General features: G+C 64.7%; 54 protein-coding genes and 2 pseudogenes (2 of these 56 only partly in view). 26 read left to right on the forward strand and 30 right to left on the reverse strand.

Annotated elements, in window-relative coordinates; all coding sequences use genetic code 11:
• Positions 1-561, forward strand: the 3' portion of a protein-coding gene (locus RTK35_RS19060) for a ZIP family metal transporter (protein ID WP_074967720.1). It extends 177 nt beyond the left edge of the window; 561 of the gene's 738 nt are visible here — the last part of the coding sequence; its start codon lies off the left edge, out of view; the stop codon is at positions 559-561.
• Between the two features lie 81 nt (positions 562-642).
• Complete coding sequence (pyrF, locus tag RTK35_RS19065) at positions 643-1,341, forward strand: orotidine-5'-phosphate decarboxylase (RefSeq protein ID WP_074967722.1); 699 nt, start codon at positions 643-645, stop codon at positions 1,339-1,341.
• 69 nt (positions 1,342-1,410) lie between these two features.
• Here the strand turns inward: pyrF and RTK35_RS19070 are convergent, their stop codons facing one another.
• The gene (locus RTK35_RS19070; RefSeq protein ID WP_044400391.1) at positions 1,411-2,772 is read right to left on the reverse strand and encodes a class II 3-deoxy-7-phosphoheptulonate synthase; all 1,362 of its coding nucleotides are present in this window, start codon (positions 2,770-2,772) and stop codon (positions 1,411-1,413) included.
• A 65-nt stretch (positions 2,773-2,837) separates the two neighbouring features.
• A complete protein-coding gene (locus RTK35_RS19075; protein ID WP_316908722.1) occupies positions 2,838-4,166 on the reverse strand; it encodes a flavin-containing monooxygenase in 1,329 nt (442 codons plus the stop codon).
• Positions 4,167-4,323: 157 nt separating this feature from the next.
• Between RTK35_RS19075 and RTK35_RS19080 the strand changes: the two genes are divergently transcribed.
• Both RTK35_RS19080 and tpx read left to right on the forward strand, forming a co-directional pair.
• Positions 4,324-5,070 (forward strand): spermidine synthase, encoded by a 747-nt coding sequence (locus tag RTK35_RS19080; protein ID WP_316908723.1) that lies wholly within the window; start codon positions 4,324-4,326, stop codon positions 5,068-5,070.
• Between the two features lie 124 nt (positions 5,071-5,194).
• Positions 5,195-5,692, forward strand: coding sequence for a thiol peroxidase (gene tpx, locus RTK35_RS19085; RefSeq protein WP_044400399.1), 498 nt, complete (start codon positions 5,195-5,197; stop codon positions 5,690-5,692).
• Between the two features lie 96 nt (positions 5,693-5,788).
• Here the strand turns inward: tpx and RTK35_RS19090 are convergent, their stop codons facing one another.
• A complete protein-coding gene (locus RTK35_RS19090) occupies positions 5,789-6,679 on the reverse strand; it encodes an SDR family NAD(P)-dependent oxidoreductase (protein WP_316908724.1) in 891 nt (296 codons plus the stop codon).
• Complete coding sequence (locus tag RTK35_RS19095) at positions 6,676-8,235, reverse strand: NAD(P)/FAD-dependent oxidoreductase (protein ID WP_316908725.1); 1,560 nt, start codon at positions 8,233-8,235, stop codon at positions 6,676-6,678. The genes RTK35_RS19090 and RTK35_RS19095 overlap by 4 nt, the downstream gene beginning before the upstream one ends.
• A 112-nt stretch (positions 8,236-8,347) precedes the next feature.
• On the opposite strand from RTK35_RS19095, the gene RTK35_RS19100 reads away from it, so the two are divergent.
• A complete protein-coding gene (locus RTK35_RS19100) occupies positions 8,348-9,061 on the forward strand; it encodes a TetR family transcriptional regulator (RefSeq protein WP_139233557.1) in 714 nt (237 codons plus the stop codon).
• 62 nt (positions 9,062-9,123) lie between these two features.
• Here RTK35_RS19100 and RTK35_RS19105 read toward each other — a convergent pair whose 3' ends face one another.
• From RTK35_RS19105 to fnr, 3 genes are all read right to left on the reverse strand, one after another.
• Complete coding sequence (locus RTK35_RS19105; RefSeq protein ID WP_044400408.1) at positions 9,124-9,957, reverse strand: metal-dependent hydrolase; 834 nt, start codon at positions 9,955-9,957, stop codon at positions 9,124-9,126.
• Positions 9,958-10,171: 214 nt separating this feature from the next.
• Positions 10,172-10,720: an adenine phosphoribosyltransferase gene (locus RTK35_RS19110; RefSeq protein WP_142008197.1), complete on the reverse strand. Its 549-nt coding sequence runs from the start codon at positions 10,718-10,720 to the stop codon at positions 10,172-10,174.
• 61 nt (positions 10,721-10,781) lie between these two features.
• Positions 10,782-11,516, reverse strand: coding sequence for a fumarate/nitrate reduction transcriptional regulator Fnr (gene fnr / locus RTK35_RS19115; protein WP_044400414.1), 735 nt, complete (start codon positions 11,514-11,516; stop codon positions 10,782-10,784).
• Positions 11,517-11,662: 146 nt separating this feature from the next.
• Here fnr and RTK35_RS19120 point away from each other — a divergent pair, with 146 nt between their 5' ends.
• A complete protein-coding gene (locus tag RTK35_RS19120) occupies positions 11,663-12,160 on the forward strand; it encodes a hypothetical protein (protein ID WP_160483176.1) in 498 nt (165 codons plus the stop codon).
• 33 nt (positions 12,161-12,193) lie between these two features.
• Here RTK35_RS19120 and hemN read toward each other — a convergent pair whose 3' ends face one another.
• The 14 genes from hemN to ccoN (RTK35_RS19190) all read right to left on the reverse strand — a co-directional run bounded on the left by hemN (position 12,194) and on the right by ccoN (RTK35_RS19190) (position 25,935).
• The gene (hemN, locus tag RTK35_RS19125; RefSeq protein ID WP_044400420.1) at positions 12,194-13,576 is read right to left on the reverse strand and encodes an oxygen-independent coproporphyrinogen III oxidase; all 1,383 of its coding nucleotides are present in this window, start codon (positions 13,574-13,576) and stop codon (positions 12,194-12,196) included.
• A 124-nt stretch (positions 13,577-13,700) separates the two neighbouring features.
• Positions 13,701-14,384, reverse strand: a complete 684-nt coding sequence (locus RTK35_RS19130; protein ID WP_268192652.1) for a sulfite exporter TauE/SafE family protein — start codon at positions 14,382-14,384, stop codon at positions 13,701-13,703.
• Positions 14,377-14,595: a cbb3-type cytochrome oxidase assembly protein CcoS gene (gene ccoS / locus RTK35_RS19135; RefSeq protein WP_236211021.1), complete on the reverse strand. Its 219-nt coding sequence runs from the start codon at positions 14,593-14,595 to the stop codon at positions 14,377-14,379. The genes RTK35_RS19130 and ccoS overlap by 8 nt, the downstream gene beginning before the upstream one ends.
• A gap of 45 nt (positions 14,596-14,640) precedes the next feature.
• Complete coding sequence (locus RTK35_RS19140) at positions 14,641-17,040, reverse strand: heavy metal translocating P-type ATPase (protein ID WP_316908726.1); 2,400 nt, start codon at positions 17,038-17,040, stop codon at positions 14,641-14,643.
• Positions 17,041-17,049: 9 nt separating this feature from the next.
• Positions 17,050-17,547, reverse strand: a complete 498-nt coding sequence (locus RTK35_RS19145; RefSeq protein WP_044400431.1) for a FixH family protein — start codon at positions 17,545-17,547, stop codon at positions 17,050-17,052.
• 12 nt (positions 17,548-17,559) lie between these two features.
• Positions 17,560-18,975 (reverse strand): cytochrome c oxidase accessory protein CcoG, encoded by a 1,416-nt coding sequence (gene ccoG, locus RTK35_RS19150; RefSeq protein WP_044400433.1) that lies wholly within the window; start codon positions 18,973-18,975, stop codon positions 17,560-17,562.
• 139 nt (positions 18,976-19,114) lie between these two features.
• Entirely contained in the window at positions 19,115-20,089 is a 975-nt protein-coding gene (gene ccoP / locus RTK35_RS19155) for a cytochrome-c oxidase, cbb3-type subunit III (protein WP_316908727.1), read from the reverse strand.
• Positions 20,086-20,274: a CcoQ/FixQ family Cbb3-type cytochrome c oxidase assembly chaperone gene (locus RTK35_RS19160; RefSeq protein ID WP_044400436.1), complete on the reverse strand. Its 189-nt coding sequence runs from the start codon at positions 20,272-20,274 to the stop codon at positions 20,086-20,088. The genes ccoP (RTK35_RS19155) and RTK35_RS19160 overlap by 4 nt, the downstream gene beginning before the upstream one ends.
• Positions 20,275-20,279: 5 nt before the next feature.
• Positions 20,280-20,891, reverse strand: a complete 612-nt coding sequence (gene ccoO / locus RTK35_RS19165; protein ID WP_044400438.1) for a cytochrome-c oxidase, cbb3-type subunit II — start codon at positions 20,889-20,891, stop codon at positions 20,280-20,282.
• A complete protein-coding gene (ccoN, locus tag RTK35_RS19170; protein ID WP_044400440.1) occupies positions 20,891-22,330 on the reverse strand; it encodes a cytochrome-c oxidase, cbb3-type subunit I in 1,440 nt (479 codons plus the stop codon). The genes ccoO (RTK35_RS19165) and ccoN (RTK35_RS19170) overlap by 1 nt, the downstream gene beginning before the upstream one ends.
• A 436-nt stretch (positions 22,331-22,766) precedes the next feature.
• Complete coding sequence (ccoP, locus tag RTK35_RS19175) at positions 22,767-23,705, reverse strand: cytochrome-c oxidase, cbb3-type subunit III (RefSeq protein WP_044400442.1); 939 nt, start codon at positions 23,703-23,705, stop codon at positions 22,767-22,769.
• Entirely contained in the window at positions 23,702-23,884 is a 183-nt protein-coding gene (locus RTK35_RS19180) for a CcoQ/FixQ family Cbb3-type cytochrome c oxidase assembly chaperone (RefSeq protein WP_044400444.1), read from the reverse strand. Before RTK35_RS19180 ends, ccoP (RTK35_RS19175) begins: the two co-directional genes overlap by 4 nt.
• A gap of 3 nt (positions 23,885-23,887) precedes the next feature.
• Entirely contained in the window at positions 23,888-24,499 is a 612-nt protein-coding gene (gene ccoO / locus RTK35_RS19185) for a cytochrome-c oxidase, cbb3-type subunit II (protein ID WP_044400446.1), read from the reverse strand.
• Positions 24,500-24,510: 11 nt separating this feature from the next.
• Positions 24,511-25,935, reverse strand: a complete 1,425-nt coding sequence (ccoN, locus tag RTK35_RS19190; protein WP_044400448.1) for a cytochrome-c oxidase, cbb3-type subunit I — start codon at positions 25,933-25,935, stop codon at positions 24,511-24,513.
• Between the two features lie 112 nt (positions 25,936-26,047).
• Between ccoN (RTK35_RS19190) and RTK35_RS19195 the strand changes: the two genes are divergently transcribed.
• A complete protein-coding gene (locus tag RTK35_RS19195) occupies positions 26,048-26,665 on the forward strand; it encodes an alpha/beta family hydrolase (protein WP_316908728.1) in 618 nt (205 codons plus the stop codon).
• Positions 26,666-26,680: 15 nt separating this feature from the next.
• Here the strand turns inward: RTK35_RS19195 and RTK35_RS19200 are convergent, their stop codons facing one another.
• Entirely contained in the window at positions 26,681-27,151 is a 471-nt protein-coding gene (locus RTK35_RS19200; RefSeq protein ID WP_074967749.1) for an Lrp/AsnC family transcriptional regulator, read from the reverse strand.
• A 130-nt stretch (positions 27,152-27,281) separates the two neighbouring features.
• On the opposite strand from RTK35_RS19200, the gene kynB reads away from it, so the two are divergent.
• The 7 genes and pseudogenes from kynB to RTK35_RS30630 all read left to right on the forward strand — a co-directional run bounded on the left by kynB (position 27,282) and on the right by RTK35_RS30630 (position 34,296).
• Entirely contained in the window at positions 27,282-27,923 is a 642-nt protein-coding gene (gene kynB, locus RTK35_RS19205) for an arylformamidase (RefSeq protein ID WP_316908776.1), read from the forward strand.
• A 9-nt stretch (positions 27,924-27,932) separates the two neighbouring features.
• Complete coding sequence (kynU, locus tag RTK35_RS19210; protein ID WP_316908729.1) at positions 27,933-29,183, forward strand: kynureninase; 1,251 nt, start codon at positions 27,933-27,935, stop codon at positions 29,181-29,183.
• Positions 29,184-29,252: 69 nt separating this feature from the next.
• Positions 29,253-30,563 (forward strand): OprD family porin, encoded by a 1,311-nt coding sequence (locus RTK35_RS19215; RefSeq protein WP_410478690.1) that lies wholly within the window; start codon positions 29,253-29,255, stop codon positions 30,561-30,563.
• A gap of 32 nt (positions 30,564-30,595) precedes the next feature.
• Positions 30,596-32,014 (forward strand): amino acid permease, encoded by a 1,419-nt coding sequence (locus RTK35_RS19220; protein WP_222899746.1) that lies wholly within the window; start codon positions 30,596-30,598, stop codon positions 32,012-32,014.
• 223 nt (positions 32,015-32,237) lie between these two features.
• Entirely contained in the window at positions 32,238-32,681 is a 444-nt protein-coding gene (locus RTK35_RS19225; RefSeq protein WP_044400464.1) for a hypothetical protein, read from the forward strand.
• 316 nt (positions 32,682-32,997) lie between these two features.
• Positions 32,998-33,768 (forward strand): annotated as a pseudogene (locus RTK35_RS30625) (PAS domain-containing protein); the annotation flags it as partial.
• A gap of 126 nt (positions 33,769-33,894) precedes the next feature.
• On the forward strand, positions 33,895-34,296 hold the full coding sequence (locus tag RTK35_RS30630) for a methyl-accepting chemotaxis protein (RefSeq protein ID WP_373870829.1): 402 nt from the start codon (positions 33,895-33,897) through the stop codon (positions 34,294-34,296).
• Here RTK35_RS30630 and RTK35_RS19235 read toward each other — a convergent pair.
• Entirely contained in the window at positions 34,289-36,190 is a 1,902-nt protein-coding gene (locus tag RTK35_RS19235) for a sigma-54-dependent Fis family transcriptional regulator (RefSeq protein ID WP_316908731.1), read from the reverse strand. The genes RTK35_RS30630 and RTK35_RS19235 overlap by 8 nt on opposite strands.
• A 308-nt stretch (positions 36,191-36,498) precedes the next feature.
• Here RTK35_RS19235 and RTK35_RS19240 point away from each other — a divergent pair, with 308 nt between their 5' ends.
• From RTK35_RS19240 to RTK35_RS19270, 7 genes and pseudogenes are all read left to right on the forward strand, one after another.
• Entirely contained in the window at positions 36,499-37,299 is an 801-nt protein-coding gene (locus RTK35_RS19240) for an SDR family NAD(P)-dependent oxidoreductase (RefSeq protein ID WP_316908732.1), read from the forward strand.
• 8 nt (positions 37,300-37,307) lie between these two features.
• Positions 37,308-38,372 (forward strand): ATP-NAD kinase family protein, encoded by a 1,065-nt coding sequence (locus RTK35_RS19245; protein WP_316908733.1) that lies wholly within the window; start codon positions 37,308-37,310, stop codon positions 38,370-38,372.
• Entirely contained in the window at positions 38,353-39,327 is a 975-nt protein-coding gene (locus RTK35_RS19250; protein WP_160480482.1) for a thiamine pyrophosphate-dependent dehydrogenase E1 component subunit alpha, read from the forward strand. Before RTK35_RS19245 ends, RTK35_RS19250 begins: the two co-directional genes overlap by 20 nt.
• A 43-nt stretch (positions 39,328-39,370) precedes the next feature.
• Positions 39,371-40,390, forward strand: a complete 1,020-nt coding sequence (locus RTK35_RS19255; RefSeq protein ID WP_044400480.1) for an alpha-ketoacid dehydrogenase subunit beta — start codon at positions 39,371-39,373, stop codon at positions 40,388-40,390.
• Positions 40,387-41,499, forward strand: a complete 1,113-nt coding sequence (locus RTK35_RS19260) for an acetoin dehydrogenase dihydrolipoyllysine-residue acetyltransferase subunit (protein ID WP_316908734.1) — start codon at positions 40,387-40,389, stop codon at positions 41,497-41,499. The genes RTK35_RS19255 and RTK35_RS19260 overlap by 4 nt, the downstream gene beginning before the upstream one ends.
• A gap of 63 nt (positions 41,500-41,562) precedes the next feature.
• The gene (locus RTK35_RS19265) at positions 41,563-42,627 is read left to right on the forward strand and encodes a 2,3-butanediol dehydrogenase (protein WP_285962585.1); all 1,065 of its coding nucleotides are present in this window, start codon (positions 41,563-41,565) and stop codon (positions 42,625-42,627) included.
• 143 nt (positions 42,628-42,770) lie between these two features.
• Positions 42,771-43,320, forward strand: a pseudogene (locus tag RTK35_RS19270) (helix-turn-helix domain-containing protein); the annotation flags it as partial.
• Between the two features lie 56 nt (positions 43,321-43,376).
• Here RTK35_RS19270 and RTK35_RS19275 read toward each other — a convergent pair.
• Both RTK35_RS19275 and RTK35_RS19280 read right to left on the reverse strand, forming a co-directional pair.
• The gene (locus tag RTK35_RS19275; protein WP_316908736.1) at positions 43,377-45,470 is read right to left on the reverse strand and encodes a DEAD/DEAH box helicase; all 2,094 of its coding nucleotides are present in this window, start codon (positions 45,468-45,470) and stop codon (positions 43,377-43,379) included.
• A 2-nt stretch (positions 45,471-45,472) separates the two neighbouring features.
• Positions 45,473-46,387, reverse strand: coding sequence for a DUF1837 domain-containing protein (locus tag RTK35_RS19280; RefSeq protein ID WP_316908737.1), 915 nt, complete (start codon positions 46,385-46,387; stop codon positions 45,473-45,475).
• A gap of 930 nt (positions 46,388-47,317) precedes the next feature.
• On the opposite strand from RTK35_RS19280, the gene RTK35_RS19285 reads away from it, so the two are divergent.
• Positions 47,318-47,488 carry a hypothetical protein gene (locus tag RTK35_RS19285; protein WP_316908738.1) on the forward strand — a complete coding sequence of 57 codons (171 nt, stop codon included), beginning with the start codon at positions 47,318-47,320 and terminating at the stop codon, positions 47,486-47,488.
• Positions 47,489-47,569: 81 nt separating this feature from the next.
• Here the strand turns inward: RTK35_RS19285 and RTK35_RS19290 are convergent, their stop codons facing one another.
• Both RTK35_RS19290 and RTK35_RS19295 read right to left on the reverse strand, forming a co-directional pair.
• Positions 47,570-48,067, reverse strand: coding sequence for a Bro-N domain-containing protein (locus RTK35_RS19290; RefSeq protein ID WP_069560270.1), 498 nt, complete (start codon positions 48,065-48,067; stop codon positions 47,570-47,572).
• 604 nt (positions 48,068-48,671) lie between these two features.
• Complete coding sequence (locus RTK35_RS19295; RefSeq protein ID WP_316908739.1) at positions 48,672-49,430, reverse strand: class I SAM-dependent methyltransferase; 759 nt, start codon at positions 49,428-49,430, stop codon at positions 48,672-48,674.
• A 479-nt stretch (positions 49,431-49,909) separates the two neighbouring features.
• Here RTK35_RS19295 and RTK35_RS19300 point away from each other — a divergent pair, with 479 nt between their 5' ends.
• Positions 49,910-50,512, forward strand: coding sequence for a hypothetical protein (locus RTK35_RS19300; RefSeq protein WP_316908740.1), 603 nt, complete (start codon positions 49,910-49,912; stop codon positions 50,510-50,512).
• 188 nt (positions 50,513-50,700) lie between these two features.
• On the opposite strand, the gene RTK35_RS19305 is transcribed toward RTK35_RS19300, so the two are convergent.
• Positions 50,701-51,522 carry a LysR family transcriptional regulator gene (locus RTK35_RS19305; RefSeq protein WP_316908741.1) on the reverse strand — a complete coding sequence of 274 codons (822 nt, stop codon included), beginning with the start codon at positions 51,520-51,522 and terminating at the stop codon, positions 50,701-50,703.
• A 111-nt stretch (positions 51,523-51,633) separates the two neighbouring features.
• Here RTK35_RS19305 and RTK35_RS19310 point away from each other — a divergent pair, with 111 nt between their 5' ends.
• Entirely contained in the window at positions 51,634-52,359 is a 726-nt protein-coding gene (locus RTK35_RS19310) for an SDR family oxidoreductase (RefSeq protein WP_107330870.1), read from the forward strand.
• A gap of 220 nt (positions 52,360-52,579) precedes the next feature.
• Here RTK35_RS19310 and RTK35_RS19315 read toward each other — a convergent pair whose 3' ends face one another.
• Positions 52,580-53,269 (reverse strand): GNAT family N-acetyltransferase, encoded by a 690-nt coding sequence (locus RTK35_RS19315; protein WP_316908742.1) that lies wholly within the window; start codon positions 53,267-53,269, stop codon positions 52,580-52,582.
• Positions 53,270-53,366: 97 nt separating this feature from the next.
• The gene (locus RTK35_RS19320) at positions 53,367-53,990 is read right to left on the reverse strand and encodes a TetR/AcrR family transcriptional regulator (RefSeq protein WP_268192626.1); all 624 of its coding nucleotides are present in this window, start codon (positions 53,988-53,990) and stop codon (positions 53,367-53,369) included.
• Between the two features lie 146 nt (positions 53,991-54,136).
• Between RTK35_RS19320 and RTK35_RS19325 the strand changes: the two genes are divergently transcribed.
• Positions 54,137-54,577, forward strand: a complete 441-nt coding sequence (locus RTK35_RS19325; protein ID WP_253123148.1) for a hotdog fold domain-containing protein — start codon at positions 54,137-54,139, stop codon at positions 54,575-54,577.
• Positions 54,578-54,686: 109 nt separating this feature from the next.
• On the forward strand, positions 54,687-54,739 hold the start of the coding sequence (locus tag RTK35_RS19330) for a VOC family protein (RefSeq protein ID WP_316908743.1). It continues 298 nt past the right edge of the window; 53 of the gene's 351 nt are visible here — the first part of the coding sequence; it begins with the start codon at positions 54,687-54,689; its stop codon lies off the right edge, out of view.

The following is a 54,739-nucleotide window of genomic DNA, read 5'->3' on the forward strand; positions in this document are numbered from 1 at the left end:
GCCGAACGCCTGGGCGGGCTGGGTGCGACCCTGGGCGGGATGGTGGCGGGGGGCGTGCTGTTCGTCCTGGCGAGCCAGTGGCTGGACCGCTGGGAGGCGCATCATCGTGCCCGCAGCGGCGGTGCCAGTTCCATGGCGGCGCTGTTGATCGCGGTGGGGGCCTTCCTCGACGGCATTCCCGAATCCCTCGGCCTCGGGCTTGGCCTGCTGGATGGCGGGCAGGTCAGCCTGCTGATGCTGGTGGCGATCTTCCTCTCCAACCTGCCGGAGGGCCTGGCCAGTGCCGCCGGCCTGCGCGAGGAGCAGCGCGGCGCGGGGTTCGTGTTCGGCCTGTGGGGCAGCATCGTGCTGCTGTCGGGCCTGGCGGCCATGGCTGGGCCAGGGCTGATGAGTGACCTGCCGCCGGTCTGGCTCGGCTTCGCCCTGGCGTTCTCCGCTGGTGCGGTGCTCTGCATGCTGGTGGATACGCTGATTCCCGAAGCCTTCGAGAGCACCCATGCCTGGACCGGGCTGATCACCCTGGCTGGTTTCATGACTGCCTTCGCCCTCGACCACCTCTAGCGGGCTGCGATCACCGGGGCAGCGGCGCGCGTGGGCTTCCGCTACAATGCGCGCCGTTTTGACTTGCCAGAGAGCCCGCCCATGTCCGCCTGCCAGACGCCCATCATCGTCGCCCTCGATTTCCCCACCCGCGAAGCCGCGTTGAAGCTGGCCGACCAGCTCGACCCGACGCTGTGCCGGGTGAAGGTGGGCAAGGAGCTGTTCACCAGCTGCGCTTCGGACATCGTCGCCACCCTGCGCGAGCGCGGCTTCGAGGTGTTCCTCGACCTCAAGTTCCACGACATCCCCAACACCACCGCCATGGCCGTCAAGGCCGCTGCCGAGATGGGCGTGTGGATGGTCAACGTGCACTGCTCCGGCGGCCTGCGCATGATGGCGGCCTGCCGCGAGACCCTGGACAAGTTCAATGGGCCCAAGCCGCTGCTGATCGGCGTCACCGTGCTGACCAGCATGGAGCGCGAGGACCTGGCCGGCATCGGCCTGGACATCGAGCCCCAGGAGCAGGTGCTGCGCCTGGCGGCCCTGGCGCAGAAGGCCGGCATGGACGGCCTGGTCTGCTCGGCCCAGGAGGCACCGGCCCTCAAGGCGGCGCACCCGTCGCTGCAACTGGTCACCCCCGGCATCCGCCCGGCGGGCAGTGCCCAGGACGACCAGCGTCGCATCCTCACTCCGCGCCAGGCGCTGGACGCCGGCTCCGACTACCTGGTGATCGGCCGCCCCATCAGCCAGGCCGCCGACCCGGCCCAGGCCCTGGCCGCCGTGGTGGCCGAGCTGGCGTGAGCCGGCACGAGGCGCTGATGTGAAAAAGCCCGGCTCAGGCCGGGCTTTTTCATGGGTGACTGCCAGCCGTTACCGCCTGATCTGCTTCAGCGTCTCGGCGATGAGGAAGGCCAGTTCCAGGGACTGGTCGGCGTTCAGGCGCGGGTCGCAGTGGGTGTGGTAGCGGTCGGAGAGGCCGTCCTCGGTGATGGGGCGGGCGCCGCCGATGCACTCGGTGACGTTCTGCCCGGTCATCTCGATGTGGATGCCGCCGGCATGGCTGCCTTCGGCCTGGTGCACCTGGAAGAACTGCTTGACCTCGGAAAGGATGATGGCGAAGTCGCGGGTCTTGTAGCCGCTGGAGGCCTTGATGGTGTTGCCGTGCATCGGGTCCGAGCTCCACAGCACCTTGCGGCCTTCGGCCTGCACGGTGCGGATCAGCCGCGGCAGGTGCTCGCCGACCTTCTCGGCGCCCATGCGCACGATGAGGTTGAGGCGGCCCGGGTCGTTGTCCGGGTTGAGGATGTCGATCAGGCGGATCAGGTCTTCGCTCGGCATGCTCGGGCCGACCTTGACGCCGATGGGGTTGCCGACGCCGCGCAGGAACTCGACGTGGGCACCGTCCAGCTGGCGGGTGCGGTCGCCGATCCAGAGCATGTGGGCGGAGCAGTCGTACCAGCCGCCGGTGAGGCTGTCGCGGCGCACGAAGGCCTGCTCGTAGTTCAGCAGCAGTGCTTCGTGGGCGGTGAAGAAGCTCGCTTCGCGCAGTTGCGGGGCGCTGTCCAGGCCGCAGGCGCGCATGAAGGCAAGGGTCTCGTCGATGCGGTCGGCGAGCTGGCTGTACTTCTCCGTCAGCGCCGAGTTGGCGATGAAGTCGAGGTTCCACTGGTGCACCTGGTGCACATCGGCGAAGCCGCCCTGGGCGAAGGCACGCAGCAGGTTCAGGCTGGCGGTGGACTGGTGGTAGGCCTGCAGCAGGCGTTCCGGGTCGGGGATGCGGCTGGCTTCGTCGAAGCCGATGCCGTTGACGATGTCGCCCCGGTAGGCGGGCAGGGTGACGCCACCGATGGTCTCGTCATTGGCCGAGCGCGGCTTGGCGAACTGGCCGGCCATGCGCCCCACCTTCACCACCGGGCAGCCGGCGGCGAAGGTCATGACGATGGCCATCTGCAGCAGCACCTTGAAGGTGTCGCGGATCTTCGCGGCGGAGAACTCGGCGAAGCTCTCGGCGCAGTCGCCACCCTGCAGCAGGAAGGCGCGCCCTTCGGTGACCTCGGCGAACTGCCGGCGCAGTTCGCGGGCCTCGCCGGCGAACACCAGCGGCGGGTAGCTGGCCAGGGTCTGCTCGACCTGGGCCAGGCGGGCGGCATCGGGGTAGACGGGTTGTTGCAGGATGGGCCGGGTTCTCCAGCTGTCCGGGCTCCAGGGGGCGTGGCGCGAGGTGTCGTTCATCGAGGGCTCGAAAGGGGCGGGCGGGGCGATGGCGAATGGTAACCGAAAGCCCCGCCGGCCCGCGATCAGGCCGGTGCGTGTCGCCCTTGCGGGGCATCGGCCAGGTCGCGGCGCAGGGCGTCGATGTGCTGGCGCAGGGCGGCACGGTAGCTGTCCTTGTGTACGTAGTAGGCCATGCGCGCCAGGGGCAGGTAGGCGTAGCCGCCGTCCACGCGCTGGCCGGCCCGCTCGGCCTTGGTCCGGGCCAAGTGTTCGGCGGAGGCGGCGCCGGCCTGGCGCTGGCGGATGAACAGTGCCACCAGTTCGGCCTGTTCCGCGCGGCCCTGCCAGCCCAGGCCGGAGGCCTCGACCATGCCGAGCATGAACAGGTTGTCGTACCGGGGATGGAAGATGTTCAGGTACAGCGCCGGCGCGTCGGCGTCCTCGCCCCAGTTCAGCGCGTCGCGGCTGATGAAGGGGTAGTCCAGGCGGTAGCCGGTGGCTTGCAGGATGAGGTCGTATTCGCCCCGCTGGCCGTCGCTGAAGGTGACGCCGTGGCCTTCGACCGCCTGCACGTCGGGGCGCGCACGGATGTCGCCATGGCCGAGGTGGTGCAGCACCAGGGAGTTCACCACCGGGTGCGCCTCGTAGAGCCGGTAGTCCGGGTCGGGCAGGCCGTAGTCCGAGGGTTTGCCGATCAGCGCGCGCACCAGGGCGGCGTCGAGGCGCTGCTTGAGCGGGCGCGGCAGCTTCACTGCGCCGCCGAAGGTGTCGATGGGCCGGCCGAGCAGGAATTTGGGCAGGAAGTAGTAGCCCCGGCGTACCGAGAGGTCCACCGAGCAGGCGCGGTGCACCGCGTCCACGGCGATGTCGCAGGCGGAGTTGCCGCAGCCGATCACCAGCACGCGCTTGCCCTCGAATACCGCTGCCGAGCGGTACTGCGCCGAATGCAGCTGCTCGCCGGCGAAGTGGCCCGGCAGCGGCGGCTGGTTGGGGGTGTGCAGCGTGCCGCTGGCGATCAGCACTCCGTCCACTCGCCACTCCCGTGCCTGGCCCGCCTGGCGGGTGAAGACGCGCCAGCCTTCTCCCTGGGGCTCGATGCGTTCCACCGTGGTGCCGAACTGGTAGTGCCCATGCAGGTCGAAGTGCCGCGCGTAGTCGTGGAAGTAGCGGCGCATCTCGCGGTGGTGCGGGTAGGGCGCCACGTCGTCGGCCATGGGGAATTCGCTGAACTCGGTGGTGCGCTTCGAGGAGATCAGGTGCGCCGATTCGTAGAGCGTGCTGTGGGGGTTTTCGATGTCCCAGAGCCCGCCGACGTCCTGGTGCTGCTCGAAGCCGACGAAGGGAATGCCGTGGCGTTGCAGCTGGCGGGCCGCGCTCAGGCCGGCGGGGCCGGCGCCGATGATGGCGTACATGGGGAAAGCACCTCTTGGCTGGTATTCTTCTCGGGCTTTTTTGCCGGGCCTTGGCCTGGACGGATTATGGCGAGGTGCGTGCACTTCGCTTCAATGGCAAACGGCGCCGTTGTGGCGCGACCCTGGTGCGAATTGTCACGGGGCGTGGGGAGAGGGGATGCGCGAGGAGCGATTGCTCGCCGAGGTGCACGATGCCTTCGGCGTGATCCGGGTACTGGAAGTGGGTGACTACCGCTTCCTCGAATTCGGCGAGGCGGTGGAGCAGAGCTGTGTCTTCACCGCCGATCCCAGCTGGCTGGAGTACGACTACACCCGCGCCATGCTGGTGGGGGCGCTGTGCCACGAGGCGCCGGAGAGCGCGCTGTTCCTCGGCCTGGGCGCCGGCACCCTGACCCAGGCGTGCATGAAGTTCCTGCCGCTGGACGACGTGGAAGTGGTGGAGCTGCGCCCGGACGTGCCGCGCCTGGCCATGGAGTACCTGGGGCTGGACGACGACCCGCGCCTGACGGTGCGGATCGGCGATGCCCTGGAGCTGCTGCCGACGACCGAGACGGCCGACCTGATCTTCGTCGACCTCTACACGGACACCGGCCCGGGCGTCGGCCACCTGGCCTGGCGCTTCCTGGAGGACTGCCAGAAGCGCCTCAACCCAGGCGGCTGGCTGGTGATCAACCAGTGGGCCGGCGACGATGGCCGCCCGCTGGGGGCGGCGCTGCTGCGCGGGCTGTTCCACCGTCATTACTGGGAGTGCCCGGTGAAGGAGGGCAACGTGGTGCTGATCATCCCGGCTGACCTGGACCAGCGCCTCGACCAGGTGGCCCTCCGGGCCCGCGCCGAAGTCCTGGCGCCGCGCCTGGGCTACTCCCTGCAACCGCTGCTGGATGTGCTCCGCGAGGCCACCTGAGCCGCGCGGGAGTCTGCGCCATGGCCGTGGGTGATCGAAAGTCTGACTTGCCGGTCGGAATTCATTATCCTGCGGCCTCCAACTTGCTGTGCCGTACAACCCATCACTAAGAAGGACAATCCAAATGGCTCAAGTAACCCTCAAGGGCAACCCGGTTTCCGTCGACGGCCAACTGCCGGCCAAGGGCGCCCAGGCGCCGGCGTTCAGCCTGGTTGGCAGCAACCTGGCCGACGTGACCCTGGCCAGCCTGGCCGGCAAGCGCAAGGTGCTGAACATCTTCCCGAGCGTTGACACCCCGACCTGCGCCACCTCCGTGCGCAAGTTCAACGCCGAAGCCAGCAAGCTGGCCAATACCGTGGTGCTGTGCATTTCCGCTGACCTGCCGTTCGCCCAGAGCCGCTTCTGCGGTGCCGAAGGTCTGGAGAACGTGATCAACCTGTCCACCATGCGCGGCGCCCAGTTCCTCAAGGACTATGGCGTGGCCATCTCCAGCGGCCCCCTGGCCGGCGTCGCCGCCCGCGCCGTGGTGGTGCTGGATGAGAACGACAAGGTGCTGCACAGCGAGCTGGTCGCCGAGATCGCCGACGAGCCGAACTACGCGGCTGCCATTGCCGCCCTCTGAGCGTGCGGTGAATGAAGAAGGGAGGCCTGGGGCCTCCCTTTTTTGTGGGTGCTCGCTTGGCGTTCGGGGCATTGCTGCCCCGGCAGCCGTGGGGCATCAGTCAGCCAGGTTCTGCGCCTCCCGCTCGCGGTTGCGGGGCTTGGGGGCGAAGCGGGCGGCCAGGCGCATGGAGGTGGTGACCAGGCGCTGGTAGAGGGTCGGCAGCAGGCGCTGCATGCCGTCCAGGGCCCAGGCGTCGGCGCCGATGAGGATGCGTCGGCTGTCGCGCAGCACGCCGCGCAGGATCACCGAGGCGGCCTTGTCGGGGGTGGTGCGCAGCAGCTGGTCGTTGAACTGCTTGCGGGCCTGGTCGGCCTCCTGGCCGGTGACGCGGGCGAGGCTGGCGTTCATGCGCGCGGTCTTGGCGATGTTGGTCTTGATGCCGCCGGGGTGCACGCAGCTGGCGGAGACGCCGCAGCCTTCCATGTCCAGCTCCTGGCGCAAGGCTTCGGTGAAGCCGCGCACGGCAAACTTGGTGGCGTTGTAGGCGCTCATGCCCGGCTGGGCGAACAGGCCGAACACGCTGGAGACGTTGACCACGTGGCCTTCGCCGGTGGCCTTGATGTGCGGCAGGAAGGCCTTGGTGCCGTGCATCACGCCCCAGAAGTTGATGTTCATGATCCATTCGTACTCGGCGTAGTCGCTGCCTTCGACGGTGCCGGCGTGGGCGACGCCGGCGTTGTTGAAGATCAGGTTGACGCGGCCGTGGTCGAGCACCACCTGGTCGGCCCAGGCGTGCATGGCTTCGCGGTCGGCGACGTTGACCAGGGTGTGGGTGACCGTGACGCCGAGCTTGCGGGCCTGCTCGGCGGTTTCCGCCAGGCCTTCGACATTCACGTCGGACAGGGCCAGGTGGCAGCCCTGGTGGGCGAGGGCGTAGGCCAGGGCGCGGCCGATGCCGGAGCCGGCGCCGGTGATGGCGGCCACTTTGTTCTCGAAGGACTTCATGCGGTCACCTCTTGCGGGGCGGCGTTCTGGAAGGCCAGGGGGCCCTGGCCGGCGTGGACCGGCTGCTGCCGGCTGAAGTGGTAGGCGGCGGGGTCGAAGTTGCGGGTCAGCAGGCGGAAGCGCCAGGTGAAGCCGGGCCAGACGGTGCAGTTGCGGCCGCTGACCGGGTGGATGTACCAGCTCATGCAGCCGCCGGCGTTCCACACGGTGTTGCCGAGGCTGCCCTGGAGCTTGCCGTTGAAGCGGTCCTGGACGTCGCGCTTGACCTCCAGGCTCTGCAGGTGGCGGGTCTTGAGCAGGTCGAGGGCGCCGAGCACGTAGTGAATCTGCGATTCGATCATGTAGACCATGGAGTTGTGGCCAAGGCCGGTGTTGGGGCCCATGAGGAAGAACAGGTTGGGGAAGCCGGCGGTGAGGGTGCCTTTGTAGGCTTCCGGACCTTGCGGCCAGGTGTCGAGCAGGTCGACGCCGCCCCGGCCGAACACTACGCCGCGTGGCAGCGGGTCGCTGGGGGTGAAGCCGGTGCCGTAGATGATGGCGTCTACGGCGCGCTCCTGGCCGTCACGGGTGACGATGCTGTTGGCGCGGATCTCCTGGATGCCGTCGGTGATGACGTCGACGTTCGGCTGGTTGAGGGCCGGGTAGTAGTCGTTGGAGATGAGCACGCGCTTGCAGCCCATGGTGTAGTCGGGCGTGACCTTGGCGCGCAGGGCGGGGTCGTTGATCTTGCGCTTGATGTAGTGCTTGGCATACAGCTCGGCGAGCTTCATCACCTTGGGGGTCAGGGCGAAGCCGACCACGCGGCTTTCCAGCACGGTGTAGATGAGGCCGCGCCAGAGCTTCTGCGCCAGGGGGAAGCTGCGGAAGCGGCTGCGCTCGCGCTCGCTGATGGCGCGGTCCGGCTTGGGCATCACCCAGGGGGCGGTGCGCTGGTAGAGGTCGAGGTGGGCGACCTGTTTCTGGATCTGCGGGACGAACTGGATGGCGGAGGCGCCGGTGCCGATTACGGCGACACGCTTGCCGGTGAGGTCGTAGTCGTGGTCCCACTGCTGGGAGTGGAAGCTCTTGCCGGTGAAGTTCTCCATGCCCGGCAGGTGGGGAATGGAGGGGGTGGACAGGGCGCCCATGCCGGACACCACGAACTGTGCGGTGTAGTGGTTGCCGGCAGCGTCTTCGATCTGCCAGATCTCCTGCTCGTCACTCCAGGCCAGGCGCTTGATCTCGGTTTCCAGCAGGGTCTTGTCCTGCAGGCGGTACTTCTCCCAGCAGCGTTCCAGGTAGGCCTTGATCTCGCCCTGCTTGGCGAACATGCGCGTCCATTCCGGGTTCGGCTCGAAGGAGAAGGAGTAGAGGTGGGATTGCACGTCGCAACCGCAGCCCGGGTAGTTGTTGACCCGCCAGGTGCCGCCGACGCCGGCCTCTTTCTCGAACATGAGGAAGTCGTTCTCGCCGGTCTGCTTGAGGCGGATGGCCATGCCGAGGCCGGAGAAGCCGGAGCCGATAATGGCGATCTTGCAGTGACGGGCGGGGGGTGTGGGCGTGACGGGCGCGTTCATGGAGAGGCTCCTGTTATGATTGTTTTCGCGTATACAGCTGTATACCAATGTAGACATCTGTATACTCGCCAGCAAGCCATTCCCGGACAACCAACCTAAGGTAGGGCCAGACATGGATTCAGTGGTCGATGAGGAGCAGCTGGCTCCGGATCGCACCCCTCCCGCCCCCGGCAAGCGCCTGCTGATGGAGGCGGCGCTGCGGCTGTCGTCCCAGAGCCGCAGCCTGAGCAGCCTGGGCCTGCGCGAGCTGGCGCGCGAGGCGGGGCTCAACCCCAACACCTTCTATCGCCACTTCAAGGACGTGGATGACCTGGGGCTGGCGATCATCCGCAGCATTTCCAGCGAGCTGCGCCAACCCCTGCGCGACCTGCGCCGTGAGGCCGCGGAGCGTGCGGTGCAGGCGAGCGGGCCGGCATCGCCACAGTTGCTGGGCATCGACATGGGGCGGGGGCGGCGGGTCTGTCACGAGACGGTGGATCTGTTCTTCGATTTCGTGGCGGGGCACGCCGAGGCCTTCATCATCGGTGTGCGCGAATTGCACGGTGCCTCGCCGGTACTGCGCGAGGCGCTGCGGCAGGTGATGGACGAGTTCGCCGAGGACATGGCCGAGGACATCATCGAGTTCCGCCTGCTGCCGGCCCAGGTGAGCGAGGGGGTAGTGCGGCGGGTGTCCAGCCTGATCAGTCGCAACCTGTTCCAGATGTCCCTGGATTTCATCGGCGAGCCCGAGCGGCAGGCGGAGATTCGCCAGGAGGCGGAGGAGCAGATTCTCTACTTGTTCACCGGTGCAGCGGTGTTGCAGAGCCTGGAGGCGATGGGCCTCTGAGTGGCTTGCGCTGAGACGGAAAAGCCCGGCGATGCCGGGCTTTTTCATGGACGGACGGCGGCTCAGCCGGTGAAGCCGAGGCGTTCCTTCCAGCGGCTTTCCAGGGCCTTGGTTTCGTGGTCGAAGGGGTGGAAGCCAGGACGGTAGTAGTCCAGGTAGGGCTTGATCATGCGCGGGAAGTAGCCGGTGCGCGGGCCGAACAGGGTCTTCAGGCCGCGGGCCCAGCTTCGCAGGTTGAACAGTTGGCCGTCCTTGCGCAGCAGGTGGAACTGGAAGGCGCCGATCACGCCGATGAACATCACGCTGGTGAGTGCCATGGTGATGACGCGCTCGAAGTAGCCGCCACCGACCGCCATGTAGGCGTCGTAGCACACGGCCTTGTGTTCGTTCTCTTCGACGGCGTGCCACATCCACAGCTGGTACATCCGGGTGTCGTCCATCTGGGTGCTGAGGTCTTCGCGGCGCAGCAGCTGCTCGGCCATGGTGGCGGTGAAATGCTCCAGGGCGCAGGTGATGGCGAGGCGATGCTTCTTGGTGGTGAAGCGGGTGACCCATTCGAGCAGCACCTTGATGCGCAACTCCAGGCGCTCCAGGTCGATGCCGTGCTCGGCGGCGTAGTCGTTGTAGGTGGCATGTTCCTTGGAATGCATGGCCTCCTGGCCGATGAAGGCGCTGATGTCCTTCTGCAGCTGCGGGTCGCTGATCTGGTCGCGGACGGCGCGCACGCTGTCGACGAAGAACTTCTCGCCATAGGGGAACAGCGAGGACAGGTTGTTCATGAAGTGGCTCATGAAGGGATCACCGCTCCACCAGTACTTCTGGGTCCTGGCGAAGCTGAAGTCCATGCGGCGGACGGGGAAGTTGGCCTTGGGCAGGTTGGCGGTTGCGGTGGTCATGCGTGGATCCTCTCGATTGGGAGCCGTCCCATGTTGTTGTCTGGCTTTGGGTGACACGTTCGACTGTGTCATTGATCGATGTAACTGTTGAGGATTAACGCAGGTTTTGCCCGCTGGCGCGGACCAACTTTCGGCGGGTCGTGATGGGCTGAGGCGTAGGGGAGGGGATGCGGAGGTGGGAAGACGGGCCGCGCGAGGACGGCCCGGAGGGCGATTACTTTTCGTCGAGGCGGAAGGCGGTGAGGGCGAAGGTGGGAATGCCGGCGTCCTGCAGGCGCTCGGAGCCGCCCAGTTCCGGCAGGTCGATGATGGCGGCGGCCTCGACCACCCTGGCGCCCATGCGGCGTACCAGGCTGGCGGCGGCGAGCAGGGTGCCGCCGGTGGCGATCAGGTCATCGAAGATCAGGACCTTGTCGCCGTCGCACAGGCTGTCGGCGTGCACTTCGAGGAAGGCTTCGCCGTATTCGGTCTGGTAGCCCTCGGCGAGCACGTCGGCCGGCAGCTTGCCCTGCTTGCGGAACAGCACCAGGGGCTTGTTCAGGGCGTAGGCGACGATCGAGCCGATCAGGAAGCCCCGGGCGTCCATGGCGCCGATGTGGCTGAAGTCCGCCTCCACGTAACGCTGGACGAAGCTGTCCACCACCAGGCGCAGGCCGCGCGGGGACTGGAAGAGCGGGGTGATGTCGCGGAACACCACGCCGGGCTTGGGGAAGTCGATCACGGGACGGATCAGGGTCTTGATATCGAGGGCGTCGAAGTTCATCGCAACAGCCTGCTGGAGGAGGGGAGAGGAAGAACGTGCCGGCGGGCGCCGGCACGGTGGATCAGCCTTCGATGCTGCCGCCGGCGAGGGCGCAGAGCTCGATGGGGTCGAGGATGTGGACTTCCTTGCCTTCGGCGGCGATCAGGTTGCCTTGCTGGAAGCGGGTGAACACGCGGGAGACGGTCTCAACCGCCAGGCCGAGGTAGTTGCCGATCTCGTTGCGCGACATGGCCAGGCGGAACTGGTTGGCCGAGAAACCACGGGCGCGGAAGCGGGCGGACAGGTTGACCAGGAAGGTGGCGATGCGCTCGTCGGCGGTCTTCTTGGAGAGCAGTAGCATCATCTGCTGGTCGTCGCGGATCTCGCGGCTCATCACGCGCATCAGCTGGCGGCGCAGTTGCGGCAGCTGGACGGACAGCTCGTCGAGGCGCTCGAAGGGGATCTCGCAGACCGAGGTGGTTTCCAGCGCCTGGGCGGAAACCGGGTACAGCTCGGTGTCCATGCCGGACAGGCCGACCAGTTCGCTGGGCAGGTGGAAGCCGGTGATCTGCTCTTCACCCGAGTCGGTCAGGCCGAAGGTCTTCAGGGCGCCGGAGCGCACGGCGAATACCGACTCGAAGGTGTCGCCCTGGCGGAACAGGAAGTCGCCTTTCTTCAGGGGGCGGCCACGCTTGACGATTTCGTCGAGCGAGTCCATGTCCTCCATGTTCAGCGAAAGGGGCAGGCACAGGGCGGCGAGGCTGCAGTCCTTGCAGTGGGCCTGGGGCAGGTTGCGCGCCTTGATGATCTCGGACATCCAGGTTTCCTTCATGGCAAACACGTAGAAGGCGTAAGGGTAACGCAGGCCGGGGGCCGAGGGCCAGAAAAACGCCTCCTGCGAAACGACTCAAGTTCATCCGTGCAGTGCCGAAAACCTGGCGTGATTACGAGGGAGTGCATGTCATGAGGATCGACATTTCCGGCTGGCCCTTCTCCAGCCAGCATGCCACGGCGCTCCGTAGCGCCAAGGCCGGGGTTGCGGATGAGCCGGCCCAAGCAGCCCAGGCGGAAGAGGCCAAGGCAGCCGGTAGTGCCACTGCTTCCGAGCAGCCAGGTGTGAAGGTAAGCCTCTCCAAGGAAGGAGTGGCGCGTTCCGAAGAGGCGAGCAAGGACGATGACATCGATGAGAGTGGCCTGCCGGATTCCATCAAGCAGATCCTGAAGATGATCCGCCGCTTGCGGGAGCAGGTGGAGGAGAAGAAGAAGGAGCTGCAGGAGGTGGCGATGGACAGCAGCCTGGATGAGGAAACCCGCAAGCTGCGTCAGCAGCAGTTGCAAGGGGAGCTGGCCAGCCTTAACTCCGCGCTGACCACGGCGCTGGTCAACCTGCGCAAGGCGATGAAGGAGTCGAAGCTCAGCGATGAGCAGTCTATCAAGGCGATGAGCCTGGCCATGAAATGAGCCAAAGGCCCGCCCCGTTCGGGGCGGGTTTCTTCAGATCACCCGGGAGAAACGCTGGGTGGTTTCCGGGGTGAGGTAGTGGTCGAACAGCATGCACACCGAGCGCACCAGCAGTCGGCCGGTGGGCTGGATGTCGATGCGGCGATCGGTGAGGCTGATCAGCCCGTCCCGCGCCATGGCTTCGAGCTGGGGCCACACGGCGTCGAAGTACCCCCTGAACTCGATGTTGTATCGCGATTCGATCATCTCGAAATCCAGCTCGAACTCGCAGATCAGCTGCTGGATCACGGCGCGGCGGATGCGGTCGTCCTCATTGCATGACAGGCCCCGGCGAGTGGCCAGTTGATCAGCGCCGAGGGTTTCCTGATAGGTGTTGAGGTTGCTGTCGTTCTGGCAGTACAGATCGCCGACCTGGCTGATGGCGGAGACGCCCAGGCCGATGAGGTCGCAGTGGCCATGGGTGGTGTAGCCCTGGAAATTGCGTTGCAGGCGACCGTCCTCCTGTGCGATGGAGAGCTCGTCGTCGGGCAGGGCGAAGTGGTCCATGCCGATGTAGCGGTAGCCGGCCCGGGTCAGCTGCTCGATGCTGCCCTGGAGCATTTCCAGCTTGTGGGCCGGGCTGGGCAGCTCTTCGCTGCGGATGCGCCGCTGGGGCATGAAGCGTTCCGGCAGGTGGGCGTAGTTGAAGACCGAGAGGCGGTCGGGTTGCAGCGCAATCACCTCTGCGACGGTACGGGCGAAGCTCTCCGGAGTCTGTCGCGGCAGGCCGTAGATCAGGTCGATGTTCACCGAGCGGAACTGCAGGGTCCGGGCCGCTTCGATGATGCCGCGCGTCTCGGACAGGCTCTGCAGGCGGTTCACCGCGAGCTGAACGGACGGATCGAGGTCCTGCACGCCCAGGCTGACGCGGTTGAAGCCCAGCTCACGCAGCAGGCCCATGGTGGACCAGTCGGCTTCGCGCGGGTCGATCTCGATGCCGTAGTCACCCGAGTCGTCGTCCAGCAGGTTGAAGTGCTTGCGCAGGTGGCCCATCAGGCGGCGCAGCTCGTCATGGCTGAGGAAGGTGGGGGTGCCGCCGCCGAAGTGCAGTTGTTCCACCCGTTGCTGCGGGTCGAGGTGGCAGGCGATGAGTTCGATCTCGCGCTCGAGCTTCTCCAGGTAGGGGAGGGCGCGGCCACGGTCCTTGGTGATGACCTTGTTGCAGGCGCAGTAGTAGCAGATGTTCGCGCAGAACGGGACGTGGACGTAGAGCGACAGCGGGCGCTGCGCCTTGCGGCTGTCGCGCAGGGCGTGCAGCAGGTCGAAGGAGCCGATGCGATCGTTGAATTGCACGGCTGTGGGGTAGGAGGTGTAGCGGGGGCCTGCCGCGTCGTAGCGGCGGATCAGGCCGGAGTCCCAGCGGATATCGTCGAGCATGCGGGCAATCCAGGATCAGCAGTCAGTGGCGCGAGTCTAGGTGCCGCCCGGCCATGGCTTGTTGATCTGAGTCATGCTGTCGCAGAGCCCCGCCGCATGGGGTTGAGCGGTTCTACAGGAGGGCTTAGTGCCCCATCAACCAGTGCTGGTGCGGGCCGGGAAGCGTCCAGATACCGAACAGCATCACCAGCACGCCGCCGGCGATGCGGATACCGCGCTTGCGCAGCAGGGCGGTCAGGCGTTCAGCGGCCAGGCCCGTTGCCAGCAGCACCGGCCAGGTGCCGAGGCCGAAGGCGAGCATGAGCAGCACGCTGTCGCTGGCTGAACCCTGGCTAGCGGACCAGAGCAGGGTGCTGTAGACCAGGCCGCACGGCAGCCAGCCCCAGAGCGCGCCGAGCAGCAGGGCGCGGGGCAGCGTGGAGACCGGCAGCAGGCGGCTCGCCACGGGCTGGATGTGGCGCCAGAGGCCGCGCCCCAGTGCTTCGATGCGGGTCAGGCCGCTCCACCAGCCGGCCAGGTAGAGGCCCATGCACACCAGCAGCAGGCCGGCCACCACGCGCATTGCCATTGCTGCCGGGCTGTTGGCCACGGCCCAGCCGGCCAGGCCGATGAGCAGGCCGGCTGTGGCGTAGCTGAGAATGCGTCCGAGGTTGTAGGCCAGCAGCAGGCGCAGGCGGCGGGCGCGCTGCTCCGGCGGGATGGCCAGGGTCAGCGCACCCATCAGGCCCCCGCACATGCCGATGCAGTGACCACCGCCCAGCAGGCCGAGAATCAGTGCCGACACCAGTTGTGGGGCGAGTTCAGGCACCGTTGCGGTCCTTGTCCTGCTCGCCGTTCTCGGTTTCGTCCGCCTCGGCGATGCCAGCCTTGTGGCTGGGGTCTTCATCATCGAAGAGGATGCTGTGGGCGGGGCCGTCGAGGTCGTCGTACTGGCCGCTGTCCACTGCCCAGAAGAACAGCCAGATGGCGAAGCCCACCAGGCCGATGGCGACGGGAATGAGGATGTAGAGCGCAGGCATCGGGAGTCTCGTTGTCAGGGCAGGCGGAGGATGCCGGGCTGGCCGCTAGGTGCGTGCCAGCCGAAGGGCGTTGATCACGACCAGCAGTGAGCTGACCGACATGCCGAAGGCGGCCCAGAGCGGGGTGACCCAGCCCAGCGCGGCAAATGGCAGGACGCTGCCATTGTACAGCGTCGCCCAGGCCAGGTTCTGGATGATGATGTGGCGGGTGCGCGAGGCGACCGAAAGCGCCTGGACCAGGCTTTCCAGCCGGTTCGAGAGCAGCACCGCATCCGCGCTGGTCTTGGCCAGGTCGGTGGCGCTGCCCATGGCGACGCTGATGTCGGCACCGGCGAGGACGGGGACGTCGTTGACGCCGTCGCCCAGCATCAGCACACGCCGGCCTTGCTGGTGCAGGTCCCGCAGCACGGCCAGCTTGGCGTCCGGGCTGAGACCACCGCGTGCATCGTCGATGCCGAGCTGGCGGGCGATCTCGTCGACCATCGGCGAGCTGTCGCCGGACAGCAGCATGATCCGCCAGCCTTTGGCCTTGCAGGCCTCCACCAGCAGCGGGGCGTCTTCGCGCAGGCGATCATCCAGCACCAGCCAGGCCAGCGGCCCATTGTCATCACCCAGCAGCAGCCACTGACCCTGCTGGCCGGGAATGGCGGGCGCTGCCCAGCCACCGAGTTCGGCGACGAAGTCGGCCTGGCCAATGCGCAGGCGGCGCCCTTCCACGAGGCCTTCAAGCCCCTTGCCGGGGATGCTGCGCACTTCGTCGGCGGCCACCGGCGCACGGCCGAAGGCGCGGGCGATGGGGTGTTCGGAGCGGTTCTCGAGTGCAGCGGCCAGGGCCAGGCAGGCGTCGCCGTCCAGGCTCGCGAGGGGGTGGATGGCGCTCAGGGTCAGCCGGCCCTCGGTGAGGGTGCCGGTCTTGTCGAAGATCACGGTGTCGATGTGATTCAGCCCTTCCAGCACATGGCCCCGGGTCAGCAGGAGCCCGAGCTTGTGCAGGCTGCCGGTGGCGGTGGTGAGGGCGGTGGGTGTGGCCAGGGCCAGGGCGCAGGGGCAGGTGGCGACCAGCAGCGACAGCACGACCCAGAAGGCGCGGGAGGCGTCGATTTCCCACCAGATCAGCCCGACCACGGCGGCCGCCAGCAGGACGAAGATGAGGAACCACTGGGCGACCTTGTCCGCCAGTTCGGCGAGGCGCGGCTTGTCGGCCTGGGCGCGTTCCAGCAGGCGCACGATGGCGGACAGCCGGGTCTTGTCGCCCAGGGCCTGGACCTCAAGGGTCAGCGGCCCTTCGACGTTGAGCGTGCCGGCGGTGACAGCATCGCCCGGGTTGCGCGGCAGGGGCAGGTACTCGCCGGTGAGGAGGGATTCGTCGACGCTGGAGCGGCCCTCCAGGATCACGCCGTCGGCCGGCATCAGGGCGCCCGGAGGCACCAGGACGCGGTCGCCCAGCTTCAACTCGTCGAGGAGGATGCGCTGGCCTTGTCCGGTGTCATCCAGCCGCAGGCAGGAGGCGGGCAGCAGGTTGACCAGTTGGGCGGTGGCGGCGGCCGTTCGCTCGCGGGCACGGCGTTCGAGGTAGCGGCCGGCCAGGAGGAAGAGGGCGAACATGCCCACGGCGTCGTAGTACAGCTCGCCCGTGCCGGTGACCGTCGACCAGATGCCGGCCACGTAGGCGCCGCCGATGGCGAGGGACACGGAGACGTCCATGCTCAGGTGGCGGGTGCGCAGGTCCCTGAGCGCGCCGCGGAAAAACTGGCCGCAGCAGTAGAAGACGATGGGCGTGGTGAGGAACAGGCTGACCCAGCGCAGGATCTTGTCCAGCTCCGGCGTCAGGTCGATGTTGAATTCGGGCCAGGTGGCCATCGCAGCCATCATCACCTGCATCCACAGCAGGCCGGCGACGCCCAGCTGGCGCATGGCGCGGCGGTTCTCGGTGGCGAGTCGCTCGGCTGCTTCGTCGGCCTTGTAGGGGTGGCCGGCATAGCCGATGCGGCGCAGCTCCTTGAGCAGGCTGCTGAGGGGGATCTGGCTATCGGCCCAGCGCATCTGGAGCCGGTGGTTGGACAGGTTGAGGCGCGCCTCGGCAACGCCTGGGAGGCCCCGCAGGTGCTTCTCGATCAACCAGCCGCAGGCGGCGCAACTGATGCCTTCGATGAGCAGGCTGGTCTCGCTGAGTTCGCCTTCGTGCTGGACGAAGGGCCGCTGGACATCCGCGCGGTCAAACAGGGCCAACTCGTCCGGCAGGGCACCGGGAAGGGCATCGGGGTTGGCGGCAGTCTCGCTGCGATGGCGGTAGTAGCTTTCCAGACCGCCGGCGACGATGGCTTCGGCCACGGCCTGGCACCCTGGACAGCACATGGCCCTCGTCTCTCCCAGCACGAGGGCCTCGTAGGGGCTGCCGGCGGGAACCGGCAAGCCGCAGTGGTAGCAGTTGAGTGGGGCGGGCATGGGCGGGGCTTATTCGCCGAGCTGGGTTACGCCACCCGCCTCAAGGTTTTCCTCTTCGAAGAGGCGCCAGTCCTGGCCGTCTTCCTGACCGATCAGCTCGACGAAGCGGCGGCCGCCAACGTCGTCTTCCAGGTGCCCGGTGTAGAGACCGGGTGCCTTGGGTTGGAGCACGACGCGGCGATCCTTCTCGGGCTGGGTAGGGGAGAGGAGGCTGAGCACCAGGTGCTGGGGCTGGCTCTTGCCATCGAGGCGGACCTCGACCTCGCCGCTACCGTTGTCGAAGCGGACCTCGGCACGCATGCCCAGGCTTTGGGCCAGGTTCTCGCGCTCCAGGGAGGTGTTGATGCCCTTGCCGACCTCGTAGTAGTTGTCTGCCACAAGGCTCGGCGGGTTCTTGATGGCGACTACCAGCATGGTGGTTCCCAGCACCACGGAGGTGCCGAGGATGCCGAGGATGAACCACGGCCAGGGTTGCTTGTACCAGGGGCTTGGGGCTTCGGACTGCATGGTATTCCCGTTCTAGCGGACGCTGGGGCCGATGAAGCGGCTGTCGGCGTCGTTCTCGATGCTGGCGTCATCCACCGCACGGACGCGGAAGACGATGGTGTTGGTGCTGGACGGCAGCTTGTCCGGGTCGATGGACAGTTCCACCGGTACGGACAGGACTTCGCCTGCCTCGGCACGCACCTCGCGCTTGCCCTCGTAGACCAGGCCATCCAGGCCGTCGGCTTCGAGTACGAAGTCGATGTCCTTCTGGGCCTTGTTCATGATCTTCAGGGTGTAGACGTTCTCGATGCGGCCTTGCTCGTTTTCGCGATAGAGCACCCGGTCCTTGATGACGTCCAGTTCCACCAGGGAACGGGCGCTGACGGCATAGCCGAACAGGCTGATCATCGCGACGAGGGCGGCAGCGTAACCGATCAGGCGGGGGCGCAGTAGGTGCGTCTGCTGGCCGTTCAGGTTGTGTTCAGTGGTGTAGCTGATCAGCCCCTTGGGATAGTTCATCTTCTCCATGATGCTGTCGCAGGCGTCGATGCAGGCGGCGCAGCCGATGCACTCGATCTGCAGGCCGTCACGGATGTCGATGCCGGTGGGGCAGACCTGCACGCACATGGTGCAGTCGATGCAGTCGCCCAGGCCCTGGGCCTTGTAGTCGACGTTCTTCTTGCGCGGACCGCGGGATTCGCCGCGACGCGGGTCGTAGGAAACGATCAGGGTGTCCTTGTCGAACATCACGCTCTGGAAGCGGGCGTAGGGGCACATGTAGATGCACACCTGTTCGCGCAACCACCCGGCGTTGCCGTAGGTGGCCAGGGTGAAGAAGCCGACCCAGAAGTAGGCCCAGCCGTCCGCGTTGCCGGTGAAGAGGTCGGTCATCAGGTCGCGGATGGGGGTGAAGTAGCCGACGAAGGTCAGGCCGGTGACGAAGCCGATCAGCAGCCAAAGGCTGTGCTTGGCCGACTTGCGCAGGAATTTGTTGGCGCTGGCGGGGGCCTTGTCGAGCTTCATGCGCTGGTTGCGGTCACCCTCGGTGACTTTCTCGCACCACATGAAGATCCAGGTCCACACGCTCTGCGGGCAGGTGTAGCCGCACCAGACACGGCCGGCGAACACGGTGATGAAGAACAGGCCAAAGGCGCAGATGATCAGCAGCCAGGACAGGAGAACGAAGTCCTGGGGCCAGAAGGTGGCGCCGAAGATGTAGAACTTGCGTTCCGGCAGGTTCCACCAGACGGCCTGTCGGTCGTTCCAGGTCAGCCAGACGGTGCCGAAGTAGAGCAGGAAGAGGAAGGCGCCCCCTGCCATTCGCAGGTTGCGGAAGAGGCCGGTGAAGGCTCGGGTGTAGATCTTTTCGCGGCTGGCGTAGAGGTCGGTGCTTTGACCGCCTTTTGCCGGGGGAGGGGTAATGTTCTGGACGGGGATCTGTTCGCTCATCTATCTCGTACCACGGCTGTTTGGCTTGCCCCGATCAGTGCTTGCCGAACGGGATCTTAGTGCCACATCACATATGGTACGCCTGATAGCTGCCCGCCATGTGCGACAGTGCGTCGCGCATGGCGGGCATAGGTACTGCTTATTTGCCTTCGGCTTCGGTCGCACCCTTGTGGGAGAGACTGTACACGTAGGCGGCCAGCAGGTGGACCTTGTCGTTACCCAGGTGTTCTTCCTGCGCCGGCATCATGCCCTGGCGACCATAGCGGATGGTCTGCTGCAGTTGGGCAAAGCTGCTGCCGTAGATGAACGCGTTGGGGTGGGTCAGGTTCGGAGCGCCCATGGCCGGGGTGCCCTTGCCTTCCGGACCGTGGCAGGCCACGCAGTTGGCGGCAAAGATGGCTTTGCCGTTTTCCGGGTTGGCGTTGGCGTCCTTCGGCAGGTCGCGACCATCCAGGGTCTGGCGCACGAAGGCAGCGACGTCACGAACGCCTTGCTCGCCGATCACTTCGCCCCAGGCCGGCATCACGCCGTGACGGCCGCCGAGGATGGTGGTCTTGATGGTCTCGGCCTCACCGCCCCAGCGCCAGTCGGCGTCGGTCAGGTTCGGGAAGCCGTAGGAGCCCTTGGCGTCGGAGCCGTGGCACACCGAGCAGTTGGAGGCGAAGAGACGACCACCCATTTTCAGGGCTTTCTCGTCCTTGGCCACTTCCTCGATGGGCATGGCGGCGTATTTCTTGAACAGCGGGCCGTATTGCTGATCGGCCTTGTCCATTTCCTTTTCCCACTGGTGGACACCGGTCCAGCCGCTTTCGCCGTTGGCGAAGGGCTTGCCTTCGGCCACTTCGTTATAGCCGGGGAAGATGCCTTTCCAGTTGCCCATGCCCGGGTACAGGACCAGGTAGCCGACGGCGAACACGAGGGTGCCGACGAACAGCATGAACCACCACTTGGGCAGCGGGTTGTCGTATTCCTCGATGCCGTCGAAGGCATGGCCGAGGGTTTCTTCGGTGGTTTCCTGGCGCTGGCCCTTGCGGGTGGCAAAGATCAGCACCGCCAGTGCCACCAGGGTGGCGCTGGTCAGGAGGGTTACGTACCAACTCCAGAACGTGGTCATTCGCTCTTACTCCTAGAAGCTTCGTCGTCGCGCTTGGTGTCCGCCGGCTTGTCATCAGCGAAGGGCAAGTTGGCAGCTTCGTCGAAGCTGCTCTTGCGCTTGCCGTTGTAGGCCCAGAGGACGACGCCGATGAAGGCGACGAACACCAGGATGGTTCCCAGCCCGCGGAGAGTCTGGATATCCATCGTGCTTACCGTTTGTTCTTGATCGAGGTGCCCAGACCCTGAAGGAACGCCACCAGTGCGTCCATCTCGGTCTTGCCCTTGACCGCGTCACGTGCGCCGGCGATGTCATCGTCGGTGTAGGGGACGCCGAGGGTACGAAGCGCTTGCATCTTGGCAGCGGTGTCTTTGCCGTCGAGCTTGTTCTCAACCAGCCAGGGGTAGGCAGGCATCTTCGACTCGGGCACCACGTTGCGCGGGTTGTACAGGTGCGCACGGTGCCAGTCGTCGGAGTAGCGGCCGCCTACGCGGGCCAGGTCCGGGCCGGTCCGCTTGGAGCCCCACAGGAAGGGGTGGTCCCATACGCTTTCACCGGCAACGGAGTAGTGGCCGTAGCGCTCGGTCTCGGCGCGGAAGGGGCGAACCATCTGCGAGTGGCAGCCAACGCAGCCTTCGCGGATGTAGATGTCGCGGCCTTCCAGCTCCAGCGCGGTGCGAGGCTTCATGCCTTCGACCGGGGTGTTGGTCACGTCCTGGAAGAACAGCGGGACGATCTGCACGAGACCGCCGATGCTAACGGCGATCACCATGAACAGTGCCAGCAGACCGACGTTCTTCTCGACTAATTCGTGTTGCTTCATTAGTGAGCTCCTTGCGGAATCTGGGCAGCCGCATCGTACTCGGCCGGCTTGGCGGCGCGTACGGTACGGAAGGTGTTGTAGGCCATCAGCAGCATGCCGGTCACGAAGAAGGCGCCGCCGATCATGCGCACCAGGTAACCCGGGTGGCTGGCCTCAAGGGCTTCGACGAAGGAGTAGGTGAGGGTGCCGTCTTCGTTGACTGCGCGCCACATCAGACCCTGGGTGATGCCGTTGACCCACATGGAGGCGATGTACAGAACGGTACCGATGGTAGCCAGCCAGAAGTGGGCGTTGATCAGGCCGACGCTGTGCATCTGCTCGCGACCGAACACCTTCGGGATCAGGTGGTACAGCGAACCGATGGAAATCATCGCCACCCAGCCGAGGGCACCAGCGTGTACGTGGCCGATGGTCCAGTCGGTGTAGTGGGAGAGGGCGTTGACGGTCTTGATGGCCATCATCGGGCCTTCGAAGGTCGACATGCCGTAGAACGCCAGGGACACCACCAGGAAGCGCAGGATGGGGTCGGAGCGCAGCTTATGCCAGGCACCCGACAGGCTCATCATGCCGTTGATCATGCCGCCCCAGCTCGGAGCCAGCAGGATCAGGGACATGGCCATGCCCAGGGACTGCGCCCAGTCCGGCAGCGCGGTGTAGTGCAGGTGGTGCGGACCGGCCCAGATGTACAGGGTGATCAGCGCCCAGAAGTGCACGATGGACAGGCGGTAGGAGTAGATCGGACGCTCGGCCTGCTTCGGAACGAAGTAGTACATCATCCCCAGGAAGCCGGTGGTCAGGAAGAAGCCCACGGCGTTGTGGCCGTACCACCACTGGATCATGGCGTCGGTCGCACCGGCATACAGCGAGTAGGACTTGGTCAGGGTGACCGGGATTTCCATGCTGTTGACGATGTGCAGCATCGCGGTAACCAGGATGAAGGCCCCGAAGAACCAGTTACCGACATAGATGTGCTTGGTCTTGCGCTTGATCACGGTGCCGAAGAACACGAGCGCGTAGGTGATCCAGACCACCGCCAGCAGGATGTCGATCGGCCATTCCAGCTCGGCGTACTCCTTGGAGGAGGTGTAGCCCAGCGGCAGGGTGATGACCGCCAGCACGATCACCGCTTGCCAACCCCAGAAGGTGAACGCGGCGAGAGTGTCGGAGATCAGGCGAGTCTGGCAGGTGCGCTGTACCACGTAGTAGGACGTGGCAAACAGGGCGCAACCACCGAAGGCGAAGATCACCGCGTTGGTATGCAAGGGACGCAGACGGCCGAAGCTGGTCCACGGAAGGTTCAGGTTGAGTTCCGGCCACACGAGTTGTGCGGCAATGAACACGCCTAGACCCATCCCAATGACCCCCCAGATCACCGTCATAATGGCGAACTGGCGGACCACCTTATAGTTATAAGCAGTCTGACTGATTGCTGTGCTCATGCTAGGGGTTCCACGGTTAATGGAGTTTTTCGGGACAAAAAAGCGGCGGCAAGTATGGAGAAAGAGGGTATGCAATGCAACGACACATGCCGTCACAAACCCGCTTTCCAAGCCCTCTGGAAAGGGTTTCCAACCTGTTTGCCAGGTGTCCCGACCGTGGTTTCCCAGTGATCGGTTCCAGTGCTTTCGAGAGGGGAAAGTCGCCTCGTGGTTATGCCGGGCGGCGACTACGGACCATATTAGTGCAAGGTCCAACTCGTGAAAGGCTACTGGTCGGAACGGGTGCGACATCGCGTCGCACTATATATAAGGAGGGGTGGACACCTCCCTGTGTCCGGTTTGCCCTTCTTGCGTCGGGCTGCCTTTGCGCGGCTTCCGTCAGGCGCCTTTCGGGCCGGGCGGGGTGGCGACGCCTCCTTGCGTCGCCGGTCTCGGGTTACTCCGCTGCGACTTTGTCACCGCCCTTGCGGGACAGGCTGTACACGTAGGCGGCCAGGATGTGGACCTTGTCCTGACCCAGGTACTGGTCCTGGGCGGGCATCTGGCCGTTACGACCGTAACGGATGGTCTGTTGCAGTTGGGCCAGGCTGGAGCCGTAGATCCAGGCGGCGGGCTTGGTCAGGTCCGGAGCGCCCATGGCCGGGGTGCCATGGCCTTCGGGGCCGTGGCAGGCCACGCAGGTGCTGGCGAACAGGGCCTTGCCGGCGGCCACGTCGGCCTTGGCGTCTTCCGGCAGCTTCAGGCCGGCCAGGTCCTGGCGGACATAGGCGGCCACGTTCTTGACGCCATCCTCACCGAGTACCTCGCCCCAGGCCGGCATGGCAGCCATGCGACCGTGGAGGATGGTGGTCTTGATGGTTTCGGCGTCGCCGCCCCAGCGCCAGCTGTCGTCGGCCAGGTTCGGGAAGCCGACGGCGCCCTTGGCGTCCGAGCCGTGGCAGATGGAGCAGTAGGTGGCGAACAGGCGGCCGCCCATCTTCAGGGCCTGCGGATCCTGGGCAACGGCTTCGACCGGCATGGCCGAATACTTGGCGAAGATCGGGCCGTACATCGCGTTGGCCTTGTCCACTTCGCGCTGCCATTGCTTGTCCTGGGTCCAGCCGTCGTCATAGCCCGGCAGCACGCCCTTCCAGTTGCCCAGGCCCGGGTAGAGCGCCAGGTAGCCGAAGGTGAAGATGATGGTGCCGACGAACAGCATGAACCACCACTTGGGCAGCGGGTTGTCGTACTCCTCGATGCCGTCGAAGCTGTGGCCCATGGTCTTGTCGACCGTGCCCTTGGCTTCGCCCTTGCGGGTGGCGAAAACCAGCCAGAGCAGCGCCACCAGGGTGAACAGGGTGAGCAGGGAGATGTACCAGCTCCAGAAAGTGCTCATTCGAATGTGCTCCTAGAATCATTCCGGTCTTGCGGGCTTGGCAGGTCGTCGCCGAAGGGCAGCAGGGCGGCCTGGTCGAAATCGGCCTTGCGGCGCCCGCTGTAGGCCCAGCAGATAACCCCGATCATCGCGACCAGCACCATCAGGGTGCCCAGGCCGCGAAGCGTTCCGATGTCCATGCCTTACCTCTTGTTCTTCAGGCTGGTGCCGAGCACCTGCAGGTAGGCCACCAGGGCGTCCATCTCGGTCTTGCCCTTCACGGCATCGGAGGCACCGGCGATGTCTTCTGCGGTGTAGGGAACGCCCAGCGTGCGCATGGCCGAGAGCTTGGCGGCGGTGTCCTTGCCGTCCAGGGTGTGCTCGACCAGCCAGGGGTAGGCGGGCATCTTCGACTCGGGCACCACGTTGCGCGGGTTGTACAGGTGCGCACGGTGCCAGTCGTCGGAGTAGCGGCCGCCTACGCGGGCCAGGTCCGGGCCGGTCCGCTTGGAGCCCCACAGGAAGGGGTGGTCCCACACGCTTTCACCGGCAACGGAGTAGTGGCCGTAGCGCTCGGTCTCGGCGCGGAAGGGACGGACCATCTGCGAGTGGCAGCCGACGCAGCCTTCGCGGATGTAGATGTCGCGGCCTTCCAGCTGCAGGGCGGTGTAGGGCTTCATGCCTTCGACCGGGGTGTTGGTCACGTCCTGGAAGAACAGCGGGACGATCTGAACCAGGCCGCCGATGCTGACGGCCAGGATCATGAACAACGCCATCAGGCCGACGTTCTTCTCGATGACTTCATGCTTTTTCATCTATCGGCTCCTCAGGCGATCTGGGCGATGGCGTCGTACTCGGCCGGCTTGGCGGCCTTGACGGTGCGGTAGGTGTTGTAGGCCATCAGCAGCATGCCGGAGAGGAAGATCGCGCCGCCGATCATGCGCACCACGAAGCCGGGGTGGCTGGCTTCCAGCGCTTCGACGAAGGAGTAGGTGAGGGTGCCGTCTTCGTTGACTGCACGCCACATCAGGCCCTGGGCGATGCCGTTGACCCACATCGAGGCGATGTAGAGCACGGTGCCGATGGTGGCCAGCCAGAAGTGTGCGTTGATCAGGCCGACGCTGTGCATCTGCTCGCGACCGAACACCTTCGGGATCAGGTGGTACAGGGAGCCGATGGACACCATGGCAACCCAGCCGAGGGCGCCGGCGTGTACGTGGCCGATGGTCCAGTCGGTGTAGTGGGAGAGGGCGTTGACGGTCTTGATGGCCATCATCGGGCCTTCGAAGGTGGACATGCCGTAGAAGGCCAGGGAGACCACCAGGAAGCGCAGGATCGGATCGTCGCGCAGCTTATGCCAGGCGCCCGACAGGGTCATCATGCCGTTGATCATGCCGCCCCAGCTCGGAGCCAGCAGGATCAGGGACATCACCATGCCCAGGGACTGCGCCCAGTCCGGCAGCGCGGTGTAGTGCAGGTGGTGCGGACCGGCCCAGATGTAGACGGCGATCAGCGCCCAGAAGTGCACGATGGACAGGCGATAGGAATAGACCGGACGGCCCGCCTGCTTCGGCACGAAGTAGTACATCATCCCCAGGAAGCCGGCGGTCAGGAAGAAGCCCACCGCGTTGTGGCCGTACCACCACTGGATCATGGCGTCGGTCGCACCGGCGTACAGCGAGTAGGACTTGGTCAGGGTGACCGGGATTTCCAGGTTGTTGACGATGTGCAGAATGGCCACGGTCAGGATGAACCCGCCGAAGAACCAGTTGCCCACGTAGATGTGCTTGGTGCGGCGCTTCATCACGGTGCCGAAGAACACCATGGCGTAGGCCACCCAGACAACGGTGATGAGCAGGTCGATCGGCCATTCCAGCTCGGCGTATTCCTTCGAGCTGGTCCAGCCCATCGGCAGGCTGATCGCGGCGAGCACGATCACCAGTTGCCAACCCCAGAAGGTGAAGGCCGCGAGGCCATCGGACACCAGGCGGGTCTGGCAGGTACGCTGGACGGCGTAGTAAGAGGTCGCGAACAGCGCGCAGCCACCGAAGGCGAAGATCACCGCGTTGGTGTGCAGCGGGCGCAAGCGGCCAAAACTGGTCCAGGGAAGGTTGAAATTGAGCTCCGGCCAGGCCAGCTGAGCGGCAATGAGAACGCCGAGCCCCATCCCGACGATTCCCCAGACCACCGTCATGATGGCGAACTGGCGGACCACCTTGTAGTTGTAGGCGGTACTGACTTCTGTGTTCATGTGCTTGGGCTTCCGTACACGGTTTTTTAGGAATTGCCGCGAAAGCATGGTTAAACACCCGTTTTGCCCCATTGATCTGGATCAACAGCCAACAGCTAGCGGAGAAGTCCGAATGTTCGTGTGGGAGAGGCCGTCAGGCCGGACTGATAGCACCCTGATACTGGCCCACGGCGCAGGCGCGCCGATGGACAGTCCGTTCATGGATGAAATGGCGCGGAGGCTTGCACAGAGCGGCATTGCGACCGTGCGCTTCGAGTTTCCCTACATGGCTGCGAGGCGCGAAGGCGGGCGTCGCCGTCCCCCTAATCCGCAGGCCGTATTGCTTGATTGCTGGCGGGATGTGCATGCCCAGGTGCGACAGCAGGTCACGGGGCAATTGGCCATCGGTGGCAAGTCCATGGGCGGGAGGATGGCCAGTCTGCTGGCTGATGAGCTGAAGGCCGACGCCCTGGTCTGCCTCGGTTATCCCTTCTACGCCGCCGGCAAACCCGAGAAGCCCCGGGTGGCGCACCTGGCGGATCTGCGCACTCGCACCCTCATCGTCCAGGGCGAGCGGGATGCCCTCGGCGACCGCGAAACCGTCGCCGGCTACTGCCTCTCCGACGCCATCCAGCTGCACTGGCTGGAAGCCGCGGACCATGACCTGAAGCCCCTCAAGGCGTCCGGCCACACCCATGCCGAGCACCTCCAGACTGCCGCCGAGCAGATCGCCCGCTTCCTCAAAGGGTGAGCGGAGGAGGGCGGGTCAGCGGCGCAGCAGGTCCAATGCGCCACCGCCTTCCTTCACCGTCTGCAGGATGATTTCCGAACGGATGTCGGTCACCCCGTGGGCCCGGTTCAGGCGCGTGACGATGAAGTCGGAGAACTGCTTCAGGTTGCGCGCCTGCACCCGCAGCACGTAGTTGCTCGCCCCGGTCACGATGTAGGCGCTGACCACCTCCGGCCAGCCCTGCAGCTGCTCCACGAAGCGCTCGTGCCAGTCCGCCTCGTCCTGGCGCATGGACACATGCACCAGCGCCTCCAGCTCCACCCCCAGGCGCTCCGCGTCCAGCACCGGTCGATACCCCCGCACGATGCCGCTGTCCTCCAGGTTGCGCAGGCGCCGCAGGCAGGCCGACGGTGACAGCGAGACCCGTTCCGCCAGCTCCTGGTTGCTGATCCGGCCGTCGTGCTGCAGGCAATGGAGGATGCGGATATCGGTGCTGTCCAGGGTCATGAGAATAAAATTTCAGGAAAATTGAGATTTATAGAATTTACTGCGACTGGATGACGCAAGCGTCGCAAAGATAGCACGATAATTCGAAGGCCTTTGCAGCATGATTTTTTCGCCCAACGAGGAGAAGACCATGCGCAATGAGCCGTTGCTGTGGGACATCAGCCCACCCCTGAACAGCCAGACCCCCACCTGGCCTGGCGACACCCCCTTCCAGCAGCACGCCACCTGGCAGATCGACGCGCACTGCCCGGTCAACGTCGGGCGCATCACCCTCTCGCCCCACACCGGCGCCCACGCCGACGCCCCGCTGCACTACGACCCGGCCGGTGCCGCCATCGGCGCCGTCTCGCTCGTGCCCTACCTCGGCCCCTGCCGCGTGATCCATTGCCTGGAGGCCGATGGCCTCGTCGAGCCCCATCACCTGCAGCCTCACCTCGCCGGCGTCCCGCCCCGGGTGCTGATCCGCACCTGCCAGGCCGCCCCGCAGGACCGCTGGCCCGACACCTTCACCGCCATCGCCGCCGACGCCATCGCGCTGCTCGCCGCCCATGGCGTCTGCCTGGTGGGGACCGACACCCCGTCCCTCGACCCCCAGCACAGCAAGACCCTCGACGCCCACCACGCCGTTGCCGCCCACGGCATGGCGATCCTCGAAGGCCTGGTGCTCGACGAGGTGCCCCAGGGCGATTACGAACTCATCGCCCTGCCGCTCAAGTTCACCCAACTCGATGCCAGCCCGGTCCGTGCCGTGCTGCGTCGCCTGTCGACCTAGGAGCCGACCATGACAACAAGACAAGCCTGCCTCGACCTCGACGCCCGCGATGCCCTCGCGCCCCTGCGCGACGCCTTCGCCCTGCCCGAAGGGGTCATCTACCTCGACGGCAACTCCCTCGGCGCGCGCCCCAAGGCCGCCCTCGAACGGGCCCGGCAAGTGGTAGAGGACGAATGGGGCACTGGCCTGATCGGCAGCTGGAACGAAGCCGGCTGGCGTGGCCTGCCCGAGCGCCTGGGCAACCAGCTCGCCGGCCTCATCGGCGCCGGCCAGGACGAAGTGGTGATCACCGACACCACCTCCATCAACCTCTTCAAGGTGCTGGTCGCCGCCCTGCGCGTGCAGGCCCAGCGCGACCCCGCTCGCAAGGTCATCGTCACCGAGAGCAGCAACTTCCCCACCGACATCTACATGGTCGAAGGCCTCGCCGAACTGCTCCAGCAGGGCTACAGCCTGCGCCTGGTGGACACCCCCGAGGAGCTGCCCGCCGCCATCGGCAGCGACACCGCCGTCGCCCTCATCACCCAGGTCAACTACAAGACCGGCTACCTGCACGACATGCAGGCCCTCACCGCCCTGGCCCACGAATGCGGCGCGCTGACCATCTGGGACCTCTGCCACTCCGCCGGCGCCGTGCCCATCGACCTCACCGCCGCCAAGGCCGACTACGCCATCGGCTGCACCTACAAGTACCTCAACGGCGGCCCCGGCTCCCCGGCCTTCGTCTGGGTCGCCCCCGCCCTGCGCGAGCTGGTCTGGCAACCGCTGTCCGGCTGGTGGGGCCACGCCCGCCAGTTCGGCATGGAGCCCGCCTACGAGCCGGCACCCGGCATCGGCCGCTACCTCTGCGGCACCCAGCCGATCACCTCCCTGGCCATGATCGAGTGCGGTCTCGAGGTCTACGCCCGCACCAGCATGGAGGCCCTGCGGGAGAAGTCCCTGGCCCTCACCGACCTGTTCATCGAGCGCGTCCAGGCCCGCTGCGGCCAGCACCCGCTCACCCTGGTCACCCCCCTGGAGCACGCCCGCCGTGGTAGCCACGTCAGCTACGAGCACCCCGAGGGCTACGCCATCATCCAGGCGCTGATCGACCGGGGCGTGGTCGGCGACTACCGCGAGCCGCGCATCATGCGCTTCGGCTTCACCCCCCTCTACACCCGCTTTGTCGACGTCTGGGACGCCGCCGAAACCCTCGGCGAGATCCTCGACAGCGAGGCCTGGCGCCAGGAGCGCTTCATGGCCCGCAAGCAGGTGACCTGACCCCAAGCACCCGGCGCCCACCCGGGCGCCTCCACCTCTCACCCATAACCACAACAAGAGGTCGATGAGATGAACTCCCCGCGATTGGCCCGCGCCGCCTTGCTCCTGAGCGGCATCGCCGCCACCCCGCTGATGGCCGCCGACAGCCCCGAAGGCTTCCTCGAAGGCAGCCGTCTGCAGCTCAACCAGCGCAACTTCTACTTCCACCGCAACCTGCTCAACAACCCGGGCGGGCAGAACTACCGCGAGGAGTGGGCCCACGGCTTCACCCTCGACTACCAGTCCGGCTACACCCAGGGCACCGTCGGCTTCGGCCTGGACGCCTACGCCAACCTCGGCCTCAAGCTCGACAGCAACCGCGCCCGGACCGGCACCGACCTGCTGCCGATCGACTCCCGGGGCCGCCCCGAAGACAGCCAGGCCGAAATCGGCGGCGCCCTCAAGCTGCGCGTCTCCCGCACCGAGCTGAAGTACGGCAGCCAGGCCCCCATGAACCCCGTGTTCGGAACCGGCAACGCGCGGCTGTTCGCCCCCATGCCCATCGGCTTCTCCCTCGGCAGCCGCGAGGTGGAGAACCTCCTGCTGGAGGCCGGGCATTTCACCGCCGGTAACGACGGCAACTCCACCAACCGCGACGGCGCCCTCAAGGCCCTGTTCGCCCAGGTGGAAACCCGCCGTGCCGACTACCTCGGCGGCCAGTGGACCCCCAGCGACGCGACCCACCTGTCCGCCTACGCCTCGCGCTATGAGGACATCTGGCGCCAGTACTACCTCGGCGCCGGCCAGCGCCTCGACCTTGCCGACCAGCAGACCCTGACGCTCGACGCCAGCTTCTACCGCACCCTCGATCAGGGCCGCAGCCTGGCCGGCCGCATCGACACCACCGCCTGGTCCGCCTCCGCCCGCTACCGCTTCGGCGCCCACGCCCTGACCCTGGCGCACCAGCGGGTGAACGGCGACCAGCCCTTCGACTACCTCGGCTTCGACCGCCAGCCCGGCACCTCCATCTACCTCGCCAACTCCGTGCAGGTCCTCGACTTCAACGCCCCCAACGAGCGCTCCTGGCAAGTGCGCTACGACCTCGACTTCGCCCCCTTCGGCGTGCCCGGGCTCAGCTTCATGAGCCGCTACATCCGGGGCGACCACATCGACGACAGCCACCGCAGCAGCCCCAGCGCCTACCAGCGCTACGGCGAGGCCGGCAAGCGCTGGGAGCGGGACATCGAACTCGGCTACGTCGTCCAGGGCGGCAGCGCCAAGGACCTCTCCATCCGCCTGCGCCAGGCCAGCATCCGCTCCACCGCCCAGGTCGGCCGGGCCGACACCGCCGACAACAACGAACTGCGGGTGATCATCGACTACCCGCTGCAACTGCTCTGACGCCCCGCATAACGACAACACCGAGGCACACGATGAACGACAAGACAGGATTCGCCGCCATCACCGCGCGCGAGCAGGGGCTCAAGCGCCAGCTCACCTCCGGCCAGATGGCCATGATCGCCATTGGCGGTGCCATCGGCACCGGCCTGTTCATGGGCAGCAGCTTCGCCATCGGCTTCGCCGGCCCCGGCGTGCTGGTCAGCTACGCCATCGGCGCCCTGATCGCCCTGCTGCTCATGGGCTGCCTGGCCGAAATGACCGTCGCCCACCCCACCTCCGGCTCCTTTGGCGCCTACGCCGAGTTCTACATCAGCCCCCTGGCCGGCTTCCTGGTGCGCTACGCCTACTGGGCCGCCATCGTCCTGGCGGTCGGCACCGAAGTGACCGCCATCGCCGTGTACATGAAGTACTGGTTCCCCGCCGTTGCCGGCTGGGTCTGGATTCTTTTGTTCTCCGCCGCCCTGGTTGTCACCAACGCCATCAGCGTCAAGGCGTTCGGCCACTTCGAATACGGCTTCTCGGCGATCAAGATCGGCGCCATCGTCGCCTTCATCCTGCTCGGTGCCTGGCTGGTGTTCGGCGGTGGCGACCCCGCCTACGGCTTCCACCACTACGTCGCCCACGGCGGTTTCATGCCCCACGGCGTCTCTGGCGTGTGGATCGCCGTGATCATCTCCATCTTCAGCTACCTCAGCATCGAGATGATCGCCGTCGCCGCTGGCGAAGCCGAGCAGCCGGAGGTGGCCGTCAAGCGCGCCTTCCGCGTCACCATGGCGCGCCTGCTGGTGTTCTACATCCTCACCCTCGCGCTGATCCTCGCCCTGGTGCCGTGGAACCAGTCGGGGCAGGGCGCCCAGAGCCCCTTCGTGATGGTGATGGAGCAGGTGGGCATTCCCGGTGCCACCGGGCTGATCAACTTCGTCATCCTCGTCGCCGCCCTGTCGGCCATGAACAGCCAGCTCTACACCACCACCCGGATGATGTTCAGCCTCGCCCGTGCCGGCCACGCCCCGCGCCTGATGGGGCGCCTCGGCAGCAACGGCGTCCCGCTCAACGCCCTGGCCCTGTCCTGCACCGGCATCGCCCTGGCCACCCTGGTCAACCTGGTGTTCCCCGAGGAGTCCTTCATGCTGATGATGGCCATCTCCATCTTCGGTGCGCTGTTCGCCTGGATGATGATCTTCCTCACCCACTACCGCTTCCGCCGCTACCACGCGCGCAACGGCGGCCTGCAGCTGTCCTTCCGCATGTGGGGCTTCCCCTGGGCGACCCTGCTGGGCTTCGGGCTGATGGTGGCCATCCTCATCACCACCGCCTTCGTCCCGGCCTTCCACATGACCCTGGTGTTCGGCATCCCCTTCCTGCTCGTGCTCTGGGGCGCCTTCCGCCTGCTCACGCGGCGTGCCAGCCTGCTGGTGGAGGCCGACCAGGCGCCGGTGGGGGAGCGCTGACGCCGCCGCAATCCACCTGGAAAAAGACACGCTTCGGCGTGTCTTTTTCGTTGCGGTGTCGAAGCACACGCGCCTCCATCTGCGAACCCATCGACAGGAACTCATCCCGGGGATTGACCTGGCCCGCGCCCCGTCGATGATGGCGCCCTGGGCACGCCCATCCGCAGGCAGGGAAGCCGCCTCGCCGGGCGTCGAGGATGACCCATACAAGGAGGTCGGCAACATGCAGGGCATGGCATTGATCGGGATGCTGCTGGTGGGCACGCTGCCCGCGCTGCTCCCCGGGCGGCGAGCGTTTCTGGTGGCCCTGGCCGGGGTGGCCGTGCTCTACGGGGCGCAAGTTGCCTGGTTCTTCTGGGCCGTGGAGCGGGATGCGACCGAGGGGCCCGCCTTCATGGCAGGCATCGCCATCCTGGGCGTCGAGCAGGTGCTCGTCGTTTCCTCGATCATCGGGCGGCTCATCGCCCACTTCCTGGCCCGCCGACTGGGCCGGTACGCGCGGGCCGGCCTGATCTGCGGGCTTGCCCTGCTGGCGGCCAGCCTCTGTGCCTTCTCGCTGAGCGGTTACGCCGCGCCCATGCTCATGGGCGCTGCAGCGCCGTTCGTCTGGTTCTGCCTGGCCTTGCTGCTGGCGCCTCGCCCAGATCGGGGCCTGTCATTCGCCTGACCCGAACGTGCGGGAGGCTTCAGGTGGGGGCTTTGCGGCCTTCGACCCTCTGCCTTGTGCATTTATCTGGCGTAGTGGCATTTTGGTCGCTAAGGATTTCCCTACAGAAAATCGGGAAGTGCCGATAACCATTGAGTCCGGATCACAGGAAGATGAAGCGGAACTGAAGGCAACCCCAAGCCGATGGGCTCGTTGTTGCATCAGCCTCTCATTCCGTTTGGCTTGGCTACTCTGAGGAAGGCCGCTCCGGCTACCGGACGACCACTGCGGGCAGTAAGGGCAAAACGTTTCGATCCCATACCGCGAGGAGCTCATCATGCTGTTCAGAAAGAGCCGAGTCAGCCCTGACATCAAGACCCCCCAGGACGAAGAAAACCTCCAGCGGCTGCGCGCCATCGAGGACAACGTCGCGTCCATCTCCTTCACCCCCCGGGGCGACATCATCACCGCCAACCCCCTGTTCCTCCAGGTGGTCGGCTACACCGAGCAGGAGATCGTCGGCAAGCACCACCGCCTCTTCTGCGAGGACAGCTTCCGCAACTCCAGCGCCTACGAACGTTTCTGGACCTCTCTCGCCAACGGCATCTCCCAGCGCGGCGTGTTCAAGCGCATCGCCAAGAACGGTGCGGTGATCTGGCTGGAGGCGACCTACTTCCCGGTCAAGGACGCCTCCGGTCGCGTGGCGGAGGTGCTGAAGATCGCCAGTGACGTCACCCAGAAACACGCTGACCTGCTGGTACTGACCGCCCTGAGCGATGCGCTGCGCCGCTCCATGGCCATGATCGAGTTCACCCCCGATGGCGAGATCATCGACGCCAACGACAACTTCCTGCGCCTGATGGGCTACAGCCTCGGCAGCCTCAAGGGGCGCCACCACCGCATGCTCTGCCTCGACGCGTTCTACAAGGAGAACCCTGATTTCTGGGCCAGCCTCAAGGCCGGCAACTTCTACCGTGGGCACTTCGAGCGCAAGACCGCCTCCGGCAACATCGTGCACATCGAGGCCAGCTACAACCCGGTGAAGGACGAATCCGGCACCGTGTTCAAGGTGGTCAAGTTCGCCATCGACGTGACCGAACAGGTGCACCGCAACGAAGAGGTCCGGCGGGCTGCCGAGCTGTCCTTCGCCACCGCCGAGGAGACCGCGCAGATCTCCAACCGGGGGATGGATTCGCTCAACCAGTCGGTGGCGATCTCCGCCACCACCTTGACCATGGTGAACACCGCCGTGGACCTCATCTCCAAGCTGAGCCTGCAGGCCAAGGACATCGAGAACATCGTCACCACCATCCAGGGCGTCGCCGAGCAGACCAACCTGCTGGCCCTCAATGCCGCCATCGAAGCGGCGCGTGCAGGGGACATGGGGCGCGGCTTCGCCGTGGTGGCCGATGAAGTGCGGCAATTGGCTGGGCGCACCAGCGGCGCCACCATCGAGATCAAGAGCGTGGTCACCGAGAACGTGAAGATGACCCAGCAGATCGACGACTACATGAAGAAGATCGAAGCCAGCGCCAAGGACAACAACGCGCAGATCTCCACCGTCGCCTCCATCATGGGCGAGATCAGCCGGGGCGCCGAACACGTCGCCAAAGTGGTCTCGGCGCTCTTCAAGTAACCCTGTCGGAGACGCCCTCCAGCGGGCTCGCCGGCTCGCTCTTCATGCGCGGCATCTCGATGCCGTGCTGCTTCACCCGCCGGTACAGGGTCGCCCGCGAGATGCCCAGGGCCCGGGCGGCGGGCAGCGGTTGCCAGCGGTGGCGCACCAGGGCGTCCAGCAGGGCCTGGCGTTCCGGGCTGGCGGGCGTCTCGTCCCGGAGTTCCGGCGCTGCGCCGCGCAGCTCTTCCGGCAGGTCCTGCAGGCGCAGGGTGTCGCCGGGGCAGATGGCGCAGGCATAGCGCAGCACATGGCGCAGCTGGCGCACATTGCCCGGCCAGCGATAGCCCAGCAGGCACTCCAGCGCCGCCTCGCACAGCCCCAGACGCAGCCCGCAGCGGGCCGCTTCCTCGTCCAGCAGGCGGTTGATCAGTGCCAGCTTGTCCGTGCGTTCGCGCAGGGGCGGCAGCTCGAAGCGTGCCCCGTTGAGGCGGAAGAACAGGTCCTCGCGGAACTCGCCCGCCGCCACCAGCGCCGCCAGGTCCCGATGGCTGGCGCAGATCACCTGGATGTCCACCGCCTGCCGGCGTGCCGCGCCCAGCGGCGCCACCTCGCCCTCGGCCAGCACCCGCAGCAGGCGGGTCTGCAGGGCCAGGGGCATGTCTCCGATCTCGTCGAGGAACAGCGTGCCGCCATCGGCCTGCTGCAACAGCCCGCGCATACCCTTGCGCTCCGCCCCGGTGAAGGCGCCGGCCACGTAGCCGAACAGTTCGCTCTCGATCAGGTTCTCCGGGATGGCCGCGCAGTTCAGCGCCACGAAGGGCTTGCCCCGGCGTGCGCTGGCGTCGTGCAGCTGGCGGGCGAACACCTCCTTGCCGGCGCCGGTCTCGCCGTGGATCAGCACCGGCAGGTGGCGGTCCTTCACCCGCACCGCCAGGCGCAGGCTCTCCGCGATGCGTGGGTCCAGCTGCGTGGCATCGCGGCTCGGCAGCGCCACGCTCACCGCCCGGCGCGGCACGCTGAGGCGGATGTGCAGGCCCTGCTCGGGCACATGGCGCGGGTGCTCGTCGGCGGCGGCCCGCAGCAGGTCCAGGTCGAACACCTCGCCGATGTGCTGCGGCAGGCGCCCGTGGCGTTCCAGCAGGTAGTGCCGCGCCGCCGGGTTCAGCGCCTGCAGGCGGCCGTCGGCGTCCCAGGCGAACAGGTAGTCCGGCTGGCTGTCCACGTAGCCGGGGGCTGAATGGGCGCGCAGCACCCAGTGGCCACGGGTGCTGTGCATGAAGAAGGCGTTCTCGATATCGCGGGCGCTCTGCACCGCCATCTGGCGGATCAGGTGCTGGCTGCGGCGGTCGTCCGGCGATTCCACGGCGGACACGTCCAGCACCCCCAGCAACTGGCCCTGAGGGTCGAACACCGGCGCCGCCGAACAGGTCAGGCCGATGAAGGCGGCGCGGAAGTGGTCGCGCTTGTGCACCGTCACCGGCACTTGGTTGGTCAGCACCGCCGCCACCCCGCAGGTGCCTTCCTCGCCCTCCGACCAGCAGGTGCCCAGGTACAGCCCCGCCCGGCGGCACTCGCCTCGGATGCTGGCTTCCACGCGGTAGTCGATGGTGCGGCCCTGGGCATCGGTGAGCAGCACGCAGTAGTCGGCATCGCGCACCCGCCCGTGCAGGCGCGAGACCTCCTCGCCGGCGATGCGCAGGAAGCTCTCCGCGCGTTCGCGGCATTCCTTCAGCAGCGTCTCGCTGAGGATGCGAGGGCCCTGCAGCGAGCCCGGGTCCAGGCGGTGCTGGTCCATGGAGCGGCGCCAGGAGTCCAGGATCAGGTCCGGCACCGGCGGTTCGGGCAGGCGTTCGGCGTGGCGCAGCACACGGCTGACGCAGTCCACGTGGGCTTTCGAGTTGGCAGGCAGCATGGGGCCTCCACGGCTCGTGTCGTTGTTCTTGTGCCGGTCATTTAAGCGCCGGCCCGGAGGGCGGACAAGCACGGCGGCGCGCCGCCCGGTGGATGAGACGCCGCGTCTCAGCGTCTCGCCCGCACCCCGTGCAGGCTGACATGGCGCGTCTCAGATCGCGCTTCCCACGGCGCGTCGACAACCCCCTCGCGGCCGCTCTGGCCCGTACCTTTGCGCCCCGCCTGCGCCGTCCTGGCACCGCCCTTGCTCCTGTCCTGGCGACACCGGGACGCCGTCCCGCACCCACAACAACAATTCAGAGGTGCGTCATGACCCTTGTTGCCCCTGCGCCATTTTCCCTTTCCGGCCGGATCGCCCTGGTCACCGGCGGCGGCCGTGGCATCGGCCTCGGCATCGCCTGCAGCCTGGCCCAGGCCGGTGCCGAACTGGTGATCGCCGACCTCGACCCCGCCCTGGCCGAGGAGGGCGCCGCCCAGGTCCGCGCCCTCGGCGCCCGCGCCACGGCCCACGCGGTGGACGTCGCCGAGCCGCAGAGCGTCCAGGCCCTGGTGGACGCCATCGCCCGCCAGCACGGCCGGCTCGACGTGGCGGTGAACAACGCCGGCGTCATCAGCATCCACAAGGTCCGTGAACTCAGCGTCGAGGACTGGGACCGGGTCATGACCATCAACGCCCGCGGCGTGTTCCTCTGCTGCCAGGCCGAACTGGCCCTCATGCAGGCCCAGCGCTGGGGGCGGATCATCAACGTCGCCTCCATCGCCGGGCGGGTCGGCTTCCCGGACCTGGCCCACTACAGCGCCTCCAAGTTCGCCGTCATCGGCTTCAGCAACGCCCTGGCCAAGGAGGTCGCCCGTGAGGGCATCACCGTCAACGCCCTGTGCCCCGGCATCGTCGGCACCGGCATGTGGCGTGGCGAGGCCGGGGTCTCCGGGCGCTGGGCGCAGCCGGGGGAGAGCGAGGCGCAATCCTGGGAGCGCCACCAGGCCAGCCTGCTGCCCCAGGGCGAAGCACAGACCGTGGAGGACATGGGCCAGCTCGCCGTCTACCTCGCCTGCGCGCCCCACGTCACCGGCCAGGCGATCGCCGTCGACGGCGGCTTCTCCCTGTGAGTGCCGCCATGCCCCTGCGCGTCGGCATCATCGCCAACCCCGCCTCCGGCCGTGACGTGCGCCGCCTCACCGCCAACGCCGGGCTGTACTCCAGCACCGACAAGGCCGCCGTGGTGCAGCGCCTGCTCGGTGCGTTTGGCGCCACCGGCGTGGACGAGGTGCTGATGCCGCCGGACATGACCGGCATCGCCGCCGCCGTGCTCAAGGCCAGCGCCAGCCGCCATGCCCACGACAGCCGCTGGCCGCGCCTGGAGTTCCTCGACCTGCCGCTGCGCCAGAGCGTGGAAGACACCCGCCACGCCGCGCGCCTGATGGTCCAGCGCGGCGTCGCCCTGGTGGCGGTGCTCGGCGGCGACGGCACCCACAAGGCCGTGGCGGGGGAGGTGGGCGACATCCCCCTGTTGTGCCTCTCCACCGGCACCAACAACGCCTTCCCCGAGCTGCGCGAAGCCACCGGCGCGGGCCTGGCCGGCGGACTCTACGCCAGCGGCCGCATCCCGGCGGAGGTGGCGCTGCGCCGCAACAAGCGCCTGCGGGTGCGCATCGCCGTGCGTGGCATCGACGAAACCGCCCTGGTGGAAGTGGCCGTCTCGCCGCTCACCTTCACCGGTGCCCGCGCCATCAGCCGCGCGGAGGACTTGGCCGAGGTCTATGCCGCCTTCGCCGAGCCCCACGCCATCGGCCTCTCGTCCCTCTGCGGGCTGTGGAACCCGGTGTCGCGGCGCTACCCCCGTGGCAGCTGGGTGCGCCTCGCCCCCGGCGCCGAACAGGCCCTGCTGGCGCCGCTCGCGCCCGGCCTGCTGCAGGCCTGCGGCATCGTCGCCAGCGGCAGCCTGGAACCCGGCATCCCCCGGCTGCCGCACCTGGCCGCCGGCACCCTGGCCCTGGACGGCGAACGCGAGATCGAGTTCGCCGCCGCCGACCGCCCCAGCATCACCCTCGAACTCGACGGCCCGCTGAGCATTGACGTCGAGGCCGCCCTGGCCTTCGCCGCCTGCCATCGCCTGCTGGCCGTCCCTGGCAAGCCCGTGAACCACCCTGGAGAACAAGAAGATGTCCACGCTTTCGACTGAGCAATTGCTCCATGCCTACCGCGTGATGCGCACCATCCGCGCCTTCGAGGAACGCCTGCACGTGGAGTTCGCCACCGGCGAGATCCCCGGCTTCGTCCACCTGTACGCCGGCGAGGAAGCCTCCGCCGCCGGGGTGATGGCGCACCTCGACGACGAGGACTGCATCGCCTCCACCCACCGTGGTCACGGCCACTGCATCGCCAAGGGCGTGGACGTGTACGGGATGATGGCCGAGATCTACGGCAAGAAGACCGGCGTCTGCCACGGCAAGGGCGGCTCCATGCACATCGCCGACCTGTCCAAGGGCATGCTCGGCGCCAACGGCATCGTCGGTGCCGGTGCGCCGCTGGCTGCCGGCGCCGCCCTGGCCGCCAAGCTCAAGGGCAACCGCGCGGTGGCCGTGGCCTTCTTCGGCGACGGGGGCTCCAACGAGGGCGCCGTGTTCGAGGCCATGAACCTCGCCTCGGTGTGGAACCTGCCGTGCATCTTCGTCGCCGAGAACAACGGCTACGCCGAAGCCACCGCCTCCAACTGGTCCGTCGCCTGCGACCACATCGCCGACCGCGCCGCCGGCTTCGGCATGCCCGGCGTCACCGTCGACGGCTTCGATTTCTTCGCCGTGCACGAAGCCGCCGGTGCCGCCATCGAGCGGGCCCGGGCCGGGGAGGGGCCCTCGCTGATCGAAGTGAAGCTGACCCGCTACTACGGCCACTTCGAAGGCGACGCCCAGACCTACCGCGCCCCCGACGAGGTCAAGCACTACCGCGAAACCCGCGACTGCCTCATGCAGTTCCGCGAGCGCACCACCCGTGCCGGTCTGCTCCAGGCCAGCGCGCTGGACGCCATCGACGCCGAGGTCGAGGCCTGCATCGAAGAGGCTGTGGTGCGCGCCAAGGCCGACCCCAAGCCATCCCCCGCCGACCTGCTCAGCGACGTCTACGTCGCCTACCCGTAACCGGCCGGCGAGCCGCCAGAAGAACAATCAAAGGAGAGCCATCATGGCCAGAAAGATCAGTTACCAGCAGGCCATCAACGAGGCGCTGGCCCAGGAAATGCGCCGCGACCCCAGCGTCTTCATCATGGGCGAGGACAATGCCGGCGGCGCCGGCGCACCCGGCGAGGATGACGCCTGGGGCGGCGTGCTCGGGGTCACCAAGGGCCTCTACCACCAGTTCCCCGGCCGCGTGCTGGACACCCCGCTGTCGGAGATCGGCTACGTCGGCGCCGCCGTGGGCGCCGCCACCCGTGGCCTGCGCCCGGTGTGCGAACTGATGTTCGTCGACTTCGCCGGCTGCTGCCTGGACCAGATCCTCAACCAGGCCGCCAAGTTCCGCTACATGTTCGGCGGCAAGGCCGTCACCCCGCTGGTGATCCGCACCATGGTCGGCGCCGGCCTGCGCGCCGCCGCCCAGCACTCGCAGATGCTCACCGCGCTGTGGACCCACATCCCCGGGCTCAAGGTGGTCTGCCCCTCGTCCCCGTACGACGCCAAGGGCCTGCTGATCCAGGCCATCCGCGACAACGACCCGGTGATCTTCTGCGAGCACAAGCTGCTCTACTCCATGCAGGGCGAGGTGCCGGAAGAGCTCTACACCGTGCCCTTCGGCGAGGCCAACTTCCTCCGCGACGGCGACGACGTCACCCTGGTGACCTACGGCCGCATGGTCCACCTGGCAATGGACGCCGCCGCCAGCCTCGCCCGCCAGGGCATCTCCTGCGAGGTGCTGGACCTGCGCACCACCAGCCCGATGGACGCCGACAGCATCCTCGAAAGCGTGGAGAAGACCGGCCACCTGGTGGTCATCGACGAAGCCAACCCGCGCTGCTCCCTGGCCACCGACATCGCCGCGCTGGTGGCCGAGCAGGCCTTCCACGCCCTCAAGGGGCCGATCCGCCAGGTCACCGCCCCGCACACCCCGGTGCCGTTCTCCGACGCCCTGGAAGACCTCTACATCCCCAGCGCCGCGAAAATCGAAGCCGCCGTGCTGGCGCTGCTGCAAGGGAGAAACGCCGCATGAGCCGCATCCATACCCTGACCATGCCCAAGTGGGGCCTCTCCATGACCGAAGGCCGGGTGGCCGACTGGCTCAAGCAGGACGGCGACACCATCGAGAAGGGCGACGAAGTGCTCGACGTGGAGACCGACAAGATCAGCAGCAGCGTCGAGGCGCCGTTCTCCGGCGTGCTGCGGCGCCAGGTGGCACGCCCCGAGGAGGTGCTGCCGGTGGGCGCGCTGCTCGGCATCGTGGTGGAGGGGGAGGCCAGCGAGGCGGAGATCGACGCCGTGGTCGAGCGCTTCCTCGCCGAGTTCGTGCCCGGTGGCGAAGGCGAGGACGACAGCGGCCCCAGCCCGCAGAAGGTCGAGCTGGACGGCCGCACCCTGCGCTACTTCGAGCGCGGCGAAGGCGGCGTGCCGCTGGTGCTGATCCACGGCTTCGGCGGCGACCTCAACAACTGGCTGTTCAACCACGAGGCCCTGGCCGCCGAGCGCCGCGTCATCGCCCTCGACCTGCCCGGCCACGGCGAATCCGCCAAGCAACTGGCCCGGGGCGACCTGGACGAGTTGAGCTGCGCCGTACTCGCGCTGCTCGACCACCTCGACATCGAGCACGCCCACCTGGCCGGCCACTCCATGGGCGGCGCCGTCGCCCTCAACACCGCGCAGCTGGCCCCGCAGCGGGTGCGCAGCCTCAGCCTGCTGGCCAGCGCCGGGCTCGGCGCCGAGATCAACGGCGCCTACCTGCAGGGCTTCGTCGAGGCCGGCAACCGCAACGCCCTCAAGCCGCAGCTGGTGCAGCTGTTCTCCGACCCCGCGCTGGTCACCCGGCAGATGCTCGAAGACATGCTCCGCTTCAAGCGCCTGGAAGGGGTGGACGCCGCCCTGCGCCAGCTCGCCGACACCCTCAACGAGGCGGGCCGCCAGCGGCTCGACCTGCGCAGCGTGGTGGAGAGCGGCCAGCACCCGGTACTGGTGGTCTGGGGCGAGGCCGACGCCATCATCCCCGCCCACCACGCCGAGGGCCTGCCGGCCGAGGTGCACATCCTCCCCGGGCAGGCCCACATGCTGCAGATGGAGGCCGCCGATGCGGTCAACGCGCTGCTGCAGGCCTTCCTCCAACGCCACTGACGATCACCGGGCCCGGCCGCCGCCGGGCCCCAGGAGAACCCCATGAGCATCCTCCCCAACAGCATGCGTGCCGCGGTGTGGCACGGCCGCAACGACATCCGCGTGGAAGACGTGCCCCTGCCCGGCGACCCGGCCCCCGGCTGGGTGCAGATCCGCGTGCACTGGTGCGGCATCTGCGGCTCCGACCTGCACGAGTACGTCGCCGGACCCGTGTTCATCCCCGTGGAAGCACCACACCCGCTCACCGGCATCAAGGGCCAGTGCATCCTCGGCCACGAGTTCTGCGGCGAGATCGTCAAGCTCGGCGACGGCGTGCAGGGCTTTGCCCCGGGCGAAGTGGTCGCCGCCGACGCCTGCCAGCACTGCGGCACCTGCTACTACTGCCGCCACGGCCTCTACAACATCTGCGAGAGCCTCGCCTTCACCGGGCTGATGAACAACGGCGCCTTCGCCGAGTGGGTCAACGTCCCCGCCAACCTGCTGTACAAGCTCCCGGCCGGTTTCCCCGCCGAGGCCGGCGCCCTCATCGAACCGCTGGCCGTGGGCATGCACGCGGTGAAGAAGGCCGGCAGCCTGCTCGGGCGCAACGTGGTGGTCGTGGGGGCGGGCACCATCGGTCTGTGCACCATCATGTGCGCCAAGGCCGCCGGCGCCGCCCAGGTCATCGCCCTGGAGATGTCCAGCGCGCGCAAGGCCAAGGCCCGCGAAGTGGGCGCCAGCCACGTGCTGGACCCGAACGAATGCGACGTGCTCGCCGAGATCCGCGCGCTCACCCAGGGCCTGGGCGCCGACGTCAGCTTCGAATGCATCGGCAACAAGCACACCGCCAAGCTCGCCATCGACGCCATCCGCAAGGCCGGCACCTGCGTGCTGGTGGGCATCTTCGAAGAGCCCAGCTCGTTCAACTTCTTCGAACTGGTGGCCACCGAGAAACAGGTCCTCGGCGCCCTGGCCTACAACGGCGAATTCGCCGACGTCATCGCCTTCATCGCCGACGGCCGCCTCGATATCACGCCCCTGGTCACCGGCCGCATCGAGCTGGAGCAGATCGTCGAAAAGGGCTTCGAAGAGCTGGTGCACAACAAGGAACACAACGTGAAGATCATCGTCTCCCCGCGTGCGGCATAAGCCCCGACTGTGGCCGCGAACTGCGGCCTGACCCCGGCGCCAGGCCGGGGTTTTTTTGTGGGGGGAGGGGGAGTAAGTGGGCTTTTGATGGGTAGGTATCGGGCAGAGGTTGTGACATTGAACTTCACCGATAAAGCCTCGTCGACAAGCCGTACCTCTTCGGCTTTTCCGGCGCCATGCGTCAGTTCATTTTCAAGATCCCCCCAGGCGCTGTTCGGCAAACGCTGCCTGGGCCGCCTCGACGGCACGTTCAAGGTCGGCGCGGAAACTCGCCTGCAACGCCTGCTCACCCGCACCCTCTGCGAACGCCCCCAGGACTTCTTCGACCGCCTCGCCAACCGCGAGGCCGAGCACTTCGAAGGCGACGTGCTGGAACTGCTCTCCAGCATCATCGCCGGGCAGAGGGGCGAGCACCGCGTCAGCGCCCTCAGCGCCTCCTACCTGCTCACCGCCAAGCGCCTCATTGCCGAATGCCGCCTGCTTAGTAACCCGCAGGCCAGCGGGTTGGATATCAGTGAGGTGGCCTACCGGCACGGCTATTCCAGCCAGGCGCATTTTGCGCGGAGCTCCAAGGCGAGGTATGGGCGGACGCTGAGTGAGGTTAGAGGGGAGGGATGTAATCCCGGCAGTGGTTTGCCGGGATGTAACCCGAGTCTGTGGCCATCGGCTCGCTCATTGCTCGTATGGGAATAATACTTGTCGTTCTGTTTTGGTAAGAAGCGAATGGTTATTTAGTGAGTAATTTTATCTTAGAGTTGCTGTGGCTTTCGAATTCCTTCAAAGAAGTAATTGATTATGTATTTCTCAAACTCAGTGAGGGGTATCGATTTATAAATGTGGTCGGCAGAATAACGATTAAGAAGGTTTATGGTGTCATGTATGGTCAGATCTTCGTTTCGAAAATTTATGATTTTATATTTGTGGAGTTTCTTTGAGATCATTCTGGGTAGGCCGTATTCTTCCAAGTCATAAACTACAGAAGGAAGGAAGGCATGAGATAGTTTTGTGGAAAATGAAGAGATTTCTACGTTTGAGTTTTTGAATATTGATTTCTGTAAGGTGTTTATGTCATTTAGTAATGAGGATAGCTTGAATGATACATTTCTCTCTAGCGTGAAAAAAGATGAAATATCGATTCGGTGTTGTGCTAGTTCGTCTAGTAGTTGTGGTATTGAGTGTGTCCAGTTTTTGGAAAGAATTTTAACAAATGCGACAAATTTACTGTACTCGATATCCCATTTTCCTGGCAGTAGATTAATTGCTTTGTACAGTGGCCTCTCCCAATGATATGGGTTTTCAGAGTTTAGGAATGCAAGGCCATTCCACTCTGATGGGTTATCCTTCATATCTCTTGCGATGTGTCTGATTAGATTTGCGTCTCCTTGTAGGGTGCCGGATTTTTGAAGGCTCTCATAGTCAAATCCAAGAAGCTCTTGCATCTCATCTTGATAGGATATTATTTTTGCTATTTGTTCATTTGTTAGATCTTGTTTGTACTTGCTGGAGGAAATGTCAGGAAGAATCTCGTCTGGCAGGGTTAGGTTGAGCAGTGTAGCCTCTTCTTCAGGGGGGGCATCCAATATGAATATCTTCCCTATGAAGTGTTTAAACATCCTTCCGCCGCGGCCAATTATGTTCTTGTAAGTGAAGTCGTTGAGTTTCGACTTGCCATTTTTATTTCTCCATATGATCACGTTTTCGGCTGATGTATTAACTCCCTCGATTATTGATGAGGTTGATACAATTTTGTTAAGTCCATGTGGTTCTTCAAATAATTTAACTTGGATTTGGCCTAGTGATCTATGAATTTGTCCATTGTGTATTCCTGTGGATTTTTTTACCAAAGAAATCAAATCCCATTGCGCTGAGTAGTTTCTCTCCAGCCAGTTTGCAAAGCTTGCGAGTAGAGGTGTTTCTGAGTTTTTGATATTTTTCTTTATTATCTCGGAAACTCTGTCTATGTCTGCATAGGTGCCAGCATATATTAAAGTTTTTCCATGATTCTTGGATAATATGTTGACTAGGGCTTGGGATTTTTTATTTTCGTTTCCGCCAATCTCGCTGGAATAGTCCTTTTTATCTAGGTATACAGTGTTAAAGTCGAGAGAAATGAATTTCATGTCTCTTGTGAATGGATTTTCATTTATACGGGATATGTTTGGGGCTAGGAAATATCGCTGCTTTGCTATGGAGCCAAGCTTTAAAATGGCGCGTAAAAGTGAAGAGGAGCGTTCTTTGTCGAATAATTTGCTCGCCTTATAGAATTCATCGATGACGAGAATGTCAATTGTTTTGATCTTGTTTATATATGAAAGAGCTCTTTCTTGTGGGAATATGAATATATTTCGATCGGCTGGTTCGGACTCCGTTGTTGTGATGATTTTATGGGTGTCAGAAAATTTAGGGTAAAGCCTGCGGCGCGTTTCATCAGTTAGGGCAATTGTTGGCACTATTATTACAACGTTGTCTGGGTTTTTAATGGAGATAAAGGCGTCTATAACAAAGCTCTTTCCAAAGCTGGTTGGAGCGCTTACGGCTAAATTTATGCCATCTAAAAGTTGTTTTAGAAGAGATGACTGCTCTCTATGTAGGGTGATAGGGAACTCTAGTCCAGTATCTACCTTAAATGCTTCAAAGACGAAGCGGTCCTGCCAAGAAGCGGTATCTGGTTTGAGGTATGGGAAAAGGCCAGTCTCTCTTATTAGTGAGTTTATAAGTGGCGTGTAAGGGATTTTGTATTTCTCATGGTGATCAAGCAATTTGATTAGTTCGTTTCTAGCTGCCTGTTCATTGCTTTGGTTAAGAAGGGTGTTTATCTCCTGGCATCTCTCAAAAATCTCCATTTCTACTGATCCTTGTAGTGTTCAACATTGGCTAGGAATTTTTTTACAATTTCTTCTTTTGAAGGTACAGGAAATAGAATCAAGTGGAATTTTATTTCGCTGTATTTATGAATGCTCCCGATTTTTTTTGCTTGTTTAGAGAAGTATGCTGATGCTCTGCTCTGATGGTATGTGAGTATTTCTTTTTTATATTCTGTGGTCAGAGTTGTTTGATTTTTGGTTATTTGGCATTCGTGTAGAAGTAGTATTGGGATGTTGATTTTTGATTTTAACGGATCGATGGATTCTTGCGGGGATAATGCTGTTTGTATTTTCCTAAGTATGGATTCGTCTTGCACTACTGATTCTAAATCTTTGGTATTCAGTATTATGCTATTTTCTTTCTTTAGCTTGTCGGTGCTGAGGGAGTTTTCAACGGATTTTATTATCTCGGGGAGACGTGCGTCTTCAATGCTGTTGTAAAATTTTGCCTCTCCAAACCATAGAAAATAATCGCCATCTTTGATGGTTATGTGGACGCTGTCTGCGCCTTTGGCAGTGTCCTGTGAGTTCTGTTTGTGGAATATTTTAGGTACTACTGGCAGTGCCCCGTATTGGTGTTTCATGATTCCATATAGGACAATTTCTGCAAGTTCGCTTCCTTCGCTTATGTCTCCGTCTTTATCTGTGAGTCTTAAGTTTTTCGCTGCTTCGGTAAGAAGGGAGTGGTTTACTAGTGAAGCTCTTTCTTTAAATGATAGAGTTGTCTCGCCAATGTTGTCCCAAATGAAATTTTGGAATTTCTTGAACATCCATTTTCCGTCCTCGAAGTGATTGATCATGCAGAGGACGTTTTTGTTGTGTGCGGGCTGTATTTCGCTTCCTGGAGCGAAGTTTAGGAAGAGATCGTCAATCAATACTTCAAAACTAATGGGCATCTTGGTCTCTTTTAATATTTGGCTTTCGCTGATCTTCGATTTGCTGGCGCTGGTTTATGCTGTGTGGGGTTTGTCTTTTTATAGGGCTGCAGGTACGGGGTAGCGAAAGCTTAAAAAGCCTCTAATTCGAAAATATTGATGATCGAGTAATTGATTGCTAAGACGAGGTGCGTGGGGTTGCTGCCAAAAGCCCATGGTGATTTCCTTTTCGCGCCGAACCGAATCGGCTAATTGGCCCACTGAACCGACATCCTGTTAGGTGGTGCGACTTGGATGGCGCATCGCCAGTAGCGGTGTTTGAAATTAGCCAATAAGAAGCGCATTGCGCAAGTAATCCTTTCGTTCAGTACTGGATTCTCGTCGCTATGATCGGTGCAGTGGTTCAGTCAGAGAGCTCGCACTGTGGGGCTGGGGTGGATGGCACATAGGTAAATAAGACCGTGCCGAGTTCCGTTGAAGAATGGGTCTACTCAAGTAGGCTAACTGCTTGCCGCTTTTAGTCGCTCTCCCACTCATCCCTATCCTGCACCCGCCACGGTAAGCCCGTGGCCTGCTTTGACAGCCCGAAACAACATTGGCGCGAATGCGCCGCGAGGTGCATGCGAAAAACGGCGAATGTTTTTTCAGGCCCCAGCCCGCATGCAGTTTTCACAACTGCTCTGCTTTATGGCGGGTCGCGTGGGTAGACCCTCACGGTCTGCCGCCCTCTGAATGAAAGCGAATGGCGGTAGCTGATGGAGCTCAGCAAAGAGCTATTTGCCATGCACGACGTATTCACCCCTCTCGTTCTCTACCGCTCACCCTGCACCCCATCCTTCCCACCCAAGGGGAGGTGTTGGCATTAGCGATATCACTCACGAACAACGCCGCCTTCAGGAACTGGTCCAGCGCCTGGACGCATGTCTGCACAGCACGCTGGTGATCTCCGAGGTGATTCTGGAGAACGTGGCGATGCACGATTGCGTGCCGGGGCCGTTTCTCGATGGTTATCGGGAGGGTGCGTTGATGGATGCGGTGATCCACCTGTCGCGCAGCAACTACGAGGACCACCTGCGGCTGGTGGAGATGGTCAGGTTGTCGCTGGGGTGCTGGGTGCCCTGACAGTTTCGGGGGAAGGGTGGTGGCGATATCTTCGCAACTAAAAACGCCGCACTCCCATGCGGCGTTTCCATTTCCAGCTCCCTAGAAAAACCGCCTCCAACTCGGTCCATCCCCCAGCCGCGGATCATCGTGCGCGGCCATAAAGCGCGGCAGGTCCTGCCGGGCGATCCAGGTTTCGCTTTGCCAGTGCAGGGCGGCGATGCGCTGGTTGGCCCAGGTCATGAGGATGCGTCGCGGGCTGGCCTGCGGGTCGCGGTGGTAGTCGTGGAGGGTGGGGATCACCTCATCGCTGAGCCACTGGCTGAGGGCGCAGTGTTCGGGGTGGCCGAAGCGGTAGAGGGCGCGGTAGAGGCCGGCGTCGCTGACCAGTTCCACCTCTTCGCAGCGTCCTGTGCTGTAGCGCAGAAAGGCGAAGCGGAATTGGTGGGGGTAGAGGCGTTTGGTCAGGCGGTAGGGCCGGGTGGCGGCGATCATCAGGGCGAAGTCGAGGGCGACGAACCAGGGACGGTTGTCGATCATGACGGCGCGCAGTTGGTGGCAGTGGCGTTGGAAGGTGATGGGGGTGAATGCGTCATGCATGGTGTTGCTCCAATGTCGGTTAAGGAGCTGCCACCTACGTCGCTAAACGAAAGGGTGGCAGACCGCGCAGGGTTAGCGAACCGGAGACATTGGAATCCGGCAGACCCGAGGGTCTCCCCACGCGATCTGCCATAGAGCGGTGCAGTAAAAACTGCATGCGTGCCAATGCCTGCAAGAAACATCCGCCGTTTCTCGCATGCACCAGCTGGCGCAATCGCGCCAATGTCTTTCGGGTCGCTAAACCCGGCCACGGGATTGACCGTGGCCGGCGCAGGATAGGGACGGGCGAGCCCGAGGGCAAGGGGAGGAGGGGGCCGGCATGGCGACGGGCTGCCGTCTTGTCTGGGAGAAAGTGGCGGGTCTTGGGGCGGAAAGCGTTACGTCAGGTCGAGCCCACGATCTGCCGCTGACCGAGTGAGGCGGTTGCTTGAACAACCGCCTCGGTCGCACTCAGCGGTGTGGTTGCAGATTGGGCTGATCGGCACGTTCACCCTCCGATTCGGGATGAGCGTGCCGGGGGGCGCGGCCCTTCACGGTTGGCGTGGACGCGGTCGCTTTCGATCCGCCGTGCGCCACCTTTGCCACGCCCTTGTTCAAGGCCTCGTCAACCTGGGCGGCGTGCTTCGAAGCTGATGATTTGATCGCTCTGGCAAGGGGAGCGGCCATGCTGGTAGCCGCCTGACGCCACCACCTCTACAAAGCCCGCTTCGCGCAGTGCGAATGCCAGTTCGTCGACGCCCCACCAGCGCAAGTGGAACAGATCCAGTTCGGCGGACTGCAAGGTGCCGTCTTGCCAATGCTGGTAGTGCAGATGGGACAGCGTGGTTTGCTTGCGATAGTCCACTTCGGCCCGGTGGCTGGTCAGCGTGAGGAGGTTGCTGCCATCCACTGTCCAGCTCCGTGCCGCCTGTGCCTCCCCGATGATGCTCTCGATGGGGTCGATGTCCATGATCAACCGCCCGCCGGGCTGCAGGTGATTCCAGAACCGTTTGAGCACGGTCATTGCGGAGGTGGTTTCGGTAATCAGCTGGAATGACCCGGCGGGCATGATGATGGCCGCAAATCGCTGGTCGTAGCTGAACTGCTCGAACGTCTGCTGTGTGAGGGGGGCGGGCAGCCCTCGCGCCCGGCATTCCTGCCGGCAGTATTCGAGCATCTCGTGGGAGGCATCGAAACCCTCGATGGCCAGGCCCCTCTCCAGCAGCGGTATGAAGATCCGCCCATTGCCCACGGCGGGTTCCAGTATCGGGCCATCAACGTCCGCCAGGCGCTCTTGGTAGTACTCCAGGTCTCCAAATGAATGGCCGATGGGTTTATCCAGGTGATAAATCCACGAGGCGAGTCGTCCGTATCGGTTTTGCATATCACTCTCCATGGCAAGCGCGGGATGCTACCGCAACTCGGGGGCCGTGCCTGCCTGTGAAGTCGAGCGTCCTCATGTCGCTGTTACAGCGTGCAGCCCCTGCCCATTCGGCCGGGCGTGGGGCGCGTGCGAATGGTCGTGAAGGGCAAGGCCACGCTGGAGGGCGACACGCTCAGGTGGCAGGTGCTGCAAACGGTCAAGGCCGGGGAGCCGGAGTGGGAGCCGGGGCTTGTGCTGGGCACGGGAGTCCTTGGAAGAACCTTGGGCTCGGTCGGAAGTGAGTAGTTTCGAACCTGTATGGAAGGGGGCTGTGCCTGGTGAGATGCGTTCTTCGAGGAAAGGTTGTGTCTCTTAGCGCGTTTGGGAAATGTGGCTAGGCTCTGGCTCTGAGGGCTCGAGTCAGTCAGCGAGAAGGTGGGCAGCCTAGTAGTCGAGCGTGGGTAGAACATCTGTCCGTAACGTGCACATGGAGGTGAAGAATGGTCGAGGAAGACGTCAGGGCTCTTTTCAATGATCGGTTTCTACCGGCTTTCAAAAACGAATACCCCGCGATGGGTAACACGGACTTCTATATCGATGAAACAAACCAGGACATAGACGGTGCAGGCAGTCCGGGGCTTGTAATGGTGACCCAGGGAGCCTGCCAACAAGCGGATTACCTGGTTCTGTTTGCCATTGCTCACGAGACCGCGCACGGCGTGGTTGCGCTGGAGCACGAAAGGCAAGGCACGCATTGCCCTGAGGCCATGGATGCCGGTCGGAAGAAGCACGAAGCCTGGGCGGATCTGATCGCCACGAAAGTGCTGCTTTGCCAGCTCCCGGATTTGTGGGCTTCAGTCGCAGCCAATATCGATTTGATTCCCAACATATTGGGGCCGGCGACACCCTCGCATCCTTCGGGCGCGAGGCGGGTTGAATTGATAAAGAATTTCGTGACGGCTTACACGCGGGCTGGCATACCGGCATCAAGAAGCATCTTCAGTTGCTTTTTTTGTTGTGTAAGCAAACCCATCAGTACCACCCAGGCAAAAGCGCGTGCATTTCGTTCGGCATTCCTGGGGATTGAAACTGCTCAGCTGTAGGGAGTTGGATGCCCGCTCATGTGGCTGCGGTGGGGGCCGAGAGAAGCATTCATGAGCCTTTGTCTTTGCTCGTAAGTTGCCACTTGTCTGCCGCGTTTTATGGACGCTCCGCACTGCCGGGCGGCACGCCATTCTTCGGCGGTTTGGAAAACTACTCGCAGCCAGGTCCGTCACCCTGGTGCTGGCTGCTATGCACGGTCAGTAAGCTCGGCAGCGTGGTTTGCCGATGCTTCACGCAAGAAGGCATACAGCGCATTCACGGCAGGGTTCTCCAGGGCCTGGGCTGAATGGCAGAGGCCGATTCGGCGCGTGGGCAGCGGCAGGTTAAGGCTGCCGCTGCCCACCGCCGGTGCGCTTGCAAGCAGGGAGCCGGGCAGGATTGCAGCGCCTACGCCTGCGCTCACCAGGCGCAGCGCCAGTTCCAGCGAACTGGCCTGGGCGGCCACGGGGCTGCTGCCGTAGATCGTCATCAGGCGTTGGTGGGAGGGATGGCCCGGGCAGGTGATCCAGCCGCAGTCCTCGGCGCGTTCGGCGCCTGGGGGCAGGGCGAGGGCATACGGGTCCTCCCATACGGGGACGAACAGCTCGTCCTCGCAGGAGAGTTCTTCCACGGCCAATCGCGCGTCGCCCGTGCAGCCTGCTTCCAAATGCAGCAGCAGGTTGGGGACGGCTTGCCGCGCCAGAACGATGAACTGCTCCACCTGCGCCGCGCTGATGTCGCCCTCCACCCCCAGATGCAGCGTTTGGCGGCTGGCCCCTGGGCGGAACATGTCGCCGATGCTGGCCGTCTCGGCAACCAGGGCCCTGGCGCGGGGGTAGAGATTCCGTGCGGCCTCGCTGACGTCCACACCCCGTGCCTGGCGCAAGAACAGTTCGACGCCTAGCGCCTCTTCCAACTGGCGGATGGTGACGGACAGGGTGGGTTGGCTGATGTGCAGGCGCTGAGCCGCTGCGGTGATGTTGCGCTCTTCGAATACCGCGATGAAGGCGGAGAAGTGCCGAATATCCATAGGTTTGACCGATGCCAGGCAGAGGAATAAGTCATTTTTTAAGCGATTTCGCGCTGAATATACTCCTGTTCATCGTTTAGTCATCCAGATAGCTGATAGCAGGAGAGCGTCATGAATAAACCACTGATCATCGTTACCGGGGCCAGTTCCGGTATTGGCGAGGCCACCGCACGAGTGTTTGCCCAGCTTGGGCACCCCTTGCTGTTGCTGGCCCGTCGTCTGGAGCGCCTGGAAGCGTTGCAGTTGCCCCGCGCGCTCTGCCGCGCGGTGGATGTGACTGACCGAGCCGCCGTGCTGGCGGCGGTTGCGGAGGCCGAGGCCCTGTTCGGGCCGGCGGATGCCCTGGTGAACAACGCTGGCGTAATGCTGCTGGGCAGCATGACCGAGCAGGACCCCGAAGAGTGGGCACGGATGCTCGACGTCAACGTGAAGGGCTTGCTCAATGGCGTGAATGCGGTACTCAAGGGAATGGTCGAGCGCCGCCAGGGAACGCTCATCAACGTCAGCTCCGTGGCCGGTCGCAAGACCTTCCCCAACCACGTCGCCTACGTGGGCACCAAGTTCGCGGTGCATGCCATCTCCGAGAACCTGCGCGAGGAAGTGGCTCCGCACAATGTCCGCGTGGTGACCATTGCGCCAGGCGCGGTGGAGACCGAGCTGCTCAGCCACACGACCGACGAGGCCATCAAGCGCGGTTATCAGGAGTGGAAGCAGGACATGGGCGGGACGGTGCTCTCGGCCGAAGACGTGGCCAATGCCATCCGCTATGCCTACGAACAGCCACAGGGTGTGTGCATCCGCGAGATCGTCCTGGCGGCGACCCGCCAGCAGGCCTGAACGTGCGGCGGGGGCGACGGCTTGGCTGTGGCCTCCAAACGGTGGCCCTCAAGGCTGGAAGACAACCTGCCACCCGCCATCACTGAACGAAACCTTGCCCTTTACCGGCTGGGTTGCGCAGCACAGCGCGTCCTTCGTCCAGTCGGGCTTGAAACCCGAGAACAGGATCTCGACTCAGCCGGCTGCTGTCATCTGTGCTTTTCCTGCGGTGCACCGGCCTTCAATGCACCGTGGGAAAGCGCTCCTTCACCAGGGCCTGGGCGTGGAAGGCCAGCTGGTCCAGCAGCCGGTCGCGCTTGGCTTCGGCTTCGCGCATGGCCTTGCTGCCGTGCTGCTTCACCAAGTAGGCGTGGATCTGCCGCACTTCCTTGGACTGGTAGATGGGGGCGAGGTCCTGCACGGCGACCAGGCCGTCGGAACGGTGGTCACGGGTGTTGAGCAGGACATGGGCCCCCTGGGCGGCCAGTACGCGCAGCCCCATGGCCTCGAAGAGCGGTGCCTTGCTGGCGACGCAGGCCAGTTCGAGGTGGGGCCGCTGGGCGATCACCTGCTGCAGCAGGGCACGGCCGATGCCGCGCCGGCGGTGGCTAGCCTTCACGGCGATGTAGGGGAGGGTGCAGGCCTCGGCGTCGTCCGCGCTCGGCAGGAAGAGGGCGAAACCGAGCACCTGGGAAGGGTCTTCGTCATCCAGCGCCAGGACGAGCCGCGCGGCACCGTCCAGCCCGCTGTCCATGGCCTGCAGGTAGAGGTGCACCTCGTAGCCGATCACGTACTGGTACAGCGGGTAGAGCGGATTGCTGGGCGTCAGCGGCACAGGGCTGATGTCGCTGAAATCGTCCACCACCACCTGCAGGACCTGGCTCTTCAGGGACTCGGGCGGCGGCGTGTCGAGGGTAACGAGGGTGAACATCGGGAAGCAGGCTCCAGGCGTGCCCGATCAGGGGATCGGCGCGGGCGGCATTGTACGCCCGCGTGGGTGAGGTGATTGGGACGAGGTGTCGCCGGTGCTAGTCGGCACGCGCGCCGACGGAGAGCCAAGCGGCTTCGGCCAGTTGCTGCCGGTAGGCCTCGGGGCTGCGTTTGACCCGGCCGGAGAGCCAGGCACGGCAGTAGCTTTCCGCCGGACCGATGATGAGCGAGGGGATCAGTTCCCGTGGCAGGTCCTGCAGGTCCTGCTTGCGCGAGGGCTCGCTGAACCATTCCCGGAGCTGGCTGCTGCGCGCCTGGTTGGCTTCGTTGAGCTGGTCCTTGCAGCCGCCTTGAGCCACTGCATAGCGCGCCTGGTACTGGAAACGCGCCCACTCCGGCTGGCTGACGACCCAATCCACGTAGCTGTGCACCAGCGCCTGCACCCAGGCCTTCGTCGTCTCGATGCCGCTCAGGTAGCGGTCCCGCAGTTGGGCCTGGTCATCCAGCGCGGCCATGTAGAGGGCAGCGATCACCCCATCCTTGTTGCCGAAGTGGTGGTAGATCGCCCCCACGCTCGTCTGGCTCTCGGCGCGGATGGTCTCGATGGTGGTGGCATCGACCCCGTGTTCGTTGAACAGCCGCAGGGCGCAGCGAAGGATTTCCCGCTTGGATTCGGCGCGACGACCGGGGTAGCAGCGCTCGAGTAAGTCAGCCTGTTCCATTCGTTCCCCTCAGTGAAAGCGCGATGGTATGTCAAAGCCGAGTTGTGGACGAGGCGTTGACAGTGCGTTCAGATGCAGAATATCGTTCTAAAACAGAATAATATTCTGTAAATGCCGTCTTTCCTTCCCATCACCCGAGGTCCCCGATGAGCCAGACTCTCAGCCTGTACCAAAGCGTTGGCGCTACCGCTTTCAGCAACATGGCCTGCCAGATGGCGCCCTACTTCAGCACCATCACGCCGGAAATCGCCGTGCTCACTCCCGGCCGTGCCGAGGTAAAGGTGCCGTTCCGCAAGGAGATCACCAACCACCTGCAGTCCGTCCACGCCATCGCACTGTGCAACGCCGCCGAGCTGGCGGGCGGGATGATGACCGAGGTTTCCATTCCCACGGGGGCCCGCTGGATCCCGAAGGGCATGACGGTCGAATACCTGGCCAAGGCGAAGACGGCTGTGCATGCCATTGCCGACGGCAGCGAAGTGGATTGGGCCTCGCCCGGTGACAAGGTGGTGCCGGTCGACATCTTCGACGAGGGTGGGGTGAAGGTGTTCACCGCTCGCATCACCATGAATGTGAAGCAGGGCTGACCGTCGCGGCAGGGGCTACCGCTTGGCGAGGGCGCAAGGCTCGACTTGGCCCGCGCAAGGGCGTATCCAGTTTCGGCATGCACTGCGCCCAGTCACCCGGGAGAACCCCATGAACGTCAAACGCATCGTCGCCAACATCGCCACCGCCGCCCCCTCGGCGGT

The organism is Pseudomonas sp. zfem003 (genome assembly GCF_032621675.1).
Taxonomy (GTDB): Bacteria; Pseudomonadota; Gammaproteobacteria; order Pseudomonadales; family Pseudomonadaceae; genus Metapseudomonas; species Metapseudomonas otitidis.

Excerpts from the sequence above, each read along its gene's own strand:
- RTK35_RS19290 (WP_069560270.1), bottom strand. The coding sequence starts at position 48,067 with ATGCATGACGCATTCACCCCCATCACCTTCCAACGCCACTGCCACCAA.
- ccoG (WP_044400433.1), bottom strand. The coding sequence starts at position 18,975 with ATGAGCGAACAGATCCCCGTCCAGAACATTACCCCTCCCCCGGCAAAA.
- ccoS (WP_236211021.1), bottom strand. The coding sequence starts at position 14,595 with ATGCCTGCGCTCTACATCCTCATTCCCGTCGCCATCGGCCTGGTGGGC.
- RTK35_RS19100 (WP_139233557.1), top strand. The coding sequence starts at position 8,348 with ATGGATTCAGTGGTCGATGAGGAGCAGCTGGCTCCGGATCGCACCCCT.
- pyrF (WP_074967722.1), top strand. The coding sequence starts at position 643 with ATGTCCGCCTGCCAGACGCCCATCATCGTCGCCCTCGATTTCCCCACC.
- RTK35_RS19240 (WP_316908732.1), top strand. The coding sequence starts at position 36,499 with ATGACCCTTGTTGCCCCTGCGCCATTTTCCCTTTCCGGCCGGATCGCC.
- tpx (WP_044400399.1), top strand. The coding sequence starts at position 5,195 with ATGGCTCAAGTAACCCTCAAGGGCAACCCGGTTTCCGTCGACGGCCAA.
- fnr (WP_044400414.1), bottom strand. The coding sequence starts at position 11,516 with ATGTCCGAGATCATCAAGGCGCGCAACCTGCCCCAGGCCCACTGCAAG.
- RTK35_RS19275 (WP_316908736.1), bottom strand. The coding sequence starts at position 45,470 with ATGGAGATTTTTGAGAGATGCCAGGAGATAAACACCCTTCTTAACCAA.
- RTK35_RS19325 (WP_253123148.1), top strand. The coding sequence starts at position 54,137 with ATGAGCCAGACTCTCAGCCTGTACCAAAGCGTTGGCGCTACCGCTTTC.
- RTK35_RS19305 (WP_316908741.1), bottom strand. The coding sequence starts at position 51,522 with ATGGATATTCGGCACTTCTCCGCCTTCATCGCGGTATTCGAAGAGCGC.
- ccoN (WP_044400448.1), bottom strand. The coding sequence starts at position 25,935 with ATGAACACAGAAGTCAGTACCGCCTACAACTACAAGGTGGTCCGCCAG.
- RTK35_RS19245 (WP_316908733.1), top strand. The coding sequence starts at position 37,308 with ATGCCCCTGCGCGTCGGCATCATCGCCAACCCCGCCTCCGGCCGTGAC.
- RTK35_RS19180 (WP_044400444.1), bottom strand. The coding sequence starts at position 23,884 with ATGGACATCGGAACGCTTCGCGGCCTGGGCACCCTGATGGTGCTGGTC.
- RTK35_RS19195 (WP_316908728.1), top strand. The coding sequence starts at position 26,048 with ATGTTCGTGTGGGAGAGGCCGTCAGGCCGGACTGATAGCACCCTGATA.
- RTK35_RS19120 (WP_160483176.1), top strand. The coding sequence starts at position 11,663 with ATGAGGATCGACATTTCCGGCTGGCCCTTCTCCAGCCAGCATGCCACG.
- kynU (WP_316908729.1), top strand. The coding sequence starts at position 27,933 with ATGACAACAAGACAAGCCTGCCTCGACCTCGACGCCCGCGATGCCCTC.
- RTK35_RS19295 (WP_316908739.1), bottom strand. The coding sequence starts at position 49,430 with ATGCAAAACCGATACGGACGACTCGCCTCGTGGATTTATCACCTGGAT.
- ccoO (WP_044400446.1), bottom strand. The coding sequence starts at position 24,499 with ATGAAAAAGCATGAAGTCATCGAGAAGAACGTCGGCCTGATGGCGTTG.
- RTK35_RS19260 (WP_316908734.1), top strand. The coding sequence starts at position 40,387 with ATGAGCCGCATCCATACCCTGACCATGCCCAAGTGGGGCCTCTCCATG.
- RTK35_RS19105 (WP_044400408.1), bottom strand. The coding sequence starts at position 9,957 with ATGACCACCGCAACCGCCAACCTGCCCAAGGCCAACTTCCCCGTCCGC.
- RTK35_RS19235 (WP_316908731.1), bottom strand. The coding sequence starts at position 36,190 with ATGCTGCCTGCCAACTCGAAAGCCCACGTGGACTGCGTCAGCCGTGTG.
- RTK35_RS19225 (WP_044400464.1), top strand. The coding sequence starts at position 32,238 with ATGCAGGGCATGGCATTGATCGGGATGCTGCTGGTGGGCACGCTGCCC.
- ccoP (WP_044400442.1), bottom strand. The coding sequence starts at position 23,705 with ATGAGCACTTTCTGGAGCTGGTACATCTCCCTGCTCACCCTGTTCACC.
- RTK35_RS19215 (WP_410478690.1), top strand. The coding sequence starts at position 29,253 with ATGAACTCCCCGCGATTGGCCCGCGCCGCCTTGCTCCTGAGCGGCATC.
- RTK35_RS19095 (WP_316908725.1), bottom strand. The coding sequence starts at position 8,235 with ATGAACGCGCCCGTCACGCCCACACCCCCCGCCCGTCACTGCAAGATC.
- ccoO (WP_044400438.1), bottom strand. The coding sequence starts at position 20,891 with ATGAAGCAACACGAATTAGTCGAGAAGAACGTCGGTCTGCTGGCACTG.
- RTK35_RS19080 (WP_316908723.1), top strand. The coding sequence starts at position 4,324 with ATGCGCGAGGAGCGATTGCTCGCCGAGGTGCACGATGCCTTCGGCGTG.
- RTK35_RS19070 (WP_044400391.1), bottom strand. The coding sequence starts at position 2,772 with ATGAACGACACCTCGCGCCACGCCCCCTGGAGCCCGGACAGCTGGAGA.
- RTK35_RS19280 (WP_316908737.1), bottom strand. The coding sequence starts at position 46,387 with ATGCCCATTAGTTTTGAAGTATTGATTGACGATCTCTTCCTAAACTTC.
- RTK35_RS19255 (WP_044400480.1), top strand. The coding sequence starts at position 39,371 with ATGGCCAGAAAGATCAGTTACCAGCAGGCCATCAACGAGGCGCTGGCC.
- RTK35_RS19075 (WP_316908722.1), bottom strand. The coding sequence starts at position 4,166 with ATGTACGCCATCATCGGCGCCGGCCCCGCCGGCCTGAGCGCGGCCCGC.
- kynB (WP_316908776.1), top strand. The coding sequence starts at position 27,282 with ATGCGCAATGAGCCGTTGCTGTGGGACATCAGCCCACCCCTGAACAGC.
- RTK35_RS19310 (WP_107330870.1), top strand. The coding sequence starts at position 51,634 with ATGAATAAACCACTGATCATCGTTACCGGGGCCAGTTCCGGTATTGGC.
- RTK35_RS30630 (WP_373870829.1), top strand. The coding sequence starts at position 33,895 with ATGGTGAACACCGCCGTGGACCTCATCTCCAAGCTGAGCCTGCAGGCC.
- RTK35_RS19090 (WP_316908724.1), bottom strand. The coding sequence starts at position 6,679 with ATGAAGTCCTTCGAGAACAAAGTGGCCGCCATCACCGGCGCCGGCTCC.
- RTK35_RS19220 (WP_222899746.1), top strand. The coding sequence starts at position 30,596 with ATGAACGACAAGACAGGATTCGCCGCCATCACCGCGCGCGAGCAGGGG.
- RTK35_RS19320 (WP_268192626.1), bottom strand. The coding sequence starts at position 53,990 with ATGGAACAGGCTGACTTACTCGAGCGCTGCTACCCCGGTCGTCGCGCC.
- RTK35_RS19315 (WP_316908742.1), bottom strand. The coding sequence starts at position 53,269 with ATGTTCACCCTCGTTACCCTCGACACGCCGCCGCCCGAGTCCCTGAAG.
- RTK35_RS19140 (WP_316908726.1), bottom strand. The coding sequence starts at position 17,040 with ATGCCCGCCCCACTCAACTGCTACCACTGCGGCTTGCCGGTTCCCGCC.
- RTK35_RS19300 (WP_316908740.1), top strand. The coding sequence starts at position 49,910 with ATGGTCGAGGAAGACGTCAGGGCTCTTTTCAATGATCGGTTTCTACCG.
- RTK35_RS19145 (WP_044400431.1), bottom strand. The coding sequence starts at position 17,547 with ATGCAGTCCGAAGCCCCAAGCCCCTGGTACAAGCAACCCTGGCCGTGG.
- RTK35_RS19160 (WP_044400436.1), bottom strand. The coding sequence starts at position 20,274 with ATGGATATCCAGACTCTCCGCGGGCTGGGAACCATCCTGGTGTTCGTC.
- RTK35_RS19110 (WP_142008197.1), bottom strand. The coding sequence starts at position 10,720 with ATGAACTTCGACGCCCTCGATATCAAGACCCTGATCCGTCCCGTGATC.
- RTK35_RS19265 (WP_285962585.1), top strand. The coding sequence starts at position 41,563 with ATGCGTGCCGCGGTGTGGCACGGCCGCAACGACATCCGCGTGGAAGAC.
- ccoN (WP_044400440.1), bottom strand. The coding sequence starts at position 22,330 with ATGAGCACAGCAATCAGTCAGACTGCTTATAACTATAAGGTGGTCCGC.
- RTK35_RS19200 (WP_074967749.1), bottom strand. The coding sequence starts at position 27,151 with ATGACCCTGGACAGCACCGATATCCGCATCCTCCATTGCCTGCAGCAC.
- ccoP (WP_316908727.1), bottom strand. The coding sequence starts at position 20,089 with ATGACCACGTTCTGGAGTTGGTACGTAACCCTCCTGACCAGCGCCACC.
- RTK35_RS19250 (WP_160480482.1), top strand. The coding sequence starts at position 38,353 with ATGTCCACGCTTTCGACTGAGCAATTGCTCCATGCCTACCGCGTGATG.
- hemN (WP_044400420.1), bottom strand. The coding sequence starts at position 13,576 with ATGCTCGACGATATCCGCTGGGACTCCGGCCTGATCCGCCGCTACGAC.